The sequence below is a fragment of the Planotetraspora mira genome (assembly GCF_016863275.1).
Lineage (GTDB): Bacteria > Actinomycetota > Actinomycetes > Streptosporangiales > Streptosporangiaceae > Planotetraspora > Planotetraspora mira.
Genome location: NZ_BOOO01000035.1, coordinates 166,954 through 221,637, shown reverse-complemented (window position 1 = coordinate 221,637; position 54,684 = coordinate 166,954). Strand labels below are relative to the sequence as shown.

General features: G+C 69.6%; 56 protein-coding genes (2 of these 56 cut by a window edge). 30 read left to right on the top strand and 26 right to left on the bottom strand.

Going from position 1 to position 54,684, the window contains the following annotated elements:
• Window positions 1-662: the 3' portion of an L-glyceraldehyde 3-phosphate reductase gene (mgrA, locus tag Pmi06nite_RS30070; RefSeq protein WP_203956518.1), read on the top strand. It extends 364 nt beyond the left edge of the window; 662 of the gene's 1,026 nt are visible here — the last part of the coding sequence; its start codon lies off the left edge, out of view; the stop codon is at window positions 660-662.
• A 4-nt stretch (window positions 663-666) separates the two neighbouring features.
• Here the strand turns inward: mgrA and Pmi06nite_RS30065 are convergent, their stop codons facing one another.
• Window positions 667-3,069, bottom strand: a complete 2,403-nt coding sequence (locus tag Pmi06nite_RS30065) for a lysylphosphatidylglycerol synthase transmembrane domain-containing protein (protein ID WP_239114290.1) — start codon at window positions 3,067-3,069, stop codon at window positions 667-669.
• Between the two features lie 49 nt (window positions 3,070-3,118).
• Between Pmi06nite_RS30065 and Pmi06nite_RS30060 the strand changes: the two genes are divergently transcribed.
• Window positions 3,119-3,559, top strand: coding sequence for an RpiB/LacA/LacB family sugar-phosphate isomerase (locus tag Pmi06nite_RS30060; protein WP_203956516.1), 441 nt, complete (start codon window positions 3,119-3,121; stop codon window positions 3,557-3,559).
• Between the two features lie 21 nt (window positions 3,560-3,580).
• Window positions 3,581-5,602: a molybdopterin-containing oxidoreductase family protein gene (locus Pmi06nite_RS30055; RefSeq protein WP_203956515.1), complete on the top strand. Its 2,022-nt coding sequence runs from the start codon at window positions 3,581-3,583 to the stop codon at window positions 5,600-5,602.
• Here Pmi06nite_RS30055 and Pmi06nite_RS30050 read toward each other — a convergent pair whose 3' ends face one another.
• The gene (locus tag Pmi06nite_RS30050) at window positions 5,603-6,364 is read right to left on the bottom strand and encodes an alpha/beta fold hydrolase (protein WP_203956514.1); all 762 of its coding nucleotides are present in this window, start codon (window positions 6,362-6,364) and stop codon (window positions 5,603-5,605) included.
• A gap of 75 nt (window positions 6,365-6,439) precedes the next feature.
• Here Pmi06nite_RS30050 and Pmi06nite_RS30045 point away from each other — a divergent pair, with 75 nt between their 5' ends.
• Window positions 6,440-7,030 (top strand): PadR family transcriptional regulator, encoded by a 591-nt coding sequence (locus Pmi06nite_RS30045; protein ID WP_203956513.1) that lies wholly within the window; start codon window positions 6,440-6,442, stop codon window positions 7,028-7,030.
• On the opposite strand, the gene Pmi06nite_RS30040 is transcribed toward Pmi06nite_RS30045, so the two are convergent.
• Complete coding sequence (locus Pmi06nite_RS30040) at window positions 6,973-7,422, bottom strand: GNAT family N-acetyltransferase (RefSeq protein ID WP_203956512.1); 450 nt, start codon at window positions 7,420-7,422, stop codon at window positions 6,973-6,975. The two genes, Pmi06nite_RS30045 and Pmi06nite_RS30040, sit on opposite strands and share 58 nt — an antisense overlap.
• 86 nt (window positions 7,423-7,508) lie before the next feature.
• On the opposite strand from Pmi06nite_RS30040, the gene Pmi06nite_RS30035 reads away from it, so the two are divergent.
• The gene (locus Pmi06nite_RS30035) at window positions 7,509-7,958 is read left to right on the top strand and encodes a hypothetical protein (RefSeq protein WP_203956511.1); all 450 of its coding nucleotides are present in this window, start codon (window positions 7,509-7,511) and stop codon (window positions 7,956-7,958) included.
• 4 nt (window positions 7,959-7,962) lie between these two features.
• On the opposite strand, the gene Pmi06nite_RS30030 is transcribed toward Pmi06nite_RS30035, so the two are convergent.
• Window positions 7,963-8,760: a class I SAM-dependent methyltransferase gene (locus tag Pmi06nite_RS30030; RefSeq protein WP_239114289.1), complete on the bottom strand. Its 798-nt coding sequence runs from the start codon at window positions 8,758-8,760 to the stop codon at window positions 7,963-7,965.
• A 154-nt stretch (window positions 8,761-8,914) separates the two neighbouring features.
• On the opposite strand from Pmi06nite_RS30030, the gene Pmi06nite_RS30025 reads away from it, so the two are divergent.
• Window positions 8,915-10,738: an acyl-CoA dehydrogenase gene (locus Pmi06nite_RS30025; RefSeq protein ID WP_203956510.1), complete on the top strand. Its 1,824-nt coding sequence runs from the start codon at window positions 8,915-8,917 to the stop codon at window positions 10,736-10,738.
• 135 nt (window positions 10,739-10,873) lie between these two features.
• Window positions 10,874-11,095 carry a hypothetical protein gene (locus tag Pmi06nite_RS30020; RefSeq protein WP_203956509.1) on the top strand — a complete coding sequence of 74 codons (222 nt, stop codon included), beginning with the start codon at window positions 10,874-10,876 and terminating at the stop codon, window positions 11,093-11,095.
• A 138-nt stretch (window positions 11,096-11,233) separates the two neighbouring features.
• On the opposite strand, the gene Pmi06nite_RS30015 is transcribed toward Pmi06nite_RS30020, so the two are convergent.
• Genes Pmi06nite_RS30015 through pdhA form a run of 4 tightly spaced genes read right to left on the bottom strand, consistent with a single transcriptional unit; the run spans window position 11,234 to window position 15,108 of the window.
• On the bottom strand, window positions 11,234-11,626 hold the full coding sequence (locus Pmi06nite_RS30015; protein WP_308442540.1) for a Dabb family protein: 393 nt from the start codon (window positions 11,624-11,626) through the stop codon (window positions 11,234-11,236).
• Between the two features lie 7 nt (window positions 11,627-11,633).
• Window positions 11,634-13,031, bottom strand: coding sequence for a dihydrolipoamide acetyltransferase family protein (locus tag Pmi06nite_RS30010; protein WP_203956508.1), 1,398 nt, complete (start codon window positions 13,029-13,031; stop codon window positions 11,634-11,636).
• Window positions 13,032-13,045: 14 nt separating this feature from the next.
• Window positions 13,046-14,020, bottom strand: a complete 975-nt coding sequence (locus Pmi06nite_RS30005; protein WP_203956507.1) for an alpha-ketoacid dehydrogenase subunit beta — start codon at window positions 14,018-14,020, stop codon at window positions 13,046-13,048.
• Window positions 14,017-15,108: a pyruvate dehydrogenase (acetyl-transferring) E1 component subunit alpha gene (pdhA, locus tag Pmi06nite_RS30000; protein WP_239114288.1), complete on the bottom strand. Its 1,092-nt coding sequence runs from the start codon at window positions 15,106-15,108 to the stop codon at window positions 14,017-14,019. Before pdhA ends, Pmi06nite_RS30005 begins: the two co-directional genes overlap by 4 nt.
• Before the next feature lie 296 nt (window positions 15,109-15,404).
• Between pdhA and purS the strand changes: the two genes are divergently transcribed.
• From purS to purL, 4 genes are all read left to right on the top strand, one after another.
• A complete protein-coding gene (gene purS, locus Pmi06nite_RS29995) occupies window positions 15,405-15,650 on the top strand; it encodes a phosphoribosylformylglycinamidine synthase subunit PurS (RefSeq protein WP_203956505.1) in 246 nt (81 codons plus the stop codon).
• A 172-nt stretch (window positions 15,651-15,822) separates the two neighbouring features.
• Window positions 15,823-16,272, top strand: coding sequence for an ATP-binding protein (locus tag Pmi06nite_RS29990; RefSeq protein WP_239095177.1), 450 nt, complete (start codon window positions 15,823-15,825; stop codon window positions 16,270-16,272).
• 142 nt (window positions 16,273-16,414) lie between these two features.
• On the top strand, window positions 16,415-17,098 hold the full coding sequence (gene purQ / locus Pmi06nite_RS29985; protein ID WP_203956504.1) for a phosphoribosylformylglycinamidine synthase subunit PurQ: 684 nt from the start codon (window positions 16,415-16,417) through the stop codon (window positions 17,096-17,098).
• On the top strand, window positions 17,095-19,350 hold the full coding sequence (purL, locus tag Pmi06nite_RS29980; RefSeq protein ID WP_203956503.1) for a phosphoribosylformylglycinamidine synthase subunit PurL: 2,256 nt from the start codon (window positions 17,095-17,097) through the stop codon (window positions 19,348-19,350). Before purQ ends, purL begins: the two co-directional genes overlap by 4 nt.
• Before the next feature lie 70 nt (window positions 19,351-19,420).
• On the opposite strand, the gene Pmi06nite_RS29975 is transcribed toward purL, so the two are convergent.
• Window positions 19,421-21,538, bottom strand: a complete 2,118-nt coding sequence (locus Pmi06nite_RS29975) for a M6 family metalloprotease domain-containing protein (RefSeq protein ID WP_239114287.1) — start codon at window positions 21,536-21,538, stop codon at window positions 19,421-19,423.
• Window positions 21,539-21,631: 93 nt separating this feature from the next.
• On the opposite strand from Pmi06nite_RS29975, the gene Pmi06nite_RS29970 reads away from it, so the two are divergent.
• The 3 genes from Pmi06nite_RS29970 to Pmi06nite_RS29960 all read left to right on the top strand — a co-directional run bounded on the left by Pmi06nite_RS29970 (window position 21,632) and on the right by Pmi06nite_RS29960 (window position 25,637).
• A complete protein-coding gene (locus tag Pmi06nite_RS29970; protein WP_203956501.1) occupies window positions 21,632-22,786 on the top strand; it encodes a PucR family transcriptional regulator in 1,155 nt (384 codons plus the stop codon).
• Window positions 22,787-22,851: 65 nt separating this feature from the next.
• Window positions 22,852-24,975 carry an adenylate/guanylate cyclase domain-containing protein gene (locus Pmi06nite_RS29965; protein WP_203956500.1) on the top strand — a complete coding sequence of 708 codons (2,124 nt, stop codon included), beginning with the start codon at window positions 22,852-22,854 and terminating at the stop codon, window positions 24,973-24,975.
• A complete protein-coding gene (locus Pmi06nite_RS29960; RefSeq protein ID WP_308442539.1) occupies window positions 24,972-25,637 on the top strand; it encodes a Crp/Fnr family transcriptional regulator in 666 nt (221 codons plus the stop codon). Before Pmi06nite_RS29965 ends, Pmi06nite_RS29960 begins: the two co-directional genes overlap by 4 nt.
• A gap of 7 nt (window positions 25,638-25,644) precedes the next feature.
• On the opposite strand, the gene Pmi06nite_RS29955 is transcribed toward Pmi06nite_RS29960, so the two are convergent.
• The gene (locus tag Pmi06nite_RS29955; protein ID WP_203956498.1) at window positions 25,645-26,325 is read right to left on the bottom strand and encodes a pentapeptide repeat-containing protein; all 681 of its coding nucleotides are present in this window, start codon (window positions 26,323-26,325) and stop codon (window positions 25,645-25,647) included.
• Between the two features lie 78 nt (window positions 26,326-26,403).
• On the opposite strand from Pmi06nite_RS29955, the gene Pmi06nite_RS29950 reads away from it, so the two are divergent.
• The gene (locus Pmi06nite_RS29950) at window positions 26,404-27,855 is read left to right on the top strand and encodes an MFS transporter (RefSeq protein ID WP_203956497.1); all 1,452 of its coding nucleotides are present in this window, start codon (window positions 26,404-26,406) and stop codon (window positions 27,853-27,855) included.
• Here Pmi06nite_RS29950 and Pmi06nite_RS29945 read toward each other — a convergent pair.
• A complete protein-coding gene (locus tag Pmi06nite_RS29945) occupies window positions 27,762-28,454 on the bottom strand; it encodes a TetR family transcriptional regulator (RefSeq protein WP_203956496.1) in 693 nt (230 codons plus the stop codon). The genes Pmi06nite_RS29950 and Pmi06nite_RS29945 overlap by 94 nt on opposite strands.
• A 124-nt stretch (window positions 28,455-28,578) precedes the next feature.
• Here Pmi06nite_RS29945 and Pmi06nite_RS29940 point away from each other — a divergent pair, with 124 nt between their 5' ends.
• A complete protein-coding gene (locus tag Pmi06nite_RS29940) occupies window positions 28,579-30,009 on the top strand; it encodes an MFS transporter (RefSeq protein WP_239114286.1) in 1,431 nt (476 codons plus the stop codon).
• A gap of 21 nt (window positions 30,010-30,030) precedes the next feature.
• Window positions 30,031-30,468: a sterol carrier family protein gene (locus Pmi06nite_RS29935; RefSeq protein WP_203956495.1), complete on the top strand. Its 438-nt coding sequence runs from the start codon at window positions 30,031-30,033 to the stop codon at window positions 30,466-30,468.
• An 11-nt stretch (window positions 30,469-30,479) separates the two neighbouring features.
• On the opposite strand, the gene Pmi06nite_RS29930 is transcribed toward Pmi06nite_RS29935, so the two are convergent.
• Window positions 30,480-31,151 (bottom strand): hypothetical protein, encoded by a 672-nt coding sequence (locus Pmi06nite_RS29930; RefSeq protein WP_203956494.1) that lies wholly within the window; start codon window positions 31,149-31,151, stop codon window positions 30,480-30,482.
• Between the two features lie 166 nt (window positions 31,152-31,317).
• Between Pmi06nite_RS29930 and purF the strand changes: the two genes are divergently transcribed.
• Entirely contained in the window at window positions 31,318-32,793 is a 1,476-nt protein-coding gene (purF, locus tag Pmi06nite_RS29925) for an amidophosphoribosyltransferase (RefSeq protein ID WP_203956493.1), read from the top strand.
• The gene (purM, locus tag Pmi06nite_RS29920) at window positions 32,790-33,815 is read left to right on the top strand and encodes a phosphoribosylformylglycinamidine cyclo-ligase (protein WP_203956492.1); all 1,026 of its coding nucleotides are present in this window, start codon (window positions 32,790-32,792) and stop codon (window positions 33,813-33,815) included. Before purF ends, purM begins: the two co-directional genes overlap by 4 nt.
• Window positions 33,816-33,965: 150 nt before the next feature.
• Here purM and Pmi06nite_RS29915 read toward each other — a convergent pair whose 3' ends face one another.
• The gene (locus Pmi06nite_RS29915) at window positions 33,966-34,202 is read right to left on the bottom strand and encodes a DUF3073 domain-containing protein (RefSeq protein ID WP_203956491.1); all 237 of its coding nucleotides are present in this window, start codon (window positions 34,200-34,202) and stop codon (window positions 33,966-33,968) included.
• Between the two features lie 151 nt (window positions 34,203-34,353).
• Window positions 34,354-35,457, bottom strand: a complete 1,104-nt coding sequence (locus tag Pmi06nite_RS29910; RefSeq protein WP_203956490.1) for a Glu/Leu/Phe/Val family dehydrogenase — start codon at window positions 35,455-35,457, stop codon at window positions 34,354-34,356.
• Window positions 35,458-35,594: 137 nt separating this feature from the next.
• On the opposite strand from Pmi06nite_RS29910, the gene Pmi06nite_RS29905 reads away from it, so the two are divergent.
• Window positions 35,595-36,467, top strand: a complete 873-nt coding sequence (locus tag Pmi06nite_RS29905; protein WP_203956489.1) for a DUF8083 family protein — start codon at window positions 35,595-35,597, stop codon at window positions 36,465-36,467.
• A gap of 318 nt (window positions 36,468-36,785) precedes the next feature.
• On the top strand, window positions 36,786-36,989 hold the full coding sequence (gene bldC, locus Pmi06nite_RS29900) for a developmental transcriptional regulator BldC (protein WP_013133571.1): 204 nt from the start codon (window positions 36,786-36,788) through the stop codon (window positions 36,987-36,989).
• A gap of 148 nt (window positions 36,990-37,137) precedes the next feature.
• Here bldC and Pmi06nite_RS29895 read toward each other — a convergent pair whose 3' ends face one another.
• Entirely contained in the window at window positions 37,138-37,842 is a 705-nt protein-coding gene (locus Pmi06nite_RS29895) for a TetR/AcrR family transcriptional regulator (RefSeq protein WP_239114285.1), read from the bottom strand.
• A gap of 247 nt (window positions 37,843-38,089) precedes the next feature.
• On the opposite strand from Pmi06nite_RS29895, the gene Pmi06nite_RS29890 reads away from it, so the two are divergent.
• The 4 genes from Pmi06nite_RS29890 (at window position 38,090) to Pmi06nite_RS29875 (ending at window position 42,393) form a co-directional block, all read left to right on the top strand.
• Window positions 38,090-39,193: a LacI family DNA-binding transcriptional regulator gene (locus tag Pmi06nite_RS29890; protein ID WP_203956487.1), complete on the top strand. Its 1,104-nt coding sequence runs from the start codon at window positions 38,090-38,092 to the stop codon at window positions 39,191-39,193.
• A gap of 127 nt (window positions 39,194-39,320) precedes the next feature.
• Window positions 39,321-39,587: a hypothetical protein gene (locus Pmi06nite_RS29885; RefSeq protein WP_203956486.1), complete on the top strand. Its 267-nt coding sequence runs from the start codon at window positions 39,321-39,323 to the stop codon at window positions 39,585-39,587.
• Between the two features lie 66 nt (window positions 39,588-39,653).
• On the top strand, window positions 39,654-40,514 hold the full coding sequence (locus tag Pmi06nite_RS29880; RefSeq protein WP_203956485.1) for an N-acetylmuramoyl-L-alanine amidase: 861 nt from the start codon (window positions 39,654-39,656) through the stop codon (window positions 40,512-40,514).
• Window positions 40,515-40,758: 244 nt separating this feature from the next.
• A complete protein-coding gene (locus Pmi06nite_RS29875) occupies window positions 40,759-42,393 on the top strand; it encodes a beta-N-acetylhexosaminidase (RefSeq protein WP_203956484.1) in 1,635 nt (544 codons plus the stop codon).
• 196 nt (window positions 42,394-42,589) lie between these two features.
• On the opposite strand, the gene Pmi06nite_RS29870 is transcribed toward Pmi06nite_RS29875, so the two are convergent.
• From Pmi06nite_RS29870 to Pmi06nite_RS29840, 7 genes are all read right to left on the bottom strand, one after another.
• On the bottom strand, window positions 42,590-44,731 hold the full coding sequence (locus Pmi06nite_RS29870; RefSeq protein ID WP_203956483.1) for a heavy metal translocating P-type ATPase: 2,142 nt from the start codon (window positions 44,729-44,731) through the stop codon (window positions 42,590-42,592).
• A gap of 33 nt (window positions 44,732-44,764) precedes the next feature.
• Window positions 44,765-44,968 (bottom strand): heavy-metal-associated domain-containing protein, encoded by a 204-nt coding sequence (locus Pmi06nite_RS29865; protein WP_203956482.1) that lies wholly within the window; start codon window positions 44,966-44,968, stop codon window positions 44,765-44,767.
• Between the two features lie 44 nt (window positions 44,969-45,012).
• A complete protein-coding gene (locus tag Pmi06nite_RS29860) occupies window positions 45,013-46,065 on the bottom strand; it encodes a quinone-dependent dihydroorotate dehydrogenase (protein ID WP_203956481.1) in 1,053 nt (350 codons plus the stop codon).
• Window positions 46,066-46,088: 23 nt separating this feature from the next.
• Window positions 46,089-46,454 carry an STAS domain-containing protein gene (locus Pmi06nite_RS29855; RefSeq protein ID WP_203956480.1) on the bottom strand — a complete coding sequence of 122 codons (366 nt, stop codon included), beginning with the start codon at window positions 46,452-46,454 and terminating at the stop codon, window positions 46,089-46,091.
• On the bottom strand, window positions 46,423-47,151 hold the full coding sequence (locus Pmi06nite_RS29850; RefSeq protein WP_203956479.1) for a GAF and ANTAR domain-containing protein: 729 nt from the start codon (window positions 47,149-47,151) through the stop codon (window positions 46,423-46,425). The genes Pmi06nite_RS29855 and Pmi06nite_RS29850 overlap by 32 nt, the downstream gene beginning before the upstream one ends.
• 65 nt (window positions 47,152-47,216) lie before the next feature.
• Window positions 47,217-47,687, bottom strand: a complete 471-nt coding sequence (locus tag Pmi06nite_RS29845; RefSeq protein WP_203956478.1) for a GAF domain-containing protein — start codon at window positions 47,685-47,687, stop codon at window positions 47,217-47,219.
• Window positions 47,688-47,937: 250 nt separating this feature from the next.
• The gene (locus Pmi06nite_RS29840) at window positions 47,938-48,507 is read right to left on the bottom strand and encodes a COG4315 family predicted lipoprotein (protein ID WP_203956477.1); all 570 of its coding nucleotides are present in this window, start codon (window positions 48,505-48,507) and stop codon (window positions 47,938-47,940) included.
• Between the two features lie 206 nt (window positions 48,508-48,713).
• Between Pmi06nite_RS29840 and Pmi06nite_RS29835 the strand changes: the two genes are divergently transcribed.
• From Pmi06nite_RS29835 to Pmi06nite_RS29825, 3 genes are all read left to right on the top strand, one after another.
• The gene (locus tag Pmi06nite_RS29835) at window positions 48,714-49,541 is read left to right on the top strand and encodes an aldo/keto reductase (protein WP_308442538.1); all 828 of its coding nucleotides are present in this window, start codon (window positions 48,714-48,716) and stop codon (window positions 49,539-49,541) included.
• 119 nt (window positions 49,542-49,660) lie between these two features.
• Window positions 49,661-50,581 (top strand): TIGR03620 family F420-dependent LLM class oxidoreductase, encoded by a 921-nt coding sequence (locus Pmi06nite_RS29830; protein ID WP_203956475.1) that lies wholly within the window; start codon window positions 49,661-49,663, stop codon window positions 50,579-50,581.
• Between the two features lie 4 nt (window positions 50,582-50,585).
• Window positions 50,586-50,789, top strand: a complete 204-nt coding sequence (locus Pmi06nite_RS29825) for a hypothetical protein (RefSeq protein WP_203956474.1) — start codon at window positions 50,586-50,588, stop codon at window positions 50,787-50,789.
• A 41-nt stretch (window positions 50,790-50,830) separates the two neighbouring features.
• On the opposite strand, the gene Pmi06nite_RS29820 is transcribed toward Pmi06nite_RS29825, so the two are convergent.
• From Pmi06nite_RS29820 to Pmi06nite_RS29805, 4 genes are all read right to left on the bottom strand, one after another.
• Window positions 50,831-51,232: an SRPBCC family protein gene (locus Pmi06nite_RS29820; protein WP_203956473.1), complete on the bottom strand. Its 402-nt coding sequence runs from the start codon at window positions 51,230-51,232 to the stop codon at window positions 50,831-50,833.
• 138 nt (window positions 51,233-51,370) lie between these two features.
• Window positions 51,371-51,892: a hypothetical protein gene (locus Pmi06nite_RS29815; RefSeq protein WP_203956472.1), complete on the bottom strand. Its 522-nt coding sequence runs from the start codon at window positions 51,890-51,892 to the stop codon at window positions 51,371-51,373.
• Between the two features lie 13 nt (window positions 51,893-51,905).
• Complete coding sequence (locus tag Pmi06nite_RS29810; protein WP_203956471.1) at window positions 51,906-52,547, bottom strand: response regulator; 642 nt, start codon at window positions 52,545-52,547, stop codon at window positions 51,906-51,908.
• Entirely contained in the window at window positions 52,538-53,782 is a 1,245-nt protein-coding gene (locus Pmi06nite_RS29805) for a sensor histidine kinase (protein ID WP_203956470.1), read from the bottom strand. Before Pmi06nite_RS29805 ends, Pmi06nite_RS29810 begins: the two co-directional genes overlap by 10 nt.
• Window positions 53,783-53,908: 126 nt before the next feature.
• Between Pmi06nite_RS29805 and Pmi06nite_RS29800 the strand changes: the two genes are divergently transcribed.
• Window positions 53,909-54,391: a SigE family RNA polymerase sigma factor gene (locus Pmi06nite_RS29800; protein ID WP_203956469.1), complete on the top strand. Its 483-nt coding sequence runs from the start codon at window positions 53,909-53,911 to the stop codon at window positions 54,389-54,391.
• Window positions 54,388-54,684: the 5' portion of a hypothetical protein gene (locus tag Pmi06nite_RS29795; protein ID WP_203956468.1), read on the top strand. The gene runs 927 nt beyond the window's last position; the window shows 297 of its 1,224 coding nt (coding positions 1-297); it begins with the start codon at window positions 54,388-54,390; the stop codon falls past the right edge of the window. The genes Pmi06nite_RS29800 and Pmi06nite_RS29795 overlap by 4 nt, the downstream gene beginning before the upstream one ends.

The window sequence follows — 54,684 nt, the reverse complement described above, 5'->3', positions numbered from 1 at the left end:
AGTCGCTCAAGCGCATGGGTGTGGACTACGTCGACATCTTCTACAGCCACCGGTTCGACCCGGAGACTCCGCTCGAGGAGACCATGGGCGCGCTCGACCACGCGGTGCGCTCGGGCAAGGCCCTCTACGCGGGCATCTCGTCCTACTCGCCCGAGCGGACGAGGGAGGCCGCCCAGATCCTCCGCGAGATGGGCACGCCGCTGCTCATCCACCAGCCGTCCTACTCGATGCTCAACAGGTGGATCGAGGGTGGGCTGCTCGACGTCCTGGAGGACGAGGGCGTGGGCTGCATCGCCTTCTCCCCGCTCGCTCAGGGCATGCTGACCGACCGCTACCTGGACGGCATCCCCGGGGACTCCCGGGCCGCGCAGGGCAAGTCGCTCGACCCGAGCCTGCTCACCGACGAGGCCCTCCACCACATCCGCACGCTCAACGAGATGGCCAAGCAGCGAGGCCAGTCCCTCGCGCAGATGGCCCTGGCGTGGGCGCTGCGCGACCGGCGGGTCACCACGGTCCTCATCGGGGCGAGCAGCGTCAGGCAACTCGACGACAGCCTCGACTCGGTGAACCGGCTCGACTTCTCCGCCGACGAGTTGGCCGCCATCGACAAGGACGCCGTCGACTCCGGCATCAACCTCTGGGCGGCCTCCAGCGACGGCTGATCCGTCAGATCGCGTCGTGCCGTTGCAGATAGGCGAAAGAGGCCCAGCCAGGGAGCACCGGCAACCAGAAGGTCAGCAGGCGGAACAGCAGCACCGCCGACGTGGCGACCGTTCCGGGCAGGCCCGCCACCGTGAGGCCGAGCGACAACGACGCCTCGACCGCCCCCAGCCCGCCGGGTGTGGGGGCGGCCGAGCCGATCGCGTTGCCGGCCAGGAAGACGATCGCGACCGTCGTGAAGTTCAGGTCGCCGCCGAACGCGCGCACGCACGCCGTCAGGCAGGTGACGAAGGCGACGGTCAGCAGCAGCGTTCCGCTCACGCCCTCGAGGATCTTGCGGGGCGACTGGACCACGTCGAGCAGTCGCGGGATCACTCCGGAGAACATCGCGCGGACGCGGGTCGTCAGCATCCGCCGGAGCGGCCGTACGGCGAGGACGATCAGGAACAGGACGGCCACACTGAGGAGAGCGATCAGCAGTCCGCGCGACGGGGTGAGGGACGGCGCGGCCTGGGTGCCCGTGACGTACCCGAAGAACAGCAGCAGCAGGATGTGCGAGGCGAGGCCGACGAGTTGCGAGGCCCCCACGCTCGCGACCGCGGGCCCGGGTGGGATCCCTCGCTTCTGCAGATAGCGCGTGTTGATCGCCACCCCGCCGACCGCCGCGGGCGCGACCAGCTTCACGAACGAACCGGCGAACTGCGCCAGCACCGTCCGCCCCAGGGGCAGCGGTTCGGGCACGAAACCCCGCAGCATGATCGCCGCGGCGAGGTAGCTCGCGGCGGCCGTGACGAGTGCGACCCCGGTCCAGGCCCAGTTGGCGGTGGTCACGACCGAGACCAGGTTGATCTTGCTGAGCTGGGAGAGCAGGAAGTACACGGCGAGGGCGCCCGCGATGATCGTCACCAGGGTCCGCGGGCGGAACCGCTCGAGACGGACCTCCTCCACGGCGACCTGCGGCTTCAGCGCGACGATGTGCTCGCGGATGGCGGGAAGGAGCTCCCTGTTCTTGCGGGCCGCGGTGCGCGTGTCGCGGCTGAGGGCGATCCGCTGGAGCAGCGGCAGCGCACCGGCGAGCGCGTCTGCGCCGAGCACGGCCGCGGCCGACTTCACCGAACGCTCGGGCCCCACCCGGGTGGCGAGGTAGGTCAGGAGCTGGGCGACGTCCAGCCGCAGCAGCAGGTCGCCCGCCGCGATCTCACCGCTGCGGGCGTCGACCAGGAACACCTGGCCTGCCGTGTCGACCTGGATGCTCTCCCCCGTCAGGTGACGGTGGGCGAGCCGGTGGGCGTGGAGGAGCCTGACCTGGCCCCACAGCTGGGCCAGCAACTCGTCGTCGAAGTCGTCGTCGGACAGGTCCTGCACCGGCCGGCTGTCGATGTGCTCGTAGGCCAGCATCGCCGCCTCGGTGCCGATCTCACTGGTGCCGAGCAGGCGCGGCAGGCTCGCCCCGGCGGCCTGCGCGGCGTAGGCCATCAGAGCCTCGCGCTCCAGCTCCGCCCTCAGGGACCGGATGGCACGGCGCCGCGTCTCGGTGTTGAGCCGGAGCCGCCGCCACAGGCGGTAGACGATCCCGGCGACCTGGCGGTCCCGGTCGAGCACGGTGACGTCCATGCGGCGCTGGTCGGCGAGCCCGATGAGGTAACGGCGGCTGCCCGAGCTGTCGTCCTCGACCCGCCGGGCGCTGACCGGCGAGAAGCCGAGCCGCCGCAGGGCCGCCAGCACCGCGCTGCCCGGCGGCCGGGTGTTCGCGCTGCCGATGCCGTACAACGTTCCGAAACCGACGGCCATGCCGACGAGGTAGGTGAGGATCACGCCGAGCGCGGTGACCTTGGTGGAGGTGAAGAGCGCGAGCACGTCGAGAGCGAGCGCCGTCCACATGAGGGCCCGCCACTGCGGCCTGCGCGACATCCGCACGGCTGTCGCGTAGGCGATGGCCGGGGTCAGCACGCTGTTGAGCGGCTCGACGTCCCTGCTGCCGGTGAGTAGTTGCACGAGCTCGGCCGGGCCCGCGGTGACGAGCCACTCGTCCAGCGTGTAGGCGATCAGCAGGGCCAAGATGGCGGCGATGAGGCCCTGCGCGACGCGCATGCCGTCCCGGTGGAAGACCCGCTCGACGGCGAAGGCCACGGGGACGACCAGCACGGCGACCCCGCCGAGGAGCCCTGAGACGGCCGACAGCAGGGCGGGCGCCCTGCCGGTGCCGGCCTGCACGTCGGTCTCCAGGCCGTTGAGCGTGCGCTGCAGGGCGAGGGCCATCAGCACGACGGCGGCCAGGGCCAGCAGGGTCAGCAGGAAACGCAGGGCGTCGGAGGGGCGGCGGATCCGCTGCGGAAGCAACGGCTCGACGACAAGGACCACTCCCTGCTGTGGAGTGTCCAGCGCGTCCTGCTCCTTGATACCTCTCACCACCAGCGATTCTGTGCGATCTTCGCGCTCGGTGTCCACAATTGACGACATGCGTCTCTCTCTGGCCTCAGACAGTCTCGACGGGGTTGCGGCCCGCCTGGTCGCCGAGGTTCAGCGGAGAGGGCATTCAGTGACACTCTATGGAGCCTTGGCCCCTGGCGGCCGTGCCGACTGGGCCTGGTGTTGCTCAGCCGCTGCGAAAGACGTCTCATCCGGACAATCCGATCTGGCCATCGTGTGCTGCTGGACGGGGACCGGCGCCTCGATCGCGGCCAACAAGATTGCCGGAGTGCGGGCGGCGCTCTGCGTCGACGCCGCCACGGCGGCCGGCGCGCGCAGATGGAACGACGCGAACGTCCTGGCCCTCAGCCTGCGCCTCACCTCGGACCGGCTTCTCGAGGAGATCCTCGATGCCTGGTTCGCAGCCGCGCCGAGCGCGGACGACGAAGACCTGGCCAACATCGCCCACCTCGCACATCTGGAGTCGTAGCCGGATCGTATGGTTGCGCCCATGGAGTTGCGGATTCTGGGGGCATGTCCGCTGGACTGCCCCGACACGTGCTCGTGGGAAGTCACCGTGAGGGACGGCCAGGCCGTCGGCCTCCGGGGCAACCGTGACCACCCGTACACGCGCGGAGCCTTGTGCGTGAAGGTCAACCGATACCTGGAGCACACCCGCGCGCACGACCGCATTCTCCACCCCATGCGCCGCGTCGGCCCCAAGGGGTCGGGCGAGTTCGAGCGGATCAGCTGGGATGAGGCGCTGACCATCGTCTCCGACCGCCTGACGGAGATCGTCCGTGAGCACGGCGGCGAGGCGATCTGGCCGTACCAGGGCACGGGGACCCTGGGATACGTCCAGGGTTCGGAGGGTGAGGCGGGCCGCCGGTCCTGGAACGTCCTCGGCGCGTCCAGGCATCATCTGAACATCTGCTCGACCGCCGGCAACGACGGGCTGCGCCTGACCAACGGGACGCCGGGCGGCATGGATCCCGAGACCTTCGCCCTGTCCCGGCTGATCCTGCTGTGGGGCACGAACACGCTCACGAGCGGGCACCACCTGTGGAAGTTCATCCAGGACGCCCGGGCGAACGGCGCGCACGTGGTGGCCATCGACCCGATCAGGACACGGACGGCCGACCAGGCCGACACCTTCCTGCCCATCCGGCCGGGGACGGACGCGGCGCTCGCCCTCGGACTGCTCAACGTCGTCCTGGAGGAGGGCGCCGAGGACACCGCCTACCTGGAGGAGCACACCCTCGGCTGGGAGGAGTTCAAGGCCGAGATCCTGCAGTATCCCCCGGCTCGGGTCGCCGAGATCACCGGCCTCGCCGAGGAGGACATCCGGGCCCTCGGCGTACGGCTCGCGCACACCCGGCCGACGGGCATCCGGGCGACCATGGGCCTGCAGCGGCACGAAGGCGGCGGCGCCGCATTGAGGATCATCGCCTGCATCCCGGGCGTGACCGGAGACTGGCGCCACCCGGGCGGCGGCGTCGCCTACTCGACCACCGCGCACGTCCCCCTGAAGGTGGACTCGGGCGATCATCTGCTGCGCGAGCCCGTCCGCACGCTGACCATGACCCGGCTCGCCGGGCAACTCGACGAGTCGGTCAAGTGCCTGTGGGTCTACGGCGCCAACCCCCTGGGCTCCACTCCGGACCAGAACCGCATCCGCGCGGCGATGCGCCGCGAGGACCTGTTCACGGTGGTCATGGAGCAGTTCCCCACGGACACCGTCGACTATGCGGACATCGTCCTGCCCGCGACCATGCAGACCGAGCACATGGACCTCCATCAGGGCTACGGCCACATGTACCTGATGTGGAACGAACCGGCCGTGGAGCCCGCCGGCGAGTGCCTCTCGACGACCGAGACCTTCCGGCGACTGGCGCGTCACATGGGCCTGACCGAGCCGTCGCTCTACGACTCCGACCTGGAGATCGCCGAGGGGCTCCTCTCGGGTACCCCGGGGATCACGCTGGACCGTCTGCGCAAGGAGGGCTGGGCCAGGCTCGACGTCGCCGACCCCTTCGTCCCCTTCACCGACGGCTTCCCCACGCCGTCGGGCAGGCTGGAGTTCGCGTCCGACCGGGCCGCCGCGGCCGGGTTGCCGCGCGTCGCGGGCTACGTCCCCTCCCGCACGGCCCGTACGGCCGGGGCCGACCGCGAGTATCCGCTGATGATGATCACACCGGCGTCGCACACGTCCCTGAACACGACCTTCGGCAACAACCCCGAGTTGCTCAGGCGGTCGAAGGGCCCCCGGGTCCTGGTCAACGCCGCCGACGCCGAGCCCCGCGGCCTGGTCGACGGCGAGCCCGCCCGGGTCTTCAACCGCAACGGCCAGTTCACGGCGTACGTCGAGATCAGTGACCGGGTCCGGCCCGGCGTCGTCGCCGCGCCCAAGGGCCACTGGCCCAAACTCAGCCCCGGAGGCGCCAACCCGAACGCCACGGTGGACGAGCGCGACGCCGACATGGGCCGGGGGGCCGTCTACCACGACAACCTCGTGGACATAGCGCGCCTGTGATCAACCGCTGTGCTTCGCCAGGAACGCCATGATCGCGTCGAGCACCATCGGCCCCTGAGCGGTCCCGAAGAGCGCGGAGGCGTGCGCGAACTCCCCCTTGGCGACGATGAGAGAGCGGTCCGGCGACTTGACGGCGGCGTCGCCGGCCGCCTGAAGGGTGATCGGAGTGGCCCCGGAGTCGTTCTCGGCGGTGATCTGCAGCAGCGGCGCCGTGAGCGGCGCCGTCTCCTCGGGGATCACCGTGCCCGCGAGGTTGACGACACCCACGGGCGGCTCCTTCAGCTTGGTGGCGGCGACGATCGACTCCGACCCCCCGATCGAACCGCCGACCAGGAAGACCCGCTCGGCGCCGTCCTTCCTGAGCCGCTCGGTCATCTTCACGATCAGGGGGTTGACCGGACCTGAGAGGCCACGCTCGTAGAGAAGGACGCGGTAGCCGGCGGACGTGAGCCGTTCGGCGAGCGGCCGCCACGTGCAGGCGTCTCCACCCCTCTCGTACGACACCACCACTCCGACGGGGCCGTCTCCCATGATCAGCCCGCCGAACGTGACGCCGCCGCCGTCGTAGGTGAACAGGCGGCCGTCTGCCGGGCCGTAGCAGCCCTGGAGGTTCGGGCCGGTGAGGCTGGCTGACGGCGTGGCGGTCGCCGTGGGGGTGCCGGGAAGGCTGGGCGGACTCGAGGCGCCCACTGTTCCGCCGACCGTGCCCCCGCAACCGGTCAGCAGGAGCAGAAGGGCGATCAGGGCTCGCTTCCCCGGCATCCACGACTCCTTGAACTATGTAAGAACTGACATAGTGGTGGGAATCGAAGAGTGAGTCAATAGGCTGGGAACACCATGAGCTCCACGATCCCCACGCTCGGGTTCGCGATCCTCTCCGTACTGGCACGGGCCGACAGCACGGGCTATGAGATCGCCGGTCGGATGCGCAACCCGGTGGCCCGCTTCTGGACGGCCAGCCACAGCCAGATCCACACCGACCTCAGGCGCCTGCTCGCGGCAGGCCTGGTCGGGTACACCACGGCTCCGGGGCCGGGCCCCCAGGAGAAGAAGATCTACTCGATCACCGGCGAGGGCCTCGAAGCGCTACGGGAGTGGGTGACGGAACCGCCGCGACCCCAGCCCGAGCGGGACGAACTGGTGCTCAAGACCTACGCCGCCTGGCTGGCCGACCCCGCCGCACTGAGCGAGATGTTCCGCACGGCACTGCGCGGCCATGAGAAGCGCCTGGCCGAATACGAGGCCGCGTGGGCGTCCATGGAGAAGGAGGCGCCGGCCTTCGGGACCCCCCGGTTCGGGAACATGGCCGCGCTGCGCTGCGGCCTCACCTACGAGAGGCACCGCGCCGACTGGTGCCGCTGGATGATCGATCAGTTGAGCCGCAGCTTGAAGCCCTCGTGTGACGCCTCGTACCCGAGCGAGGAGTAGAAGCGGTGCGCGTCGGTGCGCGCCTTGTCCGAGGTGAGCTGGAGCAGCGTGCAGCCACGCTCCCGGGCCCGGTCGGCGGCCCATTGCATCATCTTTCCGCCGATGCCCTGACTCCGGTGCGCCGAGGAGACCCTGACCCCTTCGACCTGGGCCCGCTCGGCGCCACGCCGCGACAGGCCGGGGATGAAGGTCAGCTGCATCGTGCCCACGATCTCGCCGTCCGACTCCACGACGATCAGCTCATTGCGGGGGTCCGCGTCGATGGCCGCGAAGGCGACGTCGTAGTCGAGTCCCGGAACGGTGTCGCGGCTCGCCGAGATCGGATCGTCGACCAGCAACGCCACGATGACCGGAACATCCTCACGCCGGGCCGTACGGAATGAAAGGGACATACCGGAGACCCTAGCGGGGCCGGGTCAGGGAGCCGTCAGGGACTTCCCCGATGCCTGCGACCGCCTACGGAACACAGCATGTAAGCATGAAGGAACTCAGCAGAAGCGACGAGATGTCGCTGGCCGGTGCCGCCCTGCGCGGCGCCCCCTGGAAGCCCGCCGCGGTCTCCGGCGGCGCCGTGGCGGCCACCAGCCTCATCATGGGCGTGATCCTCCCGGGGTCCCCCGACATCAGCTGGGCGCTCTGCGTGGGCATCACCATGTTCGCCCTGGTGGCGAGCATCGGCGCGATAGCCCAGCCGCACGCGGGCGACCGAGTGACGCAGCAGGCCAGGGTGTGGGCCCTGGGCCACCCCTGGCGGTTCTCCCTCTATCCCGGGCTCGGCGCCGCCGCGCTGATGTACCCGGTGCAGCTGATCTTCGACGGCGAGGGCATCTTCGGCGCCGCGTGGGACGCGCTCTGCGGCGGCGCGTTGGTCTTCCTCATCACCGGCGTGCTCGCGCTCGCGATGCGCAGCCGCGCCAGGACGAGGTGACCGTTCACTCGTCGGCGGCGCGGTCCCACCACATCGTGACGAAGGTCCGCCGGGGGGCGGGCCAGACCCCGAGTTCGGTGGCCACCTTGATCACCTCACTGGCCCTGCCGGGGTCGAGGCACAACCTCCGGCAGGCGCTCGCCGCCATCTCCTCGGCCGACGCGAACGGAGTGTCCGGGGACGGGTACCGCTCGGCGGCCACGTCGAATCCCAGCGCCTCGGCGATGGATACGGCGTCCGCCGCGGTCGGCGTCGCCGGCCGCGGCAGACCGTGGAAGTGCTCCCAGAGCGGGTTCAGCCAGCTCGTGGGATGAATCTCCGGCAACTCGAGCACGACCCGCCTGCGGGCGTGACGATCGAGGGCGACGAAGAACTCCGCCAGGTCGGGCACATTGAAGACGACATGCGCGCACACGACGACATCGGCCACGGGTGTGCGATCCGCGACGTCGGGCCACCGGCCCTCGACCGTCTGAACCGCCGTCCCGCGGGCCTGCCGGCCGAGTTCGGCCAGCATCCCCGCGTTCTCGTCGACGGCCACCAGCAGGGCGGGCCCCAGCGGCAGGCTCGCCGCTCCCGTTCCGGCCCCCACATCGAGCACGGAGCCGCCGCGCGGCAGGGCCTCACGCGCCCGTTCGTAGGTCGGCCCCTTCGGATCGGCCAGTAGCGCGCCGGTCCTGCGCGCGAAGCGCTCCACCTGATGTGTCCAGGGATTCGTCGGCGCCTTCGCCAGGATCTCGTCCGGAATCGCCCAGGACTCCAGGTCCGCCCGCCAGCCCGCCATCAGATCATCAAGGCCCATCCCGCAACGCTACGGCGAGCGGCCACTCCCCACCAGTCATCCAGTGCCGGATGTGTCGGGTAAAAGATGCATGTAGGTGGTTACCGGCGGGTAGCATTCAGATAGAGTTACCGGCCAGTACGTAACCCCCGGGTCTGGTCCTAGGAGTGCACAGATGGGTCACTACAAGAGCAATCTCCGCGACCTGGAGTTCAACCTCTTCGAGGTCTTCGGCCGCAAGGAAGTCCTGGGCACCGGCCCGTTCGCCGACGTGGACGAGGACACGGCACGCACCGTGCTCGACGAGGTGAACCGGCTCGCGACAGGACCGCTCGCCGAGTCGTTCGAGGACGCCGACCGGCATCCCCCGGTGTTCGACCCCGCGACTCACAGCGTGACCATGCCCGAGAGCTTCAAGAAGTCCTACCAGGCCTGGGTCGACGCCGAGTGGTGGCGGCTGGAGTTGCAGCCCGAACTCGGCGGGACGACCGCGCCGCGCAGCCTGGTGTGGGCGATGGCGGAGCTGGTCCTGGGCGCCAACCCGGCCGTGTGGATGTTCGCCTGCGGCCCGGCCTTCGCCCGCCAGTTGTACGAACTGGGCACCGACGACCAGAAGCGGTTCGCCTCCATGGCGATCGAGCGGCGCTGGGGCGCCACCATGGTCCTCACCGAGCCGGACGCGGGCTCCGACGTCGGCGCCGGCCGTACCAAGGCGGTCGAGCAGCCCGACGGCACCTGGCACATCGAGGGCGTCAAGCGCTTCATCACCAGCGGTGAGCACGACATGGCCGAGAACATCTTCCACCTCGTGCTGGCCCGGCCCGAGGGCGCCCGCTCCGGCACCAAGGGCCTGTCGATGTTCCTCGTCCCCAAGTACCTCGTCGACCTCGAGACCGGCGAACTGGGCGAGCGCAACGGGGTCTACGTCACCAACGTCGAGAAGAAGATGGGCCTCAAGGTCTCCACGACCTGCGAGCTCACGCTCGGCGAGCGGCACCCGGCCGTCGGCTACCTCGTGGGCGGCGTCCACGAGGGCATCAAGCAGATGTTCATGATCATTGAGCACGCCCGGATGATGGTCGGCGCGAAGGCCATCGCGACGCTGTCCACCGGCTACCTGAACGCCCTCGACTACGCACGCAACCGCGTCCAGGGCGCCGACATCACCCGTTCGGCCGACAAGACCGCCCCGCGGGTCACCATCGCCCACCACCCCGACGTGCGCCGCGAACTGATGCTCCAGAAGTCGTATGCCGAGGCCATGCGGGCGCTCGTCATCTACACGGCGACCTTCCAGGACACGATCCAGATCGCGGAGTCCGAGGGCCGCAAGGACGCCGCCGCCGAGGCGATGAACGACCTGCTGCTCCCGCTCGTGAAGGGTGTCGGCTCCGAGAGGTCGTACGAACTGCTCGCCCGGTCCCTCCAGACGCTCGGCGGCTCGGGCTTCCTGCAGGACTACCCGATCGAGCAGTACATCCGCGACTCGAAGATCGACTCGCTGTATGAGGGCACGACCGCGATCCAGGGCCTCGACCTGTTCTTCAGGAAGATCCTCAGGAACCAGGGCGCTGCGCTGGGCACGCTGCTCGGCGACATCAAGGCCTTCGCCGGCTCCGAGGCGGGCAACGGCCGCCTCAAGGTCGAGCGTGCGCTGCTGGACGAGGCCGCCGACGAGGTCAAGGCCATGGCGGACACCATGGCAGGCTGGGCGATCTCCTCGATCGAGACCCCGAACGAGGTGCGCAAGGTGGGCCTCAACACCACGCGCTTCCTGATGGCCCTCGGCGATCTGGTGCTCGGCTGGCTGCTGCTCCGTCAGGCCGAGGTGGCACTCAGGGCCCTCGGCGAGTCGGACGCCGACCAGGCGTTCTACGCCGGCAAGGTCGGGGCGGCCGCGTTCTTCGCCCAGACCGTCCTGCCCCGGCTGGCCGCCGAGCGGCGCGTGCTCGCCGCGACCGGGGACGACCTGATGGAGCTTCCCGAAGAGGCCTTCTGAGGTAGTGGCAGCCGTGCGGATCTCCCTCCCGGAGATCCGCACGGCTTTCCAGTACTGTGATCTCGCGCGGCCGGGTATTACCGATTGCGCACGGGCTGTTTACCTTGCCACTACCAGCCTCCCGGAGGTCACGCGATGGGCATCGGGGTCAGCATCTTCTTCATCACGCTCGGTGCGATCCTGAAGTTCGCCATCGAGCCGGACGTCCTGGGCGACACCGTGCACATCGACGTCATCGGCGTCATCTTCATGGCCGTCGGAGGCGTGGGGCTGCTGCTGAGCATCGTGTTCGCCAGCCGGCGCGGCCAGACCTCCGACAACCACCTGATGGAGCACGAGAACAAGCCCGAGGCGTAGCCCGCGTCCCCCGCAGCATCGTGCGACTCATTTACGGCTGGACGACTTCACGGCTGGACGACGACGCCCGCCTACGTGCAGGACCGGCTGAGATGCGAACTGAGCGGGACATGCCTGGCCCGGTAGTGCCGAACCGGCTCAGAACGCGTACTGAACGGCCGCCCGGGAGGCCACGATGGGCGCGATGAACTCGGCGATGACCGCACGGTGGGTCGGGTGGTCGCGGTAGACGAGATAGTCCTCGGGCGAGTCGAAGTCGGCGACCACGGCGAAGTCGTAGTTGCCCTCGTTGATCCCGGCGTCCGCGCCGACCACGTAGTCCCGCAGCTCGCCGATGACGGCCGGCAACTCCCGCAGGCGCGTGGCCACCTCGGTCTTCTGGTCCTCGGTCGCGGCCTCGGTCCAGGTGAACATGACGACGTGCCGGAACATGGTCTCCCCTTGTGCTGTGACGTTGCCCGCCACCTTCTCACAGCCCGCGTCGCCGATCAGACGCGGTGCCCGGCCTTCCCGGTCACCGCGTCCGACCACGTACGGCTCAGCCCCAGGCGAGCATCTTGAGCGGATCCTCGAGCATCGCGCCGATGTCACGGAGGATGTACGACCCGATCTCACCGTCGATCAGCCGGTGATCGAACGACAGGGCCAGCGTGGTCACCTTGCGTACGGCGAGCTGCCCGTCGACCACCCACGGCATGTCCCTGATCTGGCCGAGCGCCAGGATCGCGGCCTCACCGGGGTTGAGGATCGGCGTGCCCGCGTCGATCCCGAACACGCCCACGTTCGTGATCGTGATCGTCCCCCCGGTCAGCTCGGCCGGGGTGGCCTTACCGGAGCGGGCCCGCTCGGTCAGGTCGTTCAGCGCCACGGCCAGCTCGGGCAGCGAGAGGGCGTGCGCGTCCTTGATGTTCGGGACGATCAGCCCCCGATCCGTCGCGGCCGCGATACCCAGGTTCACGTAGTGCCTGACGATGATCGCCTCGTCGGTCCACGTGGAGTTGGCCATCGGGTGCCGCCTCACTGCGGTCAGCAGCGCCCTGGCGACCAGCAGCAACGGAGAGACCTTGACCTCGGCGAAGTCGGGCATCTGGCGCAGCCGCCTGACCGCCGCCATCGTCTCGGTCACGTCCACCTGGAGGAACTCGGTGACGTGCGGCGCGGTGAACGCGCTCGCCACCATGGCCTGGGCGGTGGCCTTCCTGACGCCCCTGACCGGGATGCGCTCCTCGCGGCCCGGCGCCGCCTGCCTGAGGGGAACCGCCTGCCCTGTCGCTTGCCCTGGCGCGGGCGAGCCGACGGCGGACTGGACGTCGTCGCGGGTGATCGAGCCCTGCGGGCCCGTTCCTTCGACGGTCGCCAGATCGACGCCCAGATCCTTGGCCAGCTTGCGCACCGGCGGCTTGGCCAGGACGCTGACGCGCCCGGCGGTCTGGGCGGGAGCGGTGACCACAGGGGCCGGGGCCGCGGGCGCCGGGACCACCGCCGGAACCACCGCGGGAGCCACGGTGGCGGACTCGGTGGCGGACTCGGTGGCGGACTTGCGGGGACGGCGCTTGGTGGAGCTGGCCATGACCCCGTAACCGACGAGGACCGGCTTGCGCTCCTGCTTCGGCGCCGGGCTGCCGTGGATCCCCGGCTCGACGGCGCCTTCGGCCGGCGGATTCGGCACGAGGTCCTCCGGGCTGCCCCCGGCCTCCTCCTCGGTCCGCACGGCGATGATCGGAGCGCCGACGTCGACCGTCTGGCCCTCGGTCACCATGAGGGCGGCGACGATGCCCTCGAACGGGCAGGGCAACTCGACGACGGCCTTCGCCGTCTCGATCTCGACGATCGTCTGGTTGATCCTGACGGACTCGCCCTCGGCGACGTGCCACTTGACGATCTCGGCCTCGGTCAGGCCCTCACCCACGTCGGGGAGCTTGAACTCACGAAGCATGAGGATCCTCCCTCTCAGTAGGTGAAGGCGCGGTCGACGGCGTCGAGCACCCGGTCGAGGTCCGGCAGGTAGTACTCCTCCAGCCGGGACGGCGGGTACGGCGTGGAGAAACCACCGACGCGCAGCACCGGCGACTCCAGGTGGTAGAAGCACTGCTCGGTGATCCGAGCCGCGAGCTCGGCGCCGAACCCGGTGAACACCGGCGCCTCGTGCACCACCACGCAGCGGCCCGTCCGCTTGACCGACTCGGCCACCACGCCCATGTCCAGCGGGTTGAGCGAGCGCAGGTCGATGACCTCGATGTCGCGGCCGTCCTCCGCGGCCGCGGCGGCGGCCTCGAGGCAGGTCTTCACCATCGGCCCGTACGCCAGGAGGGTGATGTCGGCTCCGGGCCGGGCGACTCTGGCCTGGTCGAGGGGCAGGCCCGTCGCGGTCAGGTCGACCTCGGACTTGTCCCAGTAGCGGCGCTTGGGCTCGAAGAAGATGATCGGGTCGTCGGCCCGGATGGCTTCCTGGATCATGCTGTAGCCGTCGGCCGGGTTGGAGCAGGCGACGACGCGCAGTCCGGCGGTGTGCGTGAAGTAGGCCTCGGGAGACTCCGAGTGGTGCTCCACCGCTCCGATCCCGCCACCGCACGGGATACGGACCACGACGGGCAGCTTCAGCGCGCCGAGCGACCTGAGCGGCATCTTGGCGAGCTGCGTGATGATCTGGTTGACGGCGGGGAACACGAAGCCGTCGAACTGGATCTCGCAGACCGGCCGGTAGCCGCGCAGGGCCAGGCCGATGGCCGTGCCGATGATGCCCGACTCGGCGAGCGGCGTGTCGATCACGCGATCCTCGCCGAAGTCCTTCTGCAGGCCGTCGGTCACGCGGAACACGCCGCCGAGCTTGCCGACGTCCTCGCCCATGACGAGAACCTTGGAGTCGTCCTCCATCGAGCGGCGCAGTCCCTCGTTGAGCGCCTTGGCGAGAGTCAGTGTGGTCATCGCTCGAATCCCGCCAGGTAGGTCAGGTACTGGTCGCGCTCCTCGTCGAGGAGGCTGTGCTGGGCCGCGTAGACGTGCTGGAACAACGCCTCGGGCTCGGGGTCGGGCAGCTCCAGGCACCTGCGCCGGACGTCCTTGCCCAGCGCGTCGGCCTCCGCGTCGACCTTGTCGAAGAACTCCTGGTCGGCGAGCTGGTTCTTGAACAGGTAGGCCTTCAGACGCTCGATCGGGTCCTTGAGCTTCCACGCCTCCAGCTCGTCGGCGACCCGGTAGCGGGTGGGGTCGTCGGAGGTGGTGTGCGCGCCCATGCGATAGGTGTACGCCTCGATCAGCGTGGGCCCCTGGCCCTCACGCGCGTTCTGCAGGGCCTTGCGGGTGACCGCCAGGCAGGCGAACACGTCGTTGCCGTCGACCCGCACGCCGGGGAAGCCGAAGCCGGACGCCCTCTTGTAGAGCGGGATCTTCGACTGCTTCTCCAGCGGCTCGGAGATCGCCCACTGGTTGTTCTGGCAGAAGAAGACCACGGGGGCGTTGAAGACCGACGCCCAGATGAACGACTCGTTCACGTCGCCCTGGGAAGTCGCGCCGTCGCCGAAGTAGGCGATCGTCGCCGCCTCCGCGCCGTCGCGCTGAATCCCCATGGCGTATCCCACCGCGTGCAGCGTCTGGGAGCCGATGACGATCGTGTAGAGGTGGAAGTTGTGCTCGGCCGGATCCCATCCGCCGTGGTTCACACCGCGGAACAGGCCGAGCAGCCGTACCGGATCGACGTCGCGGCACCAGGCCACACCGTGTTCCCGATAGGTCGGGAACGCCATGTCGGCGTCGGTGAGCGCGCGGCCTGAGCCGATCTGCGCGGCCTCCTGTCCGAGGAGGGACGCCCAGATGCCGAGTTCGCCCTGCCGCTGGAGCGCGACCGCTTCGAGGTCGATGCGGCGGACCAGGACGAGGTCACGGTAAAGGGAGCGGACCTCTTCATCGGTCAGCTCGATGTCGTAGTCGGGGTGCTCGACACGCTCCCCTTCGGGGGTGAGCAGTTGGACGAGCTCCGGAGGTGCGTCAACACCACGAGGGGCGTCGGATGTCACGTGCCACTCCTGTGCGTCGTGGGCCGTTCGTGGGCGGGGTCGCCACCGCGGTCGGGCCGGATCTTCTGGCATACGGCCGCTGGGGTGGTAGGCCGCACGCGTCTGCGGACATGGTGGCAGAGTCGGTACCCGCTTGCGCAAGACCCGCCATCACCGTCCACACCCTCCCCGATTCCCGCAGTGCCGGAGCCCAACACTCCCACTACGCGTTCCGCTGCCGGACACCCGGTCGGGGGCGTCGGGCCTGTCGCTAGGCTTGTCGCGAAGCGATCCCACCACCCAGCAGGAGGAACAACGTGGCGCGCGTCATCGTCGACGTCATGCTCAAGCCGGAGATCCTCGACCCGCAGGGGCAGGCGATCGCCAGGGCGCTGCCCCGTCTGGGTTTCTCCGGAGTCTCCGACGTACGGCAGGGCAAGCGGTTCGAGGTCGAACTCGACGGCCCGGCGGACGAAGCGGCTCTTTCGGAGGTCCGGAAGATGGCCGAAACTCTCCTCGCCAACACGGTGATCGAAGACTTCACGATCCACGTCGAGAGCTGAAGTGGGATATTTCACACTACGAAAATTAGGACAAAATCCGCTATAGAGCACATCGTGCGAGCGTAAAGCCCCTCTTGGTCGAACCATGAATAACACGCACGTGATTACGCGGTTAGGCCTGATTCACCGGGGAAACCTACCTTGGTGACCTTCGACACCGGGGAGGGGTCCGGTGGATATTGAGTTTTCGCTTGCCATGCCGCGGGATGCCATCGGCATCCCCATGGTCCGTCGTGTGCTCGGAGACGCTCTCCGTTCACTGGGCGTGACCGAGGGCTGCGTGTCCGACATCCTGCTCGCGACCTCCGAGGCCTGCACCAACGCGGTGCGGCACGGGGGTCCGGTGAACCGTTACGAGGTGATGGCCACCATCGGCCACGGCCGCTGCGAGCTGCGCATCGTCGACTGCGGACTGGGGCTGGAAACGATTCCCAAGCAGTATCCCCCGAGCGACGTCGAGAACGGGCGGGGCATTCTGATCATGCGGGCCGTCGTGGACGAGATCTCCTTCGACATCACGCCCGGCCAGGGCACCACCGTCCGGCTCCGCAAGGAGCTCGACTGGGACGAGGACGCCATCGCCCACCACCTCACGCTCGCCGGGCAGCTCGCCGGCGTCTGATCGGCCGGTTCCGAGCGCTCCACCGAGCGGCCGATTTGGGTCCTTCGATAACCTGAGGTGTACCGCCACCGACCGCCATCCTCCAAGTAGATGGCGGCTCGAGCGTGCCTGTGCCCAGTTACGGCTTGGAGGGACCACTGTCATGAGCGCTGCCCGGGTGGGCGTCGTCACCTTCCCCGGAACACTCGACGACCAGGATGCCGCGAGAGCCGTACGGCTGGCGGGCGCCGAGGCGGTGCCCCTGTGGCACGCGGAGCGTGATCTCAAGGGCGTCGACGCGGTGTTCCTTCCCGGCGGGTTCTCCTACGGCGACTACCTTCGTTGCGGGGCCATCTCACGGTTCGCCCCGCTCATGGAGGAACTCGTCCCCGCGGCCCGCGACGGCCTGCCCGTGCTCGGCACGTGCAACGGCTTCCAGATCCTCTGCGAGGCGCACCTGCTTCCCGGCGCGCTGACCCGCAACCAGGGCCTGCACTACGTCTGCCGCGACCAGCGGGTCCAGGTCGTGAACGCGGACACGGCCTGGACGGCCGAGTACGAGACGGGCCAGGAGATCGTCCTGCCGGTCAAGCACGGCGAGGGCCGGTACGTCGCCGACGCGCGGACGCTGGAGGCCCTGGAGAGCGAGGGACGGGTGGTCTTCCGCTACCTGGGCGGCAACCCGAACGGCTCACTCAACGACATCGCCGGGATCACCAGCGAGGCGGGCAACGTCGTGGGCCTCATGCCCCACCCCGAGCACGCGGTGGAAGAGCTCACCGGCGCGCCGAGCGTCGACGGGCGGGGTTTCTTCACCTCCATCCTCAAGAAGCTGGTGAACGCATGACCGTCGACAGCGTCAAGCTCGCCCTCGAGACCCCCGACGAGCGGCAGCCGTTCGCCGAGTTGGGGATGAAGGACGACGAGTACCAGCGGGTCCGCGAGATCCTGGGCAGGCGTCCGACCAGCTCGGAGCTGGCGATCTACTCGGTCATGTGGAGCGAGCACTGCTCCTACAAGTCCTCCAAGGTCCACCTGCGGCAGTTCGGCACCAAGGCGCCGAAGTCCGAGGCGCTGCTCGTCGGCATGGGCGAGAACGCCGGCGTGGTCGACATCGGCGACGGCTGGGCCGCCACCTTCAAGATCGAGTCGCACAACCACCCGTCGTACGTCGAGCCGCACCAGGGCGCGGCCACGGGTGTCGGCGGCATCGTCCGCGACATCATGTCGATGGGCGCCCGGCCGATCGCGGTCATGGACGCGCTGCGGTTCGGCGGCGCCACCCAGCCGGACACCCGGCGCGTGCTGCCCGGCGTCGTCGAGGGCATCAGCCACTACGGCAACTGCCTGGGCCTGCCCAACATCGGCGGCGAGGTCGCGTTCGACCCCTGCTACATCGGCAACCCGCTGGTCAACGCACTGTGCGTCGGCCTGCTGCGCAAGGACCAGATCAAGCTGGCCACCGCTCCCGGGCCGGGCAACAAGGTCGTCCTCTTCGGGGCGCGGACCGGCGCCGACGGCATCGGCGGGGCCTCGGTGCTCGCGTCGGCGACGTTCGAGGACGAATCGCAGGCCAAGCGGCCCGCCGTCCAGGTCGGCGACCCGTTCATGGAGAAGCTGCTGATCGAGTGCTGCCTGGAGCTGTACCAGGCCGACGTGGTGGTCGGCATCCAGGACCTCGGTGCGGCCGGCGTGTCGTGCGCCACGACCGAACTCGCGGCCAAGGGCACCGGCGGCATGAGCGTCGACCTCAACCTCGTCCCGCTGCGCGACCCGACGCTGCGGCCCGAGGAGATCCTCATGAGCGAGTCGCAGGAGCGGATGATGGCCGTCGTCACGCCCGGCGACATCGCGGCCTTCATGGCGATCTGTGAGAAGTGGGACGTCCCCGCGACCGTGATCGGCGAGGTGACCGACACCGGCAGGCTCGTCATGACCTGGGACGGCGAGACGATCGTCGACATCCCGCCGGGCACGGCGGCCGACGACGGCCCGGTGTACGAGCGGCCCTTCCACGAGCCCGCCGGTCAGGCGGCCCTCAACGGCGACGGCCCCGAGCGGCTGCCGCGCCCTTCGGATCTCCGTGAGACCCTCCTCACCCTGCTGGGCTCCCCCAACCTGGCCTCCAAGGAGTGGGTGACCTCCCAGTACGACCGGTACGTCCGGGGCAACACCGTCCTGGCCCAGCCCGCAGACGCCGGGATGGTGCGGATCTCCGAGGTCATGCCGGGGGCCGAGGAGACGACTCGAGGCATCGCGCTGTCGACGGACGGCAACGGCCGCTACGCCAAGCTCGACCCGTACGCGGGCGCCCAGCTCGCGCTCGCCGAGGCCTACCGGAACGTGGCCGTGACCGGCGCCACGCCGCTGGCGGTGACCAACTGCCTCAACTTCGGCTCGCCGGAGGACCCCGAGGTCATGTGGCAGTTCGCGGAGGCCACGCGTGGTCTCGCGGACGCCTGCCAGATCCTCGGTGTTCCCGTGACCGGCGGAAACGTCTCGTTCTACAACCAGACCGGCTCAGATGCGATCCACCCAACGCCGGTCGTCGGCGTGCTCGGTGTGATCGACGACGTCGCCAAGCGGGTCAGGTCCGGCTTCACGGCTCCCGGGCTGCGGGTCGCGCTGCTGGGTGAGACCCACGAGGAGTTCGGCGGGTCGGAGTGGGCGCACGTCGTCCACGGTCACCTCGGGGGCCTCCCCCCGCAGGCGGACCTGATCGCCGAGCGCGGGCTCGCGGCCGTGCTGTCGGCCGCGGCGGCCGAGGGCCTGATCGAGGGCTCCCACGACCTGTCCGACGGCGGCCTGGCGATCGCCCTGGCCGAGTCGTGCATCGCCCAGGGGGTGGGCGCGTCGGTGAGCCTGCCGACCGAGGACGCCTTCGTGGGCCTGTTCAGCGAGTCGGCCTCCCGGGCGCTGGTGTGCGTGCGGCCCGAGGCGTTCGACGCGCTCGCCGAGCTCTGCGGCCGCTTCGACGTGCCCTGCTACGGCCTGGGCACCACGGGCGGCACGTCGCTGGCCGTAGAGGACGTCTTCGAGATCCCCGTCGGCGATCTGCGCGACGTCCACACGGGAGCCCTCCCGGCGATCTTCGGCTGATCTGCTTCACCTCTGCGCCACGACAAAGGGCCCTTCCGGAAATATCCGGAAGGGCCCTTCGCTCAGGTGACTACAGACCCACCGCGAGGCAGGTCGCGGTCGCCTTCTTGGTCGGGTCGCTCTCGGACGTCGCGGTCAGCTTGACGGTGGCCAGGTGGCTGGCACCCGCCGCCCGCAGGGCGTCGACCTTGACGGACTCGTGCTTGCCGAACTCGACGGTGGCGAGCGCGTTGGGGGTGGTGGCGGTCCAGCCCTTGCCCTGAACCTCCGCCTTCAGCCGGTAGACGTCACTGCCGAGGTAGGCGCTCACGTCCTCGGGGTGCTGTCCCTGGACGGCCGCCTTCTTGCCGGTGTTGAACAGCGGGAAGCTGCAGGACGACACGCCCTTCTGGGAGGTGGGCACGCCCACGCTGGGCAGCAGCTTGACGCCCCGCTTCTGCGGGCCGGCGCCGTCGAGGGAGCGGATCGCGACGGTGTAGGAAAGGATGCCCTTCTTGTCACGCTTCACATCGGTGATGTAGAAGTGCAGCCGGTTGACCTCGTCGACGTACTCGTACTCGCTGCCCGAGTCGGTGCCCGCGTGGAACAGGGCGTCGGACAACTGACGGTAGTCGCCGATCGTGATGGGGACCGCGGTGCCGTCAGGCAGGACGTAGTCGGTCATCCCGATGTCCTGCGGGTTGGCGTCGATCACCCACTCGAAGGGGGCGCTGTCGGTGTCCTTGGTCTTGGACAGGAGCACGCCCGAGTCGGAGGTGAAGGAGTCGGAGCCCATCCGGTCGACGACCTCGACCGTGTAGTTGTTGTAGTTGCCGCCGTCACACATCGGGTCGGTCTGCGCGACGCACGAGCCGGTCGACTTGTCGCCCGCGTCGAGCACGACGTTGACGCCCGTCAACTCGTTCTTGCCCGGCTCGACCTCCCTGGCGGTCACGTTCGCGACGACGAGGCCGGACTGGGCGAGCGCGTCACGCGACAGGCGCAGGACGTTCTGCTCGTCCACCATGCCCAGCTTGATCTTGTTGCGGAGCATGTGCTGGGCGCCCATGGACGCACCCGAGGTCGGCGGGATCAGCCAGCGGCTGTGCGGGCCGCCCGGCCCGTTGAAGCTGCCGCGGCTGAGCATCTCCCACATGCCGGTGTAGTCCCGGCGCGCGGGGATGGAGTACGGGTTGTTGTAGTTGTCGCCGACGCCCATGATGTGGCTGAACTCGTGGGCGTAGGTCCCCATGCCGGAGCTCTCGGCCTGGACCGAGTCGACGCCGAAGCGGGCGTTGGGCCAGAACGTGGACCCCGCGGCCCAGGAGGTCCAGTCGACGTACCGGGTGCTGGCCCAGTTGGGGAGGTTGGGGTCCGGCGGGCCGAACTCGTCGGTGACGTCCTCCTTGTTCGGGAACTTCATCATGCCGAACTCCTGCCAGGTCGACGACTCGTCCTGGCCGGCGGTCACGTAGAAGACGAAGTCGTACTGGCTCGCCACGTCCTGACCGACGCTGTTGACCCAGGCGGCGTTGCCGTCCGTGCGCAGGTTCCTGTTACAGGTGTCGCCGGCCGGGCAGGCGGTGCGCTGGTACTCCATGCCGTACTCGTAGGACTTGCCCGGCATGGTGTAGGGACCGAAGCCCGTGAGGTCGACGCCGTAGCGGCCCCCGGAGTCCTCCATCCAGTACTCGTGGAGGGTGTGCCCCTTGTTGAGCTTGCCGGGGGTGTTGAGGAAGTCCTGGTAGAACTTGGCGACCTGGTCGCGGGGGATGTCGTGGGCCTCGGCGCTGGGGTTGCCGAAGACCGTCGCGCCCTGGGGCTGGGTCACCACGAACGGCTCGTTGGTGTAGTCGACCAGCACCAGCGCGCCCTTGAAGGTGTGCGTCGATCCCTTGACGCTCGGGTCGGCCCAGTTGGTTCCCGGGACCTTCTTGTAGTCCGCCCACGTCATGTGGTCGGGGTTCTTCCAGTTCTGCGGGTCGATGGGCTTGACCGCAGGAGTGGAGGGGGTGGTGAGCGCGCGCAGGTTCTGCGCCGCGTCCGGTTCGTCACGCTGCCAGGGCTGCGTCTGCGGCCACTGGTTCAGCCGCCAGGGGTAGACGGGATCGTCGGCGGGGGCCGCGGATGCGGGGGCGGCCGCCAGGGCGGCCGGGGCGACCACGGCGGCCGCCAGGAGGATTTTGACGAGCTTAGAGAGGGGTTTCACGATTCGGACGCTATATACGGCCTTGACCGAAATCATCGTTCAGCTGTAGAGAAGATCGAATGACGGTTCTCCGACAACCGTAGAAACGTCCAGATGGGAGACCGGGTGGCGGATCTTCAGCGCATCGTGGAGAATCTGGCGGCGCGCCTCAGGCGGCCTCTGCTGCTGGAGGACAGCCGCCAGCGCGTGGTCGCCTATTCCGAGCAGGACGGGCAACTCGACGACATCCGCCGGGACTCCATCCTGCGCCGCCACACCACGTCCGAGGTCCGCGCCTTCCTCCGCGCGGCCGGAATCAACGACGCCGTCCGTCCGCTGCGCACCCCGGGAGCCGCCGACCTGGGGCTCTTGCCCCGGGTGTGCGTCCCCGTGCGGCACGACGGCCGAATGCTCGGGTTCCTCTGGTTCATCGACGTAGCCCCCGCCATGACCGAGGCCGAGGTCGACGTGGCGGCGGCGGCCGCCCCAGCCCTGGCGCTCGCCCTCTTCCACGAGAGCCTGGCGTCCGGTCTGACCTCGCACCGGGAGCTCGAGGCCATCACCGGAGTCCTGCTCGGAGAGGCGGGCGCCGCCCGCGCGCTGATCGAGGCCGGAGCGTTCCCGCAGGGCGTGCCCGTCACGGTGACGGTCGCCAAGCCGGTGGCGGCGGAGGCCGACGAGGCGCTGCGTCTGCGGCTGGAGCGCGGGCTGCTCGCCCTCCGTCGGCGGCTGGCCGGTCACCAGCCCCTGCACCTCGTGCGCTACGACCACGCCGTCCTGCTCACCGCGGGCACGGCGACGTTCTCCGAAGAGATCCACTCCGCGATGGACACGCCGGTCCTGATCGGCATCGGCCGACCTCGTCCGTCGCTCGCCGGGGCGGCCGAGTCGTACGCGGAGGCCCTGCACGCGGCAGAGGTCGCGGCCAAGGTGCCCGAGCTCGGGCGGTCGGTGGAGTGGGCCAGGCTCGGCGTCTACCGGATGCTCACCCGCGTCCCCCAAGACGACCTGCATCCCGGCCTCGAACGACTGCTCGGCGACGACCAGCACCTGCCCCTGCTCGAGACTCTGGAGATCTATCTGGATCTGGCGGGCAGCGCGCTGGAGACCTCGCGCCGGCTGCAGCTGCACCGCACCTCCCTCTACTACCGGCTGCAGCGGGTCGAGACCCTCGCGGAGACCGACCTGGCGGACGGCGGGGAGCGGCTGAGCCTGCACCTCAGCCTGAAGCTGGCCCGGCTGTCCGGTCGCTACCGCCCGCGGGCGTAGGCGTTCCCATAAGGTCGGCACATCGGGATAATCAGGCAGCAGGTGAGCGACCGTGGAGGACACCGTTGCGGCCCGACGACACGCCCACCGACACGACGGCACGCGGGACGGCACGGCGCACGGCGGCGACGCGCGAGCCCTACCTTCCCGCGGCGACGCAGCCGATCAGGGCCGTCGTGTGGGCCATCCACCTGGTCCTTCCGCTCCTTGGCCTGTGGCTGCTTCTGGCCCAGCCCGCCCTCGACATCGAATGGCATGACAATCCCAGCCATTTCGCGCTCATCCTCGTCGTGGCCGGCGTCAACGTGGTTCTGGGCGGCCTCATCGCCCGCGCGTCGGCACGACGCGGCGACGCGCGGTTGCTGCTGGTGTCCCTGGTCTTCCTCAGCAGCGCGGGCTTCTTCCTCCTCCACGGGCTGACCACGCCGGGGATCTTCATCGGCCTCACGCTCGGCTTCGAACTGGCCCAGCCCGTCGGCCTGACGATCGCCTCCGCCTTCGCCTTCGTGTCCGCCCTGCCGCTGGGAGCCGGCGCCGCGAGAGCCGTCCTCCGCTACCAGGCCGTGCTGTGGACGGGCCTCATGGCCGCGCTGACGGCCTTCGGGGTCGCGTGCCTGGTGCCCGGTCTCACGCCGCTGAGCGGGCCGCTGCCGCCTCATGGCGCGGGGCTGGGGCCGTACGCCCTCATCGGCGTCGGGCTCTACACGGCGTCGGCGGTCATGATGTTCCGGTTGCACCGCCGGCGGCCCGCGGCGGTCCTGATCAGCCTCATCACGGCGTACGCCCTGCTGGCGGAGGCGATGGTCGCCGGGATGTCCCACCGCCTGTGGCACCTGTCGTGGTGGGAGTGGCATCTGCTGCTGACGTTCGCCTTCCTCTTCGTCGCCTACAGCGCCTACCTCCAGTTCCGCCGCGAGGGTGCGGCCGGCGGCCTGTTCGACGCGGTGGCGCTGTCGGCGACCGCACGCCGTGTGCAGGCGCAGTACGAGGAGGCGCTGGAGGAACTCGTCGGGCACCTGCGCCGCAGGACCGAGTCGGGCGTCCCCGTCGTCACCCGGCTGGCGGGACGCTTCCGGCTGACCGAGGGCCAGGCGGCGGTGCTGGACCGGGCCGGAGCCGCGCTGGCCGCGGAGCGCGACCTGTCGGAACGGCTCGGCGCGCTGGTCGACGTGGGCCGCCAGACCCGTGTCGGGCTTCCGGAGCCCGATCTGCTCGCCGGCACCCTCGAGCGGGTACGGCAGGCCTACGGAGACGTCCGCCTGAGTCTCATGCGGGACGGCCGCCTCACCCCGTACGGCGCCGGCCCGCCGGAATCGCCACACACCGCCCGGACCCTCGCGGAGGGCCGGGTGGTCAGAGCGGAGGGGCGGGCCGTCCATCCGGTGACCGTCAAGGGCAGGCTCGCCGGAGCCCTGTCCGTCCCGGCGGGAGCGACGGCCCAGGACGAGGCGCTGGCTGCCGCCCTGGCCGGTCAGGTGTCCATCTCCCTGGAGAACGCCCGGCTCTACCGCGAACTGCACACCCTGTTCCGGCAGTACATGTCGCCCGACGTGGCGGAGTCCCTTTTGGCCGATCCCGGCCAGGCCGCGCTCGGCGGCAGCCTCGTCGAGGTGACGGCGTTGTTCGCCGACCTGCGCGGGTTCACCGCCTTCTCCGAGCGGGTCTCCCCCGGCGAGATCGTCGAGATGCTCAACCGCTACCACTCGGCGGCCGTGCCGTGCGTGCTCGGCAACGGCGGCACGATCGTGCAGTTCGTCGGCGACGCGTTGCTCGCCCTGTTCAACGCCCCGGCGCGTCAGGACGACCACGCGGCGAAGGCCGTACGGGCCGCGCTGGAGATGCAGGACGCGGCCGCCGAGGTGTCACGGCAGGTGGTGGCCGAACAGGCGGCGGGGCGCGTCCCGGCGGTGGAGTGGCCGACGTTCCGCGTCGGCGTGAACACGGGCACGGCCCTCGTCGGCAACATCGGCAGCCCGGAGTTCCGCGGGTTCAACGCGATGGGCGACGCGGTCAACGTGGCGGCCAGGCTCCAGGCGCTGGCCGAGCCGGGGACCGTGGTGATCGGGCAGCCCACCCGTGACCTGATCGGGCCGGCTCATGTCGTGCCACTCGGCGACCTGTCGCTGAAGGGCAAGGCGCAGACCGTGCGGGCCTACCGCCTGGTCGCGCTCGAATGGAGGAACGAGTGATCAGTCCGGAGCCGGGAGAGTTCCTCGACCTGCTGACCGCCGAGGAGATCGACGACCTGCGGGCGGCCGGGCGCACCCGCGGCTGGGAACGCGGGACGACCGTGATGAACGAGGGTGAGACGGCCGACTGGGTCCTCGTCCTCACCTCCGGCCGGGTCAAGGTGTCCTCCCACACCGAGGGCGGAACCGAGGTCGTGCTGGCCATCCGCGGCCCGGGAGCGCTCCTGGGCGACATGTCGGCGCTCGACGGCCATCCACGGTCGGGCACGGTCACGGCGCTGGAGCCCGTCGAGGGGATCGTGGTCGGCGACTTCCCCGATTTCCTGCATCGGCACGGCCGTGTGGCGGTGCTGCTCATGCGGCTCATCGTGGCGCGGTTGCGGGACGCCGACCGCAAGCGGGTCGAGTACGGGGCCTACGACACCACGGGACGCGTCGCGACCCGGCTCGTCGAGCTCGCCGAGCGGTACGGCGAGCCGGTCGACGGCGGGGTCCGGGTGGCCCTGCCGCTCTCGCAGGACGAGCTGGCCGGCTGGACCGGTGCGTCCCGCGAGGCGGTCAGCAAGGCGCTGCGCACGCTCAGGGATCGCGGCCTGATCGAGACGGGCCGCCTCCGGGTGGTCGTCCACGACCTCGAAGAGCTCCGGAGGCACGCCCGTTAGCGACCGGTCATGAGGCGTCCTCGATCGTGATGCCCATGGCTCCGGCCAGGCTGTGGACGAGTCCCCACGCGTCCGAACTCCTGATGATCGCTCCCTTGAGGCTGGTGACGCCGGCGATGCCCGCCAGCGTGCACTCCGCGAACCTCGCGCCGGCCATCTTGGCGTTGGAGAACTGCGCGCCGGTCAGGTCGCACCGTTCGAACCGGGCCCCGCGCAGGTCCGCGTCCTGGAAGTTGGCCTCCAGGAGCGTGCAGTCGCGGAAGACGACGGTGCGGAAGGACGAGAACCTGAATCCCGCCAGGTCGGCCCTGCAGGTGTCGAAGACCACGTCGTGGAAGGCGCATTCCGACCAGGCCGCTCCCGTCAGCCGGCTGGCCGACACCACCGTCCGGTGGGCGGACGAGCTGCGGACCCTCATGTTCGACAGGTCACAACGGTCCAGCTCGACGTCGGTGAGCTCGGCCCGGTGCATCTCGGTGCCCGCGAGTGCCGTGTCGACGAAGCGGCAACCCTCGAACTCGGCCGTACGCGCACGCCGCGACGACAGGTCGAGGCTCTTGAAGTGCATCGCGCGGTAGGCCCCGTCGTTCTCGAGATCGTGCTCGGGGAGCCCGGCGACGGTGAGGGAGACGGGCACCTTCGGGGCCGCCGGCTCCTTCTGCTTCCGCATCGAGGTTGGGGTGGACATGCGGCCGGAGGGTGGCAGCTCACGTCCACGCCTGTCAAGCGACCGGCGGCCGGTGATCAGCAGGGCAGAATCGACGGCATGGCCGTCGTCCCCCCGCAGCCGGGCTCCCCCGAACACGCCCGCGCCCTGCGCTACGCCTGGCGGGTCACCTCGGTCACCGGGCTCGGCCTCGTGCTCATCGGCATGAGCGCCAGCACGCTCAACGTCGCGCTTCCCGAGGTCGTGCGGAACTTCGACGCGGGGCCGGTCGCGTCGAGCTGGATCCTGCTGGCGAATCTGCTGGCGAGCACGACCACGCTGGTCCTGTTCGGCAGGGTGGCCGACCTGCTGGGCAGGCGGGAGGTCTACCTCATCGGGTTCGCCCTGTACACGGCGGCCTCCCTGCTCGCCGGGCTCGCCCCCGACGTGGGAGTGCTCATCGCCATGCGTGCCGTCCAGGGCCTGGGCGCGGCGATGATCCTCGCCAACGGCACCGTCATCATCACCGACGCCTTCCCGCCCGATCGGCTGAGCCAGGGGATGGGCGTCTACATCGGGACGTTGTCGGTGGCCCAGCTCATGGGACCGACACTGGGCGGCCTGATCGCCGACACGCTGGGCTGGCGCTGGATCTTCTGGGTCAACGTGCCGCCAGGGCTGGCCGCACTAGTCTGGGGCGCCCTGATGCTCAGGAAGGTTCCCCGCAGCCGCCGGGAGCCGGTGGACGTGCTCGGGAACCTGATCGTGTTCGCCGCCCTGTCCGCGGCGCTGATCGCGATCAGCCAGGGCGATCCGCTGCCAGGCCTCCTCGCGGCGGCGCTCGTTCCCGTGCTCGTGCTGGTGGAGCGGCGGGCGAGCCATCCCGTGCTCGACCTGACGCTCCTCGGCGGCCGGATGCTCGCCTTCGCCAACCTCGCCTCGCTCTGCAACGCCCTGGCGCGGGCGTCCCTGATCCTGCTGGCCGGTCTGTATTTCCAGGCGGCCCGCGGCGTGGACGCCCTGACCGCCGGGCTCGGCGTGCTGCCCGTCCCGATCGGGATGACCCTGGCCTCCCCCATCGCCGGCGCGCTCGGCCGCAGGACGAGCCCCGCCGTCCTCGCGATCGGCGGGGCCGCCGCCTCCGCCGCCGGCCTCCTCATCCTGGCCCTGTCCGCTGGTACGGCCACGCCGTACTGGGTGATCGGGATCGGGCTCTTCGTCGCCGGGTGCGGCAGTGGGACCTTCCTCACGGGCAACACCACCCAGGTGATGAGCGCGCTGCCTCCCGGCAGCCTCGGAGTCGTGAACGGGTTCCGGCTCATGTTCATGAACGTGGGCGTCGTGCTCAGCGTGGCCACGACGCTCAGTGTGCTCACCGCCTCGGTCGCGCCGGAGTTGCGCCGCCAGGTGTACGCCGGGACGCTCTCCAAGGTGTCCCCCGTCGCCCTCCAGCAGCTCATGACGGGGTTCCGGCGGACCTACGTGGTGCTGCTCGGGGTGGCCGTGCTCGGCGTCCTCTGCGCGGCCATCGCCTCGATGCCGGAGAGCAGGAGGTCGAGCCCGAAGGCGTAGTAGTGCTCGACGTCCGGCTCGGCCTCGAAGGTCTTTCCGAACGCCACCATGCTGGGGAACCGGTCCTGAGGCAGCGACTCGAGAGCGAGCCGCTTCTGCCGGCGCCATTCCACGGCCTCGCCCGCGTTCAGGGTCCGCGGGCAGCCCGGCTCATCGCCCACCAGCGCGAGGACTCCGTGGAGCAGGTGGGACGAGATCAGGAAGCCCTCCTCCAGCGTGAATCCCGCCTGGCTGAGAAGCGTGAGGGCGGTCTCCGTGGCGAGGGTGAAGCTGCTCACCTGCTCCTTGTGGATCATCGGGAACACCCCGACCATCGAGGGATGCCTCCGCAGGACGCGGACGAGCGCCTCGATCATCGCCCGGAGCCGGACGTTCCACGGGGACGCGGGATCGAAATCCGGCGTCACCTCGGCGAGCACGTGATCGGCCACCGCGTGGAGCAGTAGCTCCTTGTTCTTGAAATGCCAGTAGAGCGCCATCGGCGTGACGCCCAACTCCTGCGCGAGACGTCTGATCGTGACGGTCTCGAGCCCCTCGTCGTCGGCGAGCTCGAGCGCCTGCTCGATCACGGTCAGTCGGGTCAGTTTCTCCGGTGCCATAGGCCGTCAGTCCTTCTCCCTCGCGGCGCTTGACAACTATACGCCGTACAAGGTCTCCTATTCATCGTACATGTACGTCGTACAGGTACTGCGTATAAGTGTTTCGCGGTAAGAGGGGATCTCAATGACCGGACGATGGTGGGCGCTGGTCGCGGTGGCGCTCGCGACATTCATGACTTATCTGGACAACAACGTGGTCAACGTGGCGCTGCCGACCATCCAGCGCGACCTCGGGCTGACCATGTCGGGGCTGGAATGGATCGTGAGCGCCTACATCCTGGTGTTCGCGGGGCTGCTGCTCGTGGGCGGACGACTGGCCGACGTGCTGGGCCTTCGGACGATGTTCTTCGCCGGGCTCACGGTCTTCACGCTCGCCTCCGTCGCGGCCGGTCTCGCCGGCGGCCAGGAGACGCTGATCGCGGCGAGAGCCGTACAGGGTGTGGGGGCCGCGCTGCTCGCCCCGACCTCGCTGGCCCTCCTGCCGGCGATCTTCCCCAACCCGCGCGAGCGCGGCATGGCCGTCGGCATCTGGAGTGCCGTGGGCGCGCTGGCGCTCGCCGTCGGGCCGCTCACCGGCGGTTTCCTGAGCGAGAACGCCCACTGGGGGTGGATCTTCCTCATCAACGCGCCCATCGGCGTCGTCACCGCGGTCATCGGACTGCGGTCCATCCGGGTGCGGCGCGGCTCCGCGGCACGCTCCGGCCTCGACCTGCCGGGCCTGGTCACGTCCGCGCTGACCCTTTTCGCCCTGACCTACGCGCTGATCGAGGGGGAGTCGCGCGGCTGGTCGTCGGCGCCCATCCTGGGGTCCTTCGCGGTGGCCGCGGTCGCGGCCGTCGTCTTCCTGACCATCGAGTCCCGTACGGCCCGGCCGATGATCGACCTCACTCTCTTCCGGGAGCGAATCTTCAGCGGGGGCCTGCTCTCCATGGGGTTGTGGTCGTTCGGCGTCTTCGGCATCTACTTCTTCACCGCGCTCTACCTCCAGAGCGCGCTGGGCTTCACCCCCATCCAGGCCGGCGCGGGCTTCGTGCCGATGGCCCTGCTGATGGCAGTCATCGCGACCGTCTCGCCCCGGATCGCGGACCGCTTCGGCACCGCCCGCACGGTCGCCGCGGGGCTCGGGCTGATGGCCGTCGCGATCGGCGGCCTGTCGAGCGTGGGAGAGGGCGACGGATACCTCAACCTGCTCCCCTGGTTCCTCCTCTACGGAGCCGGCGCCGGGCTGCTCGTCCCGCTGACCAACGTGGTGCTCAACACGATGCCCGCCGCCAGGGCGGGCGTCGCCTCCGGTGTGCTCAACGTCTCACGGGAGGTGTTCGGCCTGCTCGGGATCACGATCCTCGGCGCCATCCTCAGCGCGCGGGAGAACGTCGCCACGGGAGCCCCCCTCCACCGGTTCCTCGACGCCTACCAGTTCACCCTGGTGATCGCGGCCGCCATCGTCCTCGTGGGCGTCCCGGTCAGCCTGTACGCGCTGCGGCACAGCCGTACGGCGGGGACCGCGGCGGACGGGGCCGAAGCCGAGCCCGCGGTCCCCGAAGTGGTCGCCTGACCCTTGCACGACAATGGGCGGATGCCACGCAGACTGGACCCCGCACAGGCCAGAGAGGCGCTCGACGCCCAGCTCGTCGATCTCGGGCAGCCGCCGTTCGAAGGTCCCGACGACGCCGTCGCCGACACGTGCGTGCGGGTGGTCCTCGGGGCCTACGAGGCGGGACTGACCCCGCTCAAGGAGGCCGCCCGCTTCGCCGTACGGAATCTGCTGGAACGACTCGCGGCCCGGGCACCCGGACGGACGGTGGAGGTCCGGGTGCCGCCCTACGCGGCGGTGCAGTGCGTGGAAGGGCCCCGGCACACCCGTGGAACCCCTCCGAACGTCATCGAGACCGATCCGGTCACCTGGCTGGAGCTCGCGACCGGCGGGCTCTCGTGGCCCGACGCCGTCGCGGCGGGGAAGGTCTCGGCCAGCGGATCACGCGCCGATCTCTCGGAGCATCTCCCGCTGATGTGATCCTTCGGCGATCAGATGGCGTTCTCCGGCTGGGTGCCGCCCAGCTTGTCCTCGACGCACCGCTGGGCCGCCTCCTGACTCGGGTAGAGGGAGGGGTCGAAGCACTCGCCGAGGTTCTTGCTCTGGTACCAGTTGTAGATCACGACCCCGGCGATCAGGCCCAGCAGCAGGGTGAGCGCGCTCAGGCAGAGCCCGACGATCGCCCTGCGCTTGTTGGACCGCCTGGTGATCGCGATGATGCCGACGATGATCCCGGCGATCGCGATGAGCGTTCCGATGCCGCAGACGAGCAGCAACACGAGGCTGACGATGCCGAGGACGAGCGCCGCGGTGCCGAGCCCGCCGCCTGGTTCCTGATGCTGCCACGGGCCCCCTGGCGGCGGGGACTGCCAGGCGCCGCCGCCACCCGGAGGAGGCCAGCCGCCGCCACTGGGCGGCCATCCTCCGCCACCCGGCGGCTGGCCAGGCGGCGGCTGCCCGGGGCCGTGGCCGCCGGGCGGTGGGGGCTGCCAGGGGCCTCCGCCTCCGGGCGCCTCCCAGGACGGACCTCCAGGCGTCCCTGAGCCCCCTGGGGGCGTCTCGCCGCGTGGTCCTCCCCCTTCGGAGAGCCGGACCTCGCGTGGATCGTTTCTGGGACTCTCCGGGGAGCTCGGGGTCTGGTCGTGGTCATCGAGTGCCGCCACGGTCGCTGTGTCCCCCACCTCAATATCTGGGCATGCCGAAAGCCCTAGGTTTCCGGGAATCGGGGCGTTGAACAGGCGTGACACGGCAAAGCGCCATCGATCGTTCACCCGTGACTTCGCCACCCGCGTGTCCGAGCAGCATCGGGGCCGACCTAGACTCAAGTACGTGTTGAAGGGCGACGGCCGTCTCGGCCATGACCTCGACCCCAGGGATCGTGCACCTCAAGACGCCTGTGGCGTATTCGGTGTGTGGGCTCCCGGGGAGGACGTCTCCAAACTCACCTACTACGGCTTGTACGCGCTGCAGCACCGGGGGCAGGAGTCCGCGGGCATCGCAGTGAGCGAGGGCAGCCGCATTCTCGTGTACAAGGACATGGGCCTGGTGGCCCAGGTCTTCGACGAGTCGATCCTCGGGACCCTGCGCGGCCACCTGGCCATCGGCCACTGCCGCTACTCCACGACCGGATCGAGCGTCTGGGAGAACGCGCAGCCCACGCTGAGCTCTTCCGAGGGCAACGGCCTCGCGCTCGCCCACAACGGCAACCTGATCAACACCGCCGAGCTCTCCGCTCGGCTTCCCGCGGGCACGATCAAGGCCACGACCGACACCGAGGTGCTGACCGCCCTGCTGGCGCAGGACGGCTCCCGCCCGGTGGAGGACGTCGCCGCGGAGCTGTTCCCCGAGGTCAAGGGCGCCTACTCGCTGGTGTGGATGAACGAGACGACCTTGTTCGCCGCCCGCGATCCCCAGGGGATCCGTCCTCTGGTGCTCGGCCGGCTGGCAGGCGTGTCGGGCCCCTCCGGTCCGGCGGCTCAGGAGAAGACCGGCTGGGTGGTCGCCTCGGAGACGGCGGCGCTGGACATCGTGGGCGCCTCATTCGTCCGCGAGATCGAGCCCGGCGAGCTGCTGACGATCGATGAGCGCGGCGTGCGGTCGCACCGGTTCGCGGCCCCCGAGCCCAAGGGCTGCCTGTTCGAGTACGTCTACCTCGCGCGGCCCGACACCACGATCGCCGGGCGCGGCGTGCAGGCGACGCGGGTAGAGGTGGGCCGCGCCCTGGCGCGGGAACACCCCGTCGACGCCGACCTCGTGATCCCGACGCCCGAGTCGGGCACGCCCGCCGCCATCGGCTATGCCGAGCAGAGCGGCATCCCCTACGGCCAGGGCCTGGTGAAGAACTCCTACGTCGGCCGGACGTTCATCCAGCCGTCGCAGACCATCCGGCAGCTCGGCATCCGCCTCAAGCTGAACCCGCTCCGCGAGGTCATCGAGGGCAAGCGGCTGGTCGTCGTCGACGACTCCATCGTCCGCGGCAACACCCAGCGGGCGATCGTCAAGATGCTCCGCGAGGCCGGCGCCGCCGAGGTCCACGTACGGATCTCCTCACCGCCTGTGGCCTGGCCGTGCTTCTACGGGATCGACTTCGCCACCAGGGCCGAGCTGATCGCCGGCTCGCTGTCGGTGGAGGAGATCCGCACGTCGCTCGGGGCCGACTCCCTCGGCTACATCTCACTCGACGGGCTCACCCGCGCGACCACGATCCCCGCCGACCGGCTCTGCCGCGCCTGCTTCAACGGCCAGTACCCGATCCCGATCGACCCGGACCGGGTTGGAAAGTACGTTCTGGAGGCCCAGCGATGACGAGCTACGCCGCCGCCGGCGTCGACATCGACGCGGGCGACCGGGCCGTCGAGCTGATGAAGTCGCGGGTGGCTCGCTCGCACCGTCCCGAGGTCGTCCATGACGTCAGCGGTTTCGCGGGACTCTTCGACGCCTCGGCGTTCCTCCGCTACCGCCGGCCGCTCCTCGCCACCTCGACGGACGGCGTGGGGACCAAGGTCATGCTGGCCCAGCGGCTCGGCAAGCACGACACCATCGGCATCGACCTCGTGGGCATGGTCGTCGACGACCTCGTCGTCTGCGGGGCCGAGCCCCTGTTCATGACCGACTACATCGCCTGCGGCAAGGTCGTCCCCGAGCGCATCGCCGACATCGTCGGTGGCGTGGCCGAGGGCTGCCGCCTCGCGGGGTGCGCCCTCATCGGCGGGGAGACCGCCGAGCATCCGGGCGCGATGGGGGCGGACGAATACGATCTGGCCGGCGCGGGGACCGGGGTCGTCGAGGCGTCCGAACTGCTGGGGCCCGACCGCGTGAAGCCGGGCGACGTCGTGCTCGCACTGGCGTCGAGCGGGATCCACTCGAACGGATATTCCCTGGTCAGGCACGTCATCGCGAGCGCCGGGCTGGGTCTCGACCAAGAGATCCCCGAGCTGTCGCGAACGCTGGGCGAGGAACTGCTCGAGCCCACCCGCGTCTACGCTCTCGACTGCCTGGCCCTCATCCGCGAGACGGAGGTGCACGCCTTCGCCCACATCACCGGCGGAGGCCTGGCGGCCAACCTGGCCCGATCACTCCCCTCGACGGCCGACGCACTGCTCGACCGCGGGTCCTGGACCCCTCCGGCGATCTTCGGAGTCCTGGCCGGCCACGGCGCGGTGCCGCAGGCCGAAATGGACAAGACGTTCAACCTCGGCGTGGGGATGTGCGCGATCGTCCCGGCCGAGGAGGCCGACAGGGCGACAGCGCTGCTCTCCGGGCGTGGAGTGCCGACCTGGGTCCTCGGCGAGATCGTCGAAGGTTCCGGCGAGGCCCGATTCGTCTGATCGCGATTGATCACGAGCTGACATGACCGGCACGACAAAGCCGTGTCCCCGCCACGTGTGCCGGGGACACGCATCCGGCTCCACACAGGACGAAGGCACCCGGCGGGAAGATTCTCCCGCCGGGTGTCTCACCTGGCATTCAGAGCGGAATCAACGGCGGCCGGAGCGACCGCTGTCACCGTCATCCTCGTCATCGTCGACGTCCGCATAATCGGCATAGCGATCAGCCAGCTCGTCGTAAGGGTCATGCTCGTCGCTGTGGCCGGAATCGTCCTCATCCACGACTCCGAGCTCCGCGCGCAGGCGCTCAAGATCCGTGCCGCCGCTGTTGTACTTCAGCTGGCGGGCGACCTTGACCTGCTTGGCCTTGGCTCGGCCGCGCCCCATTGGCTCGACCCCCTCATGCGGGGTCGTGCCCGACCCCTCGTCGCTAACGCACCGCGCACCGACGCCACCTGACTTCAGGCGCCAGTCTCTCGTTCGCCTATTACCGTACCTGTTTTGCGCGCTGCTCGGTACGTCGTACGGACGTCGCCGGTCAGCGCCGGAGCCAAATGCCCCTCAGACGTCCTATTTCGGACATTCTGCGCTCCGCCAGCCTATCCGCTGCGGCGCTCGGGGGAACGCCTTCCTCGTCAGCCAGCTTAAAGATCTTCGATGTGGTGTCGAAGATCTTTGCCGCCCTGGCGCGCGCCCTGGCCATGTTGAAGCCTTCGATCTCGTCGGCGACCTGGATGACCCCACCGGAGTTCACCACGTAGTCGGGGGCGTAGGCGATCCCGCGCTCGGCGAGCTGCTTGTCCACACCGGGGTGGGCGAGCTGGTTGTTCGCGCCGCCGCACACGATTTTGGCGTTGAGCCGGGCCACGGTGGCGTCATCCAGGGCGCCGCCCAGCGCACAGGGGGCGTAGACGTCGATGTCGGCCGAGGAGAGCGCGACGGCGTCCGCCACGACGTCGATCGAGGGGTGGCGGCGCCGTACGTGATCGACGGCGATGTCGTTCACATCACAGATCACGACCTCGGCGCCTTCTTCGATCAGGTGGTCGACCAGCCGGTGGCCCACCTTGCCCACACCCTCGACCCCGACGCGCCTGCCCTTCAGCGACGGCGCGCCGTACACGTGCTCGGCGGCGGCGAGCATGCCCTGGAAGACGCCGAAGGCGGTGAGGATCGAGGAGTCGCCCGCGCCGCCGTGGGCTTCGGTGCGCCCGGTGACGTAGGAGCTCTCCCGGGCGACGACGTCCATGTCCTCGCTGTAGGTGCCCACGTCACAGGCGGTGTAGTAGCGGCCGCCGAGCGACTCGATGAACCGGCCGTAGGCCCGGAGCAGGGCCTCGCTCTTGTCCGTCGCCGGATCTCCGATGATCACGGCCTTGGCGCCGCCGTGGTCGAGCCCCGCGAGCGAGTTCTTGTACGCCATGGCGCGTGAGAGATTGAGCACATCGGCCAGAGCGGCCTGCTCGTTGCCATAGGGATAGAACCGGGTACCCCCCAGTCCCGGCCCGAGGGCGGTGCTGTAGATCGCGATGATCGCGTGCAGGCCGCTGCGCTCATCGGAGCAGAACACGACCTGCTCATGCTTGCCTGATTGGACGACCGGGCTGGGGTCCTTGTGAGAAAGCCCGAAGACGTCAGTCACGGTGGTGACTCCTGATCGCCTATGTACGCCGCCTCGTTGCGGCGATTCCCGCTCAGCTTACCGACGCCATTGCAAAGTGATCATGGAAAATCGGGACAGTGCGCCACATCTTCGCGCCGACATGGCACGATTCTCGTGTGCTCCCCTACGCCGCCTACCTCCGTGTGTACGAACCGTTGACGGCCTTCGCTCCACGAGACCAGGAGGCGTGGACCGGTTACGCCGAGTCCCGGGACCGGCCGCGCCGGGCCCATGCGCTGGAAGTCGAGCACGGGGAGTCCGTACGGAGGCTCATGTACGTGCCGCCGATGCCGGCTCCCGAGCAGGAAAGCGTCAACGCCTACCTCCGCCGCCTGGGCGACACGCTCTACGTCTGCCCGTGGCAGAGCAGGCTGCGGTCCTGGCTGGCGTTCACCACGTTCCGCGGCAGCATGTCGATCAAGCTCGCGGACCGGTTCGTCCCCCAGACCGTCGCCGAACGTACGGCGGACGCCTTCGACCGGTTCAAGCGATACGAGCACTCGCTGAGGACCCACATCCGGACGAACACCTGGCACGTCCCGACCTCGTGGTTCGTGCCGTTCGACTCGGCCGAGCGCTGGCTGGTCCTCGGCGCCGAGCAGGGCGAGACCACCGAGCCGGCCGCGCAGACGACGACCGCTCCACCCCGGAACATGCTCTACGTCACGTCGATGGCCCAGGCCAGGCGCAGGGTCGCTAGGGCGCTGGTCGTGATTCGGCGGCACGTCGGCCAGGTCACCACGCTCGGCGAGGTGGAGGAGGTCGGCCGGTGGCTCGAGGAATTCCACCCGCACTCGCTCGTGGAACTCGACTACGGCGGCCTCGTCCATCTCATGGACGACGAGACTCTGCAGAACGACCAGTCCGTCGCCGAGGTGGCGACCGCCCTCGGCGGTTTGGACAACGGTCAGGAAGAACTTGCCTTCGCGATGTACCAGCGAGTGATAGTCCGCTGGAGATCAGTCCAAGCTCTGCAATTCGCAAACTGACGGTAAAGACAGGTCTGTGACCTGCCAAATCAGGTCACGGAACCTTCGATCTCACATCTACGAACTGAGTAGTTTGCCGTTTTCACTGCGATACCACGAAACGTGTCGCTAGAATCACCGAGCGTGACAACAACACGTGGTCGAGACGTTGCGCCCAGAGGGCTCGCCAATCGCACTACGTGGCTGTATGGTCACATCGGGTGATACCGCAAATGATCCTGAAACCGCACCTTATGGATCATTGGGGGACATCCGTGACAAGCGCAGAAAAGTCGCAGGATCGCTGTCGCCGGTCCACACGGAGGAGAGGCCGCACAAATGTCAGCTCGTACACCCGAGGCCGAGCCATTGCTGACCCCGGCGGAGGTCGCAACCATGTTCCGCGTCGACCCCAAGACCGTCACCCGGTGGGCGAAGGCGGGCAAGTTGACATCTATCCGCACGCTCGGCGGACACCGGCGCTACCGGGAGACCGAGGTCCGGGCGCTGCTCGCGGGGATACCGCAGCAGCGCTCCGAGTAGACCACCCGGTCATCGCCGAAGCAGGGGGGAAGAAAAGACGCGCTCGCGTCAGAGATGTGAGCGCGTCGACCACACGCCCGTGGCCACCATGGGTCACGGGAAGTTGTGGGGTCGGCGCCGCCCGCCCGGCGCCTCCCCGGCACTGCGCTCACTGATCGTCAGACGTCACCCGGTCGGTCCTCCGCCTTGGAGATTCGAGCAGGTGTTCCGCGTCCTGATCACGACGTGCCGCCACCTCGAGCAGGGCGACCATCTGGTCCATGAGCAGCCGCTCCAGTTCGGGCCGGTCGATGTCCCGATGCTCCAGCCAGTCGAGGCCGGCCGTCTCCACTGATGCGATCCACGATCTGAGGGTGATCCGCAAGACGGGTCCGGGCACGCCGACACGAAGCTGGTTCATGACGAGCCGGAAGAGGCGCTGCCGTACCCCGTCGACGATCTCGCCGATCTCCCCCGCCCGGTTCGCCGGGCCGCCTCTGAGCAGCGCCGCGAAGCCCGCCGCGTGCTCTTCCACGAAGTCGAAGTATCGCGCCAGCCCGCGCGACAACTCATCGAGAGGGTTTCCGCCTTCCTGCGGCCTGAGCCGGGCCTCGAGCTCCTTCGCCGCGCTGCGCAGCGCCGCCACATAGAGCTCCTGCTTGCCACCGAAGTAGTGGTAGACGAGCGCTCGCGAGGCACCCGCCGCGGTGGCGACGTCATCTATCGAGACATCCTCCGCGTCGCGCCTGCTGAACAGCTCCAGCGCGGCCGCGATCAGTTCCTCGCGCCTGCGGTCGACGCTGAGCCGGCGCCGCGCGGGCCGCGCTCCGGCCGCCCGATCCGGGTCGTTTTCGGCCTGGGATGTGGCACCCACAGATCGCACACTATCGGGTCGTCCCAGCATGACGACGCTAGTTGATCAAGATGCGAATATGGAAGGATCCACATTTTCCTCGGATTGGCATTTGCGCCGATCAGACGTAGTGCGAGGGCCTGAGATCGCTCTCTGAGAGATGCGAACAGACCGGAAAGAAGCAACACAACTGTGAGCTGCCCGTACCCTACGGGCAACTCGATCGTTTGTTGTGTCAGGTGCACGTCCACGCATCGTGGGGAGAACCATGTCAGGACCGTCCATGCAGACCACTGCCCGGAACGACGTCGCGGGTTCGCTGCCCGACGGTGGCTTGTCCGAGGGGTTCAGTCCGCGGCCACGGCCGACGATCCGCAACGTGGCTGAGCGCGCCGGCGTCTCGAAGTCGCTGGTGTCCCTCGTGCTCAGGGGTTCGTCACACGTCAGCGAGCATCGCCGGGAGGCGGTCCTGCAGGCCGCCAGAGAGCTCGGTTACCGCCCCAACGCCGTGGCCCGCAGCCTGGTCGAGGGCCGGACCCACCTCGTGGGCGCTCTGGTGGCCGACCTCCACAACCCCTTCTACGCCGAGTTCCTCGACGGCCTCCAGGAGAGCCTGCACGGCGACGGCCTCCGGCTGTTGATCGGCAGCGGGCGCTGGGACCCCGCGTTCGAGGACGAGGCCGTGGAGGCCTTTCTCGAACTCCGGGTCGACGGGCTCGTCCTGCTCGGCGTCGCTCCCTCAAGCTCCACGCTCGCGGAGGCCTCCGCGTACACGCCCACGGTCGTGGTCGGCGAGCGCGACGTCTCGCTCGGCGGCGTCGACATCGTCGTGGACGACGACCAATTAGGCGCCCGACTCGCGATCGATCACCTGGTCGAGTTGGGCCACCGGCGCATCGCCCACATCGAGGGCACCCCCTCCTCCGCGGCCCGTTACCGCTGTGAGGGTTATCTGGTGGCCATGCGCCGCCACGCGCTGGCGCCGTACATCATGGTCGAGCACGGAGACTTCACCGAAGAGGGCGGACGGCGCGCGGCGCGTGCACTGCTGGCCCGCGACCCACGCCCCACCGCCATATTCGCGGCGAACGACATCGTGGCCATGGGCGTTCTCACCGCGGCGAGCGAGTTGGGCCTGCGCGTCCCCGAGGACCTGTCCGTCGTCGGATACGACAACACTCATCTTGCGGCGGTCAACCACATCTCGCTGACCAGCGTCGACCAGCCCCGCAGAGCGATGGGCCGTTCGGCCGCCGCTCTGCTCAGCGACCGCATCACCGAGCCGGGCAAGGCCGCCCGCCTGCGCCAGGTGACCCCTCAGCTGATCGTCCGCCGGAGCACCTGCCCCGTTCCAAGCGATCCCCAAAGCTAGGTCAACCGCCGACGTGTCGAATCGCGGACGGTGTTGACTCCGACTGTGACGCCGACCCCCGGCGGGTCGCAGACATCGGGGGGACCCGTCAGGTCGGCGACTATTTCCACGAAAATCGGGGGGATTCATGCGTGATCCGGAGTTGGTCTCCTGCGCCCAGCGTGCCGCGGGTGAGCTCGAGCGGGCGTGGGCCTACTGGCGCGAGGCTCGTGGGCTGCACGCCGAGGACATAGCCGAGTCCGTGGCGAGCTACGTCGCCCATTCGATCGACCATCCCTGGGGACGGCCGCGCGTGGTGCTGGGGCTCGACGCGGAAGATGCCCGGGAATTGGCCGCCCTCTTGCACAAGCAAGACGTCGCGGAGCCTGTTTGGGAATCTCGTTTCACGGCATAACGGTCTGATTACGCCCCTTCTACACGTAGGTTGGGAAGCGACAGACCTCCGTGAAGGGATCTTGCCGTGACCAGTCGCAAACTTGCCGCCGCAGCTCTCGTCCTGGCCGGGCTGGGAGCCGCCTCCTGCGGCGGCACGGCGAACTCGGACGCGACCAAGGCTGTCACGGAGCCTGCGGCCGCGACCTCCCAGGTCACAGGGGTGACCGATCAGAACGCGAACCCGGCCAAGACCCTTCCGTCGAAAGCCGCCAAGAAGAGGCCGACACGCCCCCTCGCCGGCAAGGTCATCGTGATCGACCCCGGCCACAACGGGGGCAACTTCAAGCACCCTGAGATCATCAACAAGCAGGTCAACGTCCTCACCCAGTGGAAGGCCTGCGACACCACAGGGACGGCGACGAACGACGGGTATTCCGAAGCCTCGTTCACCTGGGACGTCTCGAACCGGCTGGCCAAACTTCTCAAGGCCAAGGGCGCCACGGTCAAGCTGACGCGCAAGAACAACACCGGCGCGGGCCCGTGCATCACCCAGAGGGCGGCGATCGGCAACAAGGCCAAGGCCAACGCCGCGATCTCCATCCATGGGGACGGCGCCCCGGCGAGCGCGCACGGCTTCCACATCATCATGCCGCAGAAGATCCACGGGCCGGTCGACCCGGTCGTGGGCGCCTCCAAGAAGCTCGGCATCGACGTCAGAAACGCGTTCCACTCGGGGACGGGCCTGCCGTACTCGACCTACATCGGGAAGAGCGCGCTCGACTACCGGAAGGACCTCGGCGGGCTCAACCTTTCGACCGTTCCTAAGATCTTCATCGAGTGCGGGAACATGCGCAACGCGAGCGAGGCGGCCAAGTTCAAGAGCGCCGCCTTCCGCCAGCGCATCGCCGAATCCCTCGCCAAGGGCCTCCAGAACTACCTCACCTGACCCCAGGTCACCCCACCCCCTCGCGCGTGATCATGCACAGGTTCGTGGAAATGCCTCCTGACGTGCCCCAACCCTGGGCGTGATCATGCACAGGTTCGTGAATATGCGGCCCTAGCTGGGCTTTCTCGATTCGTGATCATGCGCAAGTTCGGTCGCAGGCTCTCTGACCTGGCGCTTTCCATTTCGTGATCATGCGAGGAAGCGGGTGTCAAGGCGATTCGGGCCGTTTGGCATGATCTGGGGTATGGATTACCTGCTTCCCCGTCCCAAGCTGGCCGAAAAGGCGCCGGGATCGTTCGTGCTCGCGCCCGGCGCCGGCGTCTCCGGTCCCGGTCATCTCGTCGACTCCGTACGGCTGGCTCTGGCCGTACTGGACCTGCGACCTGCTGAGACGGCGGCGGTGCGGGTGGAACAGGACCCCGGCCTGGGGGACGAGGCGTACCGCGTCACGATCACGGCGGAATCGGTGCTGATCGTCGCGGGCGGGTCCGCGGGCGCCTTCTACGCGGGGCAGACGCTGAGGCAGCTTCTGCCCGCCGAGGCGTTCCGGTCCGCACAATTGCCCGGAACTTCATGGACGCTCCCTGCAGGCCGCATTGAGGATGCTCCGGGGTTCTCGTGGCGAGGCGCCCACATGGATATCTCCCGACATTTCCTTCCTAAGCGTGATGTGCTGCGGATGATCGATCTGCTGGCGCTCCACAAGCTCAACCGGCTCCACCTCCATCTGGTCGACGACCAGGGATGGCGGGTCGAGAGCCGGGCGTTCCCGCTGCTGCACGAGGTCGGGTCCCACCGGGCGCAGACCACGACCAGCCCCTTCGGCGAAGAGTCCACCTTCGACGGAATGCCGCACGGCGGCTTCTACACGCTGTCCGATCTGACGGAGATCTCCGCCTACGCGCGGGCCCGGGCGGTCACGATCGTCCCGGAGATCGACGTGCCCGGGCACGCTTCGGCGATCCTGGCCGCCTATCCGTCGCTCGGCGCCAAGCCCGGCGAGCCGTACGAGGTCCTCGACCGCTGGGGCGTCTCGCCGGCGATCCTCTCTCCGCTGCCCGCCACCGTCGAGTTCCTGGCCACGGTGTTCGATGAGATCATCGGGGCGCTGGGCTCGGTTCCGTACTTCCACATCGGCGGAGACGAATGCGTGCTGGACGACTGGGCGTCCTCCCCCGAGATCTCCGCGTACCAAGCGGAGCTGGGCCTGGAAACACCCGGTGACATGCACGCCTGGTTCCTGAGGCGGCTTGCGGACGTGCTGGCCGAGCGCGGCAGCCGTGCCGTCGTATGGGACGAGGCGTTCGTCAGCGGCCTGTTGCGACAGGACACGGTCGTCATGCCGTGGCGCGGTCAGGGAGTCGGCCGCCGCGCGGCGGCCGCGGGACACGATGTCGTGGCGACGTCCGTCTTCCCGATGTACTTCGACTACACCGAGGCCGCCTCCGACGAGGAGCCCGTGGGGATCGGCGACACGGTCACCGTCGAGGACGTCGCCGGCTTCGCTCCGGCGCCCGCCGAATGGACGCCGGACGAGCGTGCCCGGGTGATCGGCGCGCAGTTCCAACTCTGGAGCGAGCGCATCCCCGACAGCCGCACGCTGGACTATCGTGCGTGGCCTCGCGGGTGCGCCGCGGCCGAGATCACCTGGGCGGGAGAGCCTGCCGTAGGCGCGGATTTCCTGCGGCGTCTCGGCGCCCATCTCGTACGGCTGGACGCCTTCGGCGTGGAGTACCGGCCTCTGGCGGGCCCTCATCCCTGGCAGCGGGGCGGGACGGGGTGGCGGCGGCACCGGCCGGAGGTCGTGCTCGTCCACGAGGTGATGAACCACCTCGACGAGATGACCCACTCGGCCGAGTCCACCCGTCCCAGCATGTGACCCGTACGTGCATGATCACGGCGGGGATTCGCCCAGGTCGCGGGGCATGTTCACGAATGTGCGCATGATCACGGACGGGGTTGGCGCACGTCACACCGCATCCCCACGAACCTGTGCATGATCACGCGCGAGGTTGGCGCACGTCACACCGCATTTCCACGAACCTGTGCATGATCACGGGCAAGGGAGGGTGTGATCATGGGTGGGGGTGGAAGTGGCGGAGGCGGAGGCTGTTGGTGACGACGAACGCGCTCGACAGGGCCATGGCGGCACCGGCGATCATGGGGTTGAGCCATCCGGCCGCCGCCATCGGGAGCGCGGCCACGTTGTAGGCGAAGGCCCAGAAGAGGTTGCCTCTGATGGTCCTCAGCGTCCGGCGGGACAGTCGGACGGCGTCCGCGGCCACGCGGAGGTCGCCTCTGACGAGGGTCACGTCGGCGGCCTCGATCGCCGCGTCGGCCCCCGTGCCCATGGCCAGACCCAGGTCCGCCTGGGCCAGCGCCGCGGCGTCGTTGACCCCGTCGCCGACCATGGCCACCACGCGTCCCTCGGCCTGGAGCCGCTTGACCACCTCGACCTTGTCCGCGGGCAGCACCTCGGCGATCACCTGCTCGATGCCGACGGAGCCCGCCACGGCGTCGGCGGCGGCGCGGTTGTCCCCGGTGAGCAGGATCGGGACCAGCCCGAGGTCCCGCAGATCCCGTACGGCTCTCGCCGACGTCTCCTTGATCGTGTCGGACACGACGAGGACGCCTCGGGGGACGCCGTCCCAGCCGACGGCCACGGCCGTACCTCCTGCGGCCTCGGCGGCGGCGAGCGCCTCCTCGACCGCGGGCGGCAGGTGCCGTGTCCCCGCGAGCAGCGCACGGCGGCCGGCCAGCACGACCCGGCCCTCCACGACACCCCGGACGCCGAGCCCGGGAAGGCTCTCGAACTCCTCGACCGCGGGGAGCCGGTGACCCGCCTCACGGGCGGCGGCGGCGACAGCCCTGGCGACGGGATGCTCGGACGCGTGCTCGACGGCTCCCGCCATCCGCAGGACCTCCCCGGCCGACTCACCGTCGGCGGCCATGACCGCCGTCAGCGACATCCGGCCGGTGGTCACCGTCCCGGTCTTGTCCAGGACCACAGTGTCGATCTTCCTTGCCCGTTCGAGGACCTCCGGGCCCTTGATCAGGATGCCGAGCCGCGCACCCCGGCCCGTGCCGACGAGCAGGGCCGTGGGAGTCGCGAGGCCGAGCGCGCACGGGCAGGCGATGATCAGCACCGCGACGGCCGCGGTGAAGGCGTGCACCACCCCGCCGCCCGCGGCGAGCCAGGACACGAGCGTGGCGGCCGCCAGCACGATCACGACGGGCACGAAGACGCCGGAGACCCGGTCGGCGAGGCGCTGGACCGCGGCCTTGCCCGACTGGGCCTCGGCCACGAGAGCCGCGATCCGCGCGAGCTGGGTGTCCGCACCGACCCGTGCGGCCCGGACGACGAGCCTGCCGCTCTCGTTCAGCGTGGCGCCGGTGACCATGTCACCCGGCCCGACCTCGGCCGGCACCGACTCGCCGGTGAGCATGCCCGCGTCGACGGCCGACACCCCTTCGACGATGACGCCGTCAGTGGCGATCTTCTCGCCCGGCCGTACGACGAACTCGTCGCCGACCTGCAGCATCCCGATCGGGACGCGAGTCTCGGCGCCCTGACGGATCACCGTGACGTCCTTTGCGCCCAGTTCCATCAGCTCGCGCAGCGCGCTTCCCGCCCGGCGCCTGGCCCTCGCCTCGAAGTACCGCCCGGCCAGGATGAACACCGTCACACCCGCCGCCACCTCGAGATAGGTGTGGCCCGACGGGGGCCCGGCGAGCAGGGCCCATGACGACCAGGCGTACGCGGCGAGGGTGCCGAGCGAGATCAGGGTGTCCATCGTCGCGGCACCGTGCCGGAGGTTGACCCAGGCGGCCTGGTGGAACGGCCGGCCGCCGTAGGCGACGACGGGCGTGGTGAGCGTCAGGGAGAACCACTCCCATCCGGGGAACCGGAACGCCGGGACCATGCCCACCGCGATGACCGGGACGGCCAGCAGGAGCGACAGGATCAGGCGGTCTTCCAGCGTGTCGCGCGGCGTGACGGGCTCCGCCTCGGGCAGTGCGGCCGAGTACCCGGCCTTCTCGATCTGAGCGATCAGCTCACGGTGGTCGAGATCGTCCGGGAAGACCACGCTGGCCTTCTCCGTGGCGTAGTTGACCGCGGCGCTCACGCCGTCGAGCTTGTTGAGCTTGCGCTCGATCCTGCCCGCGCAGGAGGCGCACGTCATGCCGGCGATGTCGAGCTCGATCCGCGCTGTCATGTCTCCCCCGGGACCCGCGCCGCGCGAGACGGCTCAGGCGACGATCTCGTAACCGGCCTCCTGGACGGCCAGCCGTACGGCGTCGTCGGTGACGCCCTCACCGGCGACGTCCAGCCGCCCGGACGCGAGGTCGACCTCCACGCCGGTCACTCCGGCGAGCTCGCCGACCTCCTCCTTGACGGAGCTGACGCAGTGGCCGCAGGTCATGCCTTGGACGGTGTAGGTCTTCACGCTCATGTCCATCCTTCCGGTACCGGTACCCCCCAAGGGTATTCCATGACTCAGACAGATGTCCCGATGACCTCGCCGATCGATGCGAGTCCCTGACGCCGGACACGGCGGGCGAGCTCGCGGTGGATCCTCGACGCCCACAGCGGGCCCTCATAGATCATTCCGGTGTAACCCTGGACGAGGCCGGCGCCCGCGCACAGCCGGTCCCACACGTCGTCGGCGTTCTCGACGCCGCCGACGGACACGATCGTCAGCCGGCCGCCCACCTTCTTGTGCAACCGCCGCAGCACCTCGAGCGACCGCTCCTTGAGCGGCCGGCCCGACAGGCCCCCCGTCTCGGTGCTGGCGACTCCGGCGCGGCTGATCGTGGTGTTGGTGGCGATGATCCCGGCCAGGCCGAGATCGACGGCGAGATCCGCGACCGCGTCGACGTCCTCGTCGGCCAGGTCGGGGGCGATCTTCACCAGCAGCGGGGTCCGTCCCGCCACCTCCTTGACCGCGGTCAGGAGAGGCCGGAGGAGTTCGACCGCCTGCAGGTCGCGCAGCCCAGGCGTGTTCGGCGAGCTCACGTTGACCACGAGGTAGTCCGCCAGAGGCGCGAGCAGCCGGGCACCGGTCACGTAGTCCTCTACGGCCTCGGCCTCCGGCACCACCTTGGTCTTGCCGATGTTGACCCCGACGACGGCGGGGATGACACGGGGCCTGCGGAGCCGTACGGCCGCCGCCGCCGCGCCGTCGTTGTTGAAGCCCATCCGATTGATGATCGCCCGGCTGTCCACGAGCCGGAAGAGCCGCGGCCGGGGGTTGCCTGGCTGCGCCCGGGCGGTGATCGTGCCCACCTCGACGTGGCCGAAGCCGAAGGCGGCGAGCGCCTCGACGCACCGGGCGTCCTTGTCGAACCCCGCGGCGAGCCCCAGCGGCCCGGGGAACCGGACGCCGAAGGCCTCGACTCTGAGGGAGTCGTCGCGCGGGGCGAGCAGGGCGTGCAGCACCCGCTTCAGAATGGGGAGCGCGGAAAGGACGCGGAGCAGTCTCATCGTCAGATGGTGGACCGCCTCCGCGTCGAAGCGGCTCAGGACCTGCGTGAACACGAATCGATACATCGCGGCCCAGACTATCGCCCGCGTCAGTTGAGACCGGGCTTCGCCTCCAGGCTCACGGATGTCGTGTCCTCGGATGTGCTCCGGATGGTCAGCTCATGGTCGAACTCCAGGAGCCGGAGCAGGCGCAGAACCAGCGACGACGGGCGGACGACGGTCGCCGTCCCCCCTCGCCCGCGCATCCGCCGCTGGACCCAGAGCAGTGTCCTGCAGCCCGAGCAGTCGATGAAGGCGACGCCCGAGAGTTCGAGATCGATGTGCCCGGGACGATACGTCTGCAGGGCCTCGGAGACGCACACGCGCAGCTCTCCTGACCCCTCCATGTCGAGATCGCCCCGGACCGCCATCGAGATTCCGCCGTCAGACGGCGTGATCTGGATTCGCAACATCATGCGGACCCTGTTCGCCCAACAGTTCGGCCGCCAGGTCGGAGACTCTCCGCCTGCTGTCCCTCGCCTGTTTGCGCAGGCCGGTGAACGCCTGTGTGGCGGTCAGGTCGTGCTTTCCCATGAGGTAGCCGATGGCGCGCTCGATGACCACGCGGTAGTCCAGCGCGTACTGCAACTGGTCGGCGAGCACCGCCTTCTCGTCCGCCTCGATCGAGGCCACCAGGACCTGCTCGATCACATGCGCGTACGCGTGGAGCGCCTGGACGTCGGAGTCCTCCCACTCATGCGGGGCGTCCTGATAGACGTTCAGCGTGCCCACGGGCACTCCGCCCAGCCTTATCGGGACGCCCGCCACGGCTCGCACCTCCGGGTGCAGCAATTCGGGCAGTTCGGGCCAGCGTCGATCGCTCCTCACGTCAACGGTGGTCACCTCGGTGTCACCCGCGTACGCGGCGACGCAGGGCCCCTGGCCCGTCATCGCCTGCGCGTGCTCCAAGCTGCGGCCACGCTCGTCGGTCGCGAAGAGATACCGGAGAGTGCGATCCTCCTCGGCGAACATCAGACCGGCCCCCGAATATCCGAAGATCCGGTCGACGACCTGCACGATGCGCTCGAGGTGCTGCACGATCCCGGTCGCCGTCGTGTTCTTCTGCAGACGACGCAGACTGGCGACGAGCGCCTCCGGATCGATATGGGTCATTCCGTATCCTCTCGTGAACCTCACCTCAGCGCCGGCGCGGTCGCGGAGAGTTGGCGACTCGGCCATCACACCTGCCCAGACGGGGAGGAATCAGTCCTGCTCTCCGCAAGGACCCGCAGGACGATCACCATGAGCTCGCCGAGACACGAGCCCGTCTCCACCGCCGCGGGGTCCCATTCGCGCCCGATCCGGGCGTAGAAGTCGAGGACGCCGATGAGTTCCGTGCCCTCGACGAGCGGCACGGACATGACGGCCCGCACCGGCATCGCGTGCGCCGCCACATGAGGGAATCCCAGTGGAATCGCCGCGTGAAGATCGTTGATCGCGACGAGGTCGCCGCGGACCGCGCTCGCTATGGCCGGACCGTCTCCGACGGACTCCTGCGCGGATTCCAGCGCGATGCCGACGTCGTCGGAGGCACCGACCGCCCGCAGGCGATCCTGCCCGTCGAGCAACATGAGAGCGGCTCCGTCGACCCCGAAGAGGTCGGCCATGCCGACGAGAACGTTCTCGAGAACCACAGGCGCCTGTGCCATGACATGCCATCTCCATGTAGAAACGGCCGCGGACACAGGGCGGACTGACAGCTAAGCCTAGTGGGCCGCCGACAGCGCAGGCGAGGCGAACCCGACTTTGTTTCACCCTACGACGACGACCGCCCCGGAGCGCGAGTGCGCTCCGGGGCGGTCGTGATGCCGAGCCGGACCCGGTCGAGAGACCGGGGCCGTGGAGTCGTCCGGCGAAGGCCGGGGCGAGGGGGTCGGACCGCGAGCCGGAAGGACCTGGCTAGTGCTTGGCCTTCTTGCCTTCCGGCGTCACGGCGTACCACTCGCCGCCGAAGTCCTTGACGTCCTGGCCCTTGACGTCGCCGGCCTTCTCGTCCTTGGCGTAGTAGTACAGCGGGTGGTCGTTGTAGACGACCTGGGTCATGCCGTCGTCGCGCTTGATCGTCTTGAGGAGTTCGGGCTTGAGGGCCGTTCCGGCCGTAGGCGCACCGAGGGTGAGAGCCGGCGGCCACGCGGTCGCGCAGGCGCCGGTGCACATCGACGTGCCGGCCTTGTCCTTCGTGAAGAGGTAGAGCGTGCGGCCCTCAAGGCCCACGAGGACCTTGCCGAGCTTCGTGTCCGCTACCTCGATCTTCGCGGGGCCCGTCGGCGCCATCATGATGGGCGAGGTCGGGGATGCCGAGTAGCCCGGCGACATCATGCCGGACTCGCCCTCTGACGGGTTCGCCGGCGAGGTCGGCGATGCGTTGTACTCGTCCGCGGCGACGGGACTGGAGGAGTTGTCCGATCCCCCGCATCCGGACGCCAGCAGGCCGGCCATGACCGCGCCGGCGCACAGCAGTTTCTTCATCTTGTGGTCTCCAGGGAAATAGGCGAGCACCGCGTCCAAGGAGACACGCGGCGACGATAGAGCGTCGCTCCGACACGGACCGTGGCGACATGACTTTGCCTGGTCTTGGCCCGCGCCTGGCCCAATCACCGTCCTGGCCGGGGAAGGGAGGCGAAAACAGGTAAGCGCAGACAGACGCGAAGTCGGACGGGGAGGACGTCATGCGCATGACCAGACTTCCGTCGGGCGAGGAGGTCGCCGCCCTGGGTCAGGGCACCTGGCACATGGGCGAGAACCGCTCATCGCGGGACGAAGAGATCGCGACGCTCCAGGTGGGCCTCGACCTGGGCATGACGCTGATCGACACCGCCGAGTTGTACGCCGAGGGCGAGGCGGAACGGCTCACCGGTGAGGCGATCGCCGGACGGCGCGACGAGGTGTTCCTGGTCGGCAAGGTGCTGCCGGACCACGCCACACTCAGGGGCACGGTGGCGGCCTGCGAGGAGAGCCTCCGGCGCCTCGGCACCGACAGGATCGACCTCTATCTGCTGCACTGGCGGGGAGGCGTGCCACTGGAGGAGACGTTGTCGGCCTTCGAACGGCTCACCGCCTCCGGGCACATCCGGCACTGGGGTGTGAGCAACTTCGACGTCGGTGACATGACGGAACTCGTGGCTCTCGCGGGCGGCCAGGCCGTACAGAGCGATCAGATCCTGTACAACCTGGCCCGGCGCGGGTCCGAGTTCGAGCTCGCCCCCTGGTGCCATGAACGCGGCATCCCGATCATGGCGTACTCGCCGGTCGAGCAGGGCCGGCTGCTGGGGCATCCGGCGCTCCGCGGAGTGGCGGAGCGGCACGAGGCCACCCCGGCTCAGGTGGCCCTCGCGTGGGCGCTCAGGGACAACGGCGTCATCGCCATCCCGAAGGCGGCGAAGGCCTCCCATGTGCGCGAGAACCAGGCCGCACTCGAGATCCGGCTGGCCGAGGAGGACCTGCTCGTGCTGGACACGGCGTTCCCGCCTCCGCGCGCCGGGCAGCCCCTTGAGATGCTCTGACTCCCGACACGCACCCCCGATCGGGCACCCCTGCCCTGCGCCGCGACATCGGCAGTGCAATGCTGAGATGCCCCGGCGCCGGTCGATGACCGGGCACGACACACGAAGGAGCACTCCGGATGGCCGACCGTACGGCGCGACCCGCGGACCCGTCCACCGTCAAGCGACGCCTCGGCCGCACGGGCGTGTGGCTGGCCTCGTTCTCCTCCGTGCCCGCGGAGACGGTGCGCCGGGCGGCCGCCGAGATCGAGGGCCTCGGCTACGGGACGCTGTGGTTCGGCGAGACCCCGACGAGCCGGGAGGCCCTGACGCAGGCCGCTCTGCTGCTGTCGGCCACGCAACGCCTTCAGATCGCGACCGGCATCGCCAACATCTACGCGCGTGACGCGGTGGCCGCGGCCAACGGGGCGAGGACCCTGACGGAGGCGTGGGGAGACCGGTTCGTCCTCGGCCTGGGAGTGAGCCACGCCCCGCTCGTGACCACGCGGGGCCACGACTACAGCAAGCCGGTGGCCACCATGCGCGCCTACCTCGACGGAATGGACGCCACCTCGTTCGGCCTGCCCTCGGCGCCCGAACCGCCGCGGCTCCTCGCGGCCCTGCGGCGCAAGATGCTCGAACTGGCGGCCACCAGGGCGCAGGGGGCACATCCGTACTTCATCACCCCTGAGCACACCGCGATGGCGCGTGACGTCCTCGGACCCGACCCCGTGCTCGCCCCCGAGCAGGCCGTCGTGGTGACCACGGACGTCGACGAGGGCCGGGCCATCGCACGGAAGTACGCCGCGGTCTACCTGGCCATGCCCAACTACCTCAACAACCTGCGCGAACTCGGCTTCTCCGATCGCGACTTCGAGGGCGGCGGCAGCGACGCGCTCATCGACGCCGTCATCCCCAGTGGAGACCCGGAGACCATCGGCGAGCACGTCCGCGCCCATCACCAGGCAGGAGCCGACCACGTCTGCGTTCAACCAATCGCCGGCACACTCGCGGAGCAACTCGAGCACCTGCGCCTGCTCGCCCCCGTCATCACCGGCTGATCCTGTGAGTACGGCACGGCCGGATGCGGCACCGCACGACCAGGACGGCGAGACGCCGGGCCTCACCCCACCGGACCCGACGGGACTCGAGACGTGGATCCGCCAGGTCCTGGGTCTCGCCGGCCCCCGCGTCTCGTCGTTCGCTCCGCTGTTGCCCGAAGCCCCCAGGCCGTCGGCGGAGACGGCGGATCCGCCGGACGGACGGTAGGCCGGGAACGCCGCCTGTCCTCGGACGGCGGGGGATCCCGCTCAGCCTGTCCGCCCGCGCACCTGCTCCTCCAGCCGCGCCAGGCTCTCCTCGAGGGACTTCTCCACGAGAGCGGCGGGCGGCGTGTGCCCCCGGCCGAAGAACGACAGATGGACCGTCGCCTCGCTCCCGCGGTCGTCGATTCCGGCCACCTGCAGCCATCCGGCGTACCGGTCGTCGTCGCGGGTGCCCCACTCGAGCCGGAGCTGATCACGGTCCTCCCGGAGCAGCGCGCGGGCGTCGTGTCCGGTCCTGTCCTCGTGGACCGTCACGGCGGGCAGTTCCTCCGGGTGGACGTGCAGGTCGCCTGGCAGCCACTCGTCGAGCCGGTCGAGGTCGCACGCCTGGTCGAACACCTGCTCGGCGGAGGCCGGCATCCTGCGCGACCGCTCGAATTCGCTCATCGGTTCGTCCTCCTCACTCTGGTACGTACCGCGCCCTTACCCTCCGAGGGCCGCTCCATCCGGCCCCAGACATTCACGCTTGACTTATATAAGCGGACGCTGGGTTCGTGGCCGGCGACCAGGACGGCCGCGGCGACCTCATCGGCCTCTTCCAGGCGTAGGCGCGGGGACCCGTTCGGGAGGAAGACACTCGACCTCCGCGTCCACCGGCCGGGGACATGGCATCAGGTCCGCGGGACCGCCCGCCATGACCCCGACGCCCGGCGGCACACCCAGGACGTACTCGGCACGGCACCCCGTCTCACAGCTCGTGGCGACGTCCAGCGTGCGGCCGTCACGCCATGACTCCTCGAAACGGCGCCCCTCCTCGCGCCAGGTGAGCGTGCGCTTGATGGACAGCCGTCCGGGCGTGCCCGCCACCAGCTTGACCTCGACGTTCCCGATCGTCCTGACGATGATCATCGGCGTGGAGGTCTCGTAGGCGTACGTGGTGATCTCGGTCGTCGGGCCGACGGGACCGTACTCCGAGGACGAACGGAGGAGGTCGCCGTCGGGCTGGACGCGGATGTCCGTCAGCACCGCGAGGGCCATCGCGACCACGACGGCGGCGGTGAACGCGCCGCCCACGACGATCCAGGCGGCTCTGACCCTGCTTCGCATCTGCACGCGCCTTTCAGACCTTCAGGAATCGCAGTACGGCCAGGACCCGGCGATGGTCCTTGTCGGCGCTGGGCAGGTCGAGCTTGGTGAAGATGTTGTTGATGTGCTTGCCGACGGCGCTCTCCGACACGACCAGGGCCTCGGCGATCCCGGCGTTCGACCTGCCCTCCGCGATCAGTGCCAGCACCTCGTGCTCGCGGGGTGTCAGCCGTTCCAGCGGGTCGCTGTTCCTGCGCAGGAGAAGCTGGGCGACCACCTCCGGGTCGAGGGCGGTGCCTCCGCCCGCCACCCTGCGGAGCGCGTCGAAGAACTCGGTGACGTCGGCCACCCGGTCCTTGAGCAGGTATCCGATGCCGCTCGTCGCCGTGGACAACAACCGGCTCGCGTAACGTTCCTCGACCCATTGGGACAGCACGACGATCGCGAGATCCGGCCGCTGGCGGCGCAGTACGAGCGCCGCCCGCAGACCCTCGTCGGTGTGTGACGGCGGCATGCGGACGTCGGTGACGACCAGATCGGGCTCGTGCTCGTCGACCGCGCGCAGCAGGTCCTCGGCGTCGCCGACCGCCGCCACCACCTCCATGCCTCCGGCGCCGAGCAATCGCACGAGCCCCTCCCTGAGCAGTACGGAGTCCTCCGCCAGGACTACGCGCACGGAAGCTCCGCCTCGATCCTCGTCGGACCGCCGGGAGGGCTGTCGATGCGCAGCACCCCGTCGACCGAGCCGACTCTCTGCGTCAGGCCGCGCAGCCCCGTGCCGCCCCCCGCGTCCGGTGCGGCCCCTCCCCTGCCGTCGTCGATGACCGTGAGGTGAAGGCGGTCACCCGCACGCCGTACGACGATCTGCGCACTGTTCGCCTGGGCGTGCTTGGAGATGTTGGTCAGGGCCTCGGACACGACGAAGAACGCCACGGCCTCCACCGTAGGCGAGGCTCGTTCCGCCACGTCGACGTGGAGCCGTACGGGGAAGGACGCCCGCGCGGCCAGTCCGGACAGTGCGGCGTCGAGACCCTCCTCGGTGAGCACGGCCGGATGGAGGCCACGCACGACGTCGCGCAACTCCTTCAGGACGAGCTTGGAGTCCTCGTGCGCCTGGGCGAGCACTTCCCGGACCGGTTCGGGCAGATCGGTGAGGGTGGCGCGGGCCATGCCCAGGTTCATGGCCAGCCCGAGGAGCCGCTGCTGAGTGCCGTCGTGCAGGTCGCGCTCGATCCGGCGGCGTTCGGCGTCCGCCGCCTCGACCACCTCGGCGCGGCTCTCCCGCAGGGTCTCCACCCGCTCGGCGAGCTGGTCGTTGAGGCTGGGCCCGAGCAGGGCCTCCGCCGCGACGACGTCGAGCGAGGTGACACCCTGCACCACCCAGGGGACGACCACGAACACCGCGAACGCGAGCAGGGCGAGAAGGGACCCCGTCCATCCGCTTCCCACCAGCCACAGACGCAGGGCGAGCCCCGCCGCGACCAGGCACGCCGACCAGGCCACGATCACCGCGACGAACCCGGCCACGCTGATCACCGGCGCGACGACGTGGTAGGCGACCTGCCGCCACACACTCCTCGACCGCATGTCGCGGAACAGGCGCCGCACCGGATCACGGCCGGCGGCGGGGCGCGGCACCGGGGCGATGTCCACACCCAGATAGGCCGCGAAGCGTTTGCGCTGCAGCCGGGTGAAGACCGTCACCGACGAGAAGAGCAGCGGAAGGCCGACCAGCGGCGCCACCACGGTCCAGGAGAACACCACCGACACGGCGGCCAGTCCCCCGATCACACCGACGGCGGCGAGCGCGATCGGAAGGCCCGTCGCCACGTGGACGGTGCGAAGCCAGGTCGGTGCGGACCAGTGGACGCGGACCCTGTCCCAAGGAGTGCTCAGGTCGGTGGCGGTCATGATGACAACGGTAGAGATCGGGTACGCCCGGCGACATGGGCCGGTCATCCGAATCCATGGTGGGGTAAACCCCACCATTGCGCGACCGCGTGCAACATTTTTCGGCGATGAGACGTCCATGTTGTCATGGACGACACCTTCGACGACTTCGTCCGGGGACGCGGCAGTGCGTTGTTCCGATACGGATTCGTCCTGACGGGCGACGCGGACGACGCGGCGGACCTCGTGCAGGAGGCGCTGCTTCGCCTGGGCGACACCTGGCACCGGGTGATCCGCAAGGACGATCCGGAAGGCTACGTCCGGACGATCATGGCACGGCAGCACATCAGCTGGTGGCGACGCCGCCGGCGCGAGCGTCTGATGGCGGACGCACCGGATCGCGGCTACACCGACGCACGGCTCGACGGGGACGACGCGTTGTGGGCCGAGCTCGGAACCCTCCCGCCACGACAGCGGGCCGTGCTGGTCCTGCGCTACTACGAGGACCTGCCGGACGCGGAGATCGCCGCGATCCTCGGCGTCTCGACCGGAACCGTGCGGAGCCAGGCTTCGCGGGCCCTCGACAAGCTGCGCGTCGGCAGGCGTGCGGCACTGATGGAGGAAGTGTGAGAACCGAACAGGACTTGAGAGCGGCCCTCCAGGAGGCCGCCGCGCGGGCTGTGGATCCTGCCGACATCGCCGACGCCGTGCGCGTCCGGCGCAGAAAGCGGACACACCATCGTCGCCAGGCCGCACTGGCCTCCGCAGCGGTGGTCATCGTCGTGGCCGGGGGATCGGCCGTCCTCCGCGGGGGCGGGGGCGGGACCCCGGACGCCACGACCACGACCACGACCACGACCACGACCACGACAGCCTCGCCCACTTCCGCGCCGGCCTCCCCAGGGCCGGACCTCAGGAAGCTC

Bases quoted from the DNA above. Each gene is read 5' to 3' on its own strand.
- Pmi06nite_RS30025 (WP_203956510.1), top strand. From the start codon at position 8,915: ATGGGTCACTACAAGAGCAATCTCCGCGACCTGGAGTTCAACCTCTTC.
- Pmi06nite_RS29915 (WP_203956491.1), bottom strand. From the start codon at position 34,202: ATGGGGCGCGGCCGAGCCAAGGCCAAGCAGGTCAAGGTCGCCCGCCAG.
- Pmi06nite_RS30040 (WP_203956512.1), bottom strand. From the start codon at position 7,422: ATGTCCCTTTCATTCCGTACGGCCCGGCGTGAGGATGTTCCGGTCATC.
- Pmi06nite_RS29970 (WP_203956501.1), top strand. From the start codon at position 21,632: ATGGGAGACCGGGTGGCGGATCTTCAGCGCATCGTGGAGAATCTGGCG.
- Pmi06nite_RS29860 (WP_203956481.1), bottom strand. From the start codon at position 46,065: ATGTATCGATTCGTGTTCACGCAGGTCCTGAGCCGCTTCGACGCGGAG.
- Pmi06nite_RS29945 (WP_203956496.1), bottom strand. From the start codon at position 28,454: ATGGCACCGGAGAAACTGACCCGACTGACCGTGATCGAGCAGGCGCTC.
- Pmi06nite_RS29955 (WP_203956498.1), bottom strand. From the start codon at position 26,325: ATGTCCACCCCAACCTCGATGCGGAAGCAGAAGGAGCCGGCGGCCCCG.
- Pmi06nite_RS30030 (WP_239114289.1), bottom strand. From the start codon at position 8,760: ATGGGCCTTGATGATCTGATGGCGGGCTGGCGGGCGGACCTGGAGTCC.
- bldC (WP_013133571.1), top strand. From the start codon at position 36,786: ATGTCAGCTCGTACACCCGAGGCCGAGCCATTGCTGACCCCGGCGGAG.
- Pmi06nite_RS30020 (WP_203956509.1), top strand. From the start codon at position 10,874: ATGGGCATCGGGGTCAGCATCTTCTTCATCACGCTCGGTGCGATCCTG.
- Pmi06nite_RS29820 (WP_203956473.1), bottom strand. From the start codon at position 51,232: ATGAGCGAATTCGAGCGGTCGCGCAGGATGCCGGCCTCCGCCGAGCAG.
- Pmi06nite_RS30035 (WP_203956511.1), top strand. From the start codon at position 7,509: ATGAAGGAACTCAGCAGAAGCGACGAGATGTCGCTGGCCGGTGCCGCC.
- Pmi06nite_RS29885 (WP_203956486.1), top strand. From the start codon at position 39,321: ATGCGTGATCCGGAGTTGGTCTCCTGCGCCCAGCGTGCCGCGGGTGAG.
- purL (WP_203956503.1), top strand. From the start codon at position 17,095: ATGACCGTCGACAGCGTCAAGCTCGCCCTCGAGACCCCCGACGAGCGG.
- Pmi06nite_RS29800 (WP_203956469.1), top strand. From the start codon at position 53,909: ATGGACGACACCTTCGACGACTTCGTCCGGGGACGCGGCAGTGCGTTG.
- Pmi06nite_RS29855 (WP_203956480.1), bottom strand. From the start codon at position 46,454: ATGATGTTGCGAATCCAGATCACGCCGTCTGACGGCGGAATCTCGATG.
- Pmi06nite_RS29940 (WP_239114286.1), top strand. From the start codon at position 28,579: ATGACCGGACGATGGTGGGCGCTGGTCGCGGTGGCGCTCGCGACATTC.
- Pmi06nite_RS29840 (WP_203956477.1), bottom strand. From the start codon at position 48,507: ATGAAGAAACTGCTGTGCGCCGGCGCGGTCATGGCCGGCCTGCTGGCG.
- Pmi06nite_RS29845 (WP_203956478.1), bottom strand. From the start codon at position 47,687: ATGGCACAGGCGCCTGTGGTTCTCGAGAACGTTCTCGTCGGCATGGCC.
- Pmi06nite_RS30005 (WP_203956507.1), bottom strand. From the start codon at position 14,020: ATGACCACACTGACTCTCGCCAAGGCGCTCAACGAGGGACTGCGCCGC.
- Pmi06nite_RS29890 (WP_203956487.1), top strand. From the start codon at position 38,090: ATGTCAGGACCGTCCATGCAGACCACTGCCCGGAACGACGTCGCGGGT.
- Pmi06nite_RS29865 (WP_203956482.1), bottom strand. From the start codon at position 44,968: ATGAGCGTGAAGACCTACACCGTCCAAGGCATGACCTGCGGCCACTGC.
- Pmi06nite_RS29830 (WP_203956475.1), top strand. From the start codon at position 49,661: ATGGCCGACCGTACGGCGCGACCCGCGGACCCGTCCACCGTCAAGCGA.
- Pmi06nite_RS29805 (WP_203956470.1), bottom strand. From the start codon at position 53,782: ATGACCGCCACCGACCTGAGCACTCCTTGGGACAGGGTCCGCGTCCAC.
- purQ (WP_203956504.1), top strand. From the start codon at position 16,415: ATGAGCGCTGCCCGGGTGGGCGTCGTCACCTTCCCCGGAACACTCGAC.
- Pmi06nite_RS29815 (WP_203956472.1), bottom strand. From the start codon at position 51,892: ATGCGAAGCAGGGTCAGAGCCGCCTGGATCGTCGTGGGCGGCGCGTTC.
- Pmi06nite_RS30045 (WP_203956513.1), top strand. From the start codon at position 6,440: ATGAGCTCCACGATCCCCACGCTCGGGTTCGCGATCCTCTCCGTACTG.
- Pmi06nite_RS30055 (WP_203956515.1), top strand. From the start codon at position 3,581: ATGGAGTTGCGGATTCTGGGGGCATGTCCGCTGGACTGCCCCGACACG.
- Pmi06nite_RS30060 (WP_203956516.1), top strand. From the start codon at position 3,119: ATGCGTCTCTCTCTGGCCTCAGACAGTCTCGACGGGGTTGCGGCCCGC.
- Pmi06nite_RS29870 (WP_203956483.1), bottom strand. From the start codon at position 44,731: ATGACAGCGCGGATCGAGCTCGACATCGCCGGCATGACGTGCGCCTCC.
- Pmi06nite_RS30010 (WP_203956508.1), bottom strand. From the start codon at position 13,031: ATGCTTCGTGAGTTCAAGCTCCCCGACGTGGGTGAGGGCCTGACCGAG.
- purM (WP_203956492.1), top strand. From the start codon at position 32,790: ATGACGAGCTACGCCGCCGCCGGCGTCGACATCGACGCGGGCGACCGG.
- Pmi06nite_RS29835 (WP_308442538.1), top strand. From the start codon at position 48,714: ATGACCAGACTTCCGTCGGGCGAGGAGGTCGCCGCCCTGGGTCAGGGC.
- Pmi06nite_RS29875 (WP_203956484.1), top strand. From the start codon at position 40,759: ATGGATTACCTGCTTCCCCGTCCCAAGCTGGCCGAAAAGGCGCCGGGA.
- Pmi06nite_RS29950 (WP_203956497.1), top strand. From the start codon at position 26,404: ATGGCCGTCGTCCCCCCGCAGCCGGGCTCCCCCGAACACGCCCGCGCC.
- Pmi06nite_RS29850 (WP_203956479.1), bottom strand. From the start codon at position 47,151: ATGACCCATATCGATCCGGAGGCGCTCGTCGCCAGTCTGCGTCGTCTG.
- Pmi06nite_RS29935 (WP_203956495.1), top strand. From the start codon at position 30,031: ATGCCACGCAGACTGGACCCCGCACAGGCCAGAGAGGCGCTCGACGCC.
- Pmi06nite_RS30050 (WP_203956514.1), bottom strand. From the start codon at position 6,364: ATGCCGGGGAAGCGAGCCCTGATCGCCCTTCTGCTCCTGCTGACCGGT.